Raw genomic sequence first — 56,671 nt, 5'->3', positions numbered from 1 at the left:
AGCGGCGGCAATTGCCGTGCCGAGACTCTGACCATGCAGGACGACTTCTGTGCCTTCGCCTTGCAGCTTGTCGAACAGCTGAACGCCGTCCGAGATCAGGGCTATCTCCGATGGCTCTCCTTCGCTGCCGGGGTACCCGCGATAACTGGCAGCCAATAGTCCGTAACCGGAATTCAGAATCTCGCGCATGCGATCTGCGCGGTCACCCAGATTGCCTGTCTGACCGTGAAAGAACAAAACTGTCGGGGCACCTTCAGCTGCCGGAGGCGCGGACCATGCGGTCAACGTGATACCGTCCGCCATCGGCAATGCGATCACGTCCAGATCGGCAAGACCGACCTGGGCCGGCTGTGGCAATTCACCTTCCGGTTTGAACAAGAGCGATCGCTGGTTGAAGTACATGTAGCCGACAGCGCCCGCATAGATTACGGCCACAACCAGCGCCATCAGGACCAATATCCCTTTCAGCCGGGTCGTTTTTGACCGGGATGTGTTCATGATCGGGGCTGTGTTCATTTCATGTGTCTGTGTCATCGGACCCTCCGACCGTCTGGCTTTGATAATAAGAGTGGGGACACCGCAATGGGATTCAATGCTTAACCAGCAAGCTTAATCGAATCTTAAACCTGCTACCGAAAGGCGAAAGCTACGGAACAATTCGAGCATGCGCAGCTAATCCCAACCCCGCCGAGCCGTCGCGGGGGTTGACGAGGACCGCGCAAGCAGGCTTGCTGCGCCAAAGTCTATCGCAGGAATCCCATGTCTTTTGATCTTTGGCTCGCCTTTGTGGCCGCTTCAACCGCCCTTTTACTGATCCCCGGCCCAACCGTTCTTTTGGTGCTAAGCTATGCGCTGTCCAAAGGGCGCAGCGTGGCTGTTGCCTCGGCCACTGGCGTTGCCGTGGGTGATCTGATCGCAATGACAGCTTCCCTTTTGGGACTTGGCGCGTTGGTTCTGGCCTCGGCAACACTCTTCACCGTGCTGAAGTGGGTTGGAGCGGTCTATCTAGTCTGGCTGGGCATCAAGCTGCTGCGCAGCGCGCCGTCAGAGGGCTTGCAAGCCGTTGAAACCGAAAAAAACGTCACCGGACGCAGCGTTTTTGGTCATGCGGCTGCGGTTACAGCGCTGAACCCAAAGTCGATTGCCTTTTTCATCGCTTTTGTTCCGCAATTTCTGCGCCCTGCCGACCCGCTGGGCCCGCAATTCATCATACTGATCGCGACATTTGTTGGATTGGCCTGGCTGAACGCCCTGGCTTACGCATTGTTGGCCGACCGCCTGCGCCAGATGGTTGGTCGTCCGGGTATAATCACCGGAATGACCCGTTTTGGCGGCCTGACGTTGATTGGCATGGGGGTGGCGACTGCGGTATTGCGACGCCCGACCTAAATCTGTCAGTTGTCGGCATTCTCTTTCATGAACCCGCGAATGAAACGCCGGATTTCGCGGGCTGCTGAGGTGTCCAATTCCTTGCACAACTCAACGAACGCATCCCGTTCGTCTTTGTCCAGACGCAACACCAACTGACTGTTTTTCTTGGTAGAACCCTTACCGTCTTTCTTCGCCACGCGCTCAGTCCCATTCAAGTCTTGATTCTTTTTGCGATGCAATGTATATACATAGCATAGAATTTGTCGTTATCGGGCACCTAACAATAAAAAAAGGAAATTAGCAATGAACCTTCATACTGCTCAGGCATTTCTTTTGCGAGATCAACGCAATTGGCGGAAACCGCACCTTTCTTGGCTGCCTGCCGCGCTTTATCGGTATCACAGCCTTCCAAACGCGATCAAAGCCCGCAGCAAGTAGGTCGGGCTGCAAACTTATCTTGCATGCCCGGACCCGATAGGCCACACAACCCCGCGTGTTGTGACGCAAAAGGGGTGGCCAATGTCCAGAAGCAAAACGGTCAAGGATTACATACGGACCATCGTCGACTTCCCGCATGAAGGGATCATGTTTCGCGATGTAACGACCCTGTTCGCCGACCCGCGCGGTTTTCGCATGGCTATTGACCAGATGCTTCACCCATATGCAGGTGAGCGCATAGACAAGGTCGTGGGCCTTGAGGCGCGCGGCTTCATTCTTGGTGGCGCCATTGCACATCAGTTGAGCGTCGGTTTTGTTCCAATTCGCAAGAAGGGCAAATTGCCCGGCACAACAATCAGCCAGGACTACAAACTGGAATATGGCGAAGCGATTGTCGAAATTCACGACGATGCGATCCAACCGGGTGAGAAGATACTGGTCGTCGATGACTTGTTGGCAACAGGCGGAACCGCTGCGGCCGGAATCCAATTGATCGAACGGCTGGGCGGCGAGATCATTTCCTGTGCCTTCATTATCGACTTGCCCGAACTTGGCGGTCGCACGGTTTTGGAGAACATGGGCATGGACGTCCATGTCTTGTGCGAATTTGAAGGTCTGTGACCTACGCCAATCACAAATTTTTGATTGGAAATACATAAAGCGCGCAGCTTAGCGCTTTGGCCTCTCCTTTCAACTGTGACGGGACCGTAATCGCGGTGATCTTATTGCGACAATGGCCCGTATCCGCAGTGATGCCACTTACGGCATTTCAAGCAATGGAGTTCATACCATGTTTCGCAATATCGCTGTTGCCAGTGTCGCAAGTGTTTTGTTCTCGACTTCTGCCATGGCGGACGGCCACGGCAAGGACATCGTTGACACCGCTGTTGGTGCAGGCAGTTTCGGAACGCTCGTCGCAGCCGTTCAGGCCGCTGAGTTGGTCGATACACTGAAGGGCGAAGGCCCGTTCACGGTTTTTGCACCGACGGATGAAGCGTTTGCCGCGCTGCCCGAGGGCACGGTGGAAACGCTGTTGAAGCCTGAAAACAAGGACCAATTGGTCGCTATCCTCACCTATCACGTTGTTCCGGGCAAAGTCATGTCGGGCGACCTGTCTGACGACATGACAGCGGCAACCGTTCAGGGCGGCGACATCACAATCGATTTGGACAATGGCGTGATGATCAATGACGCGAACGTTGTTCAAGCTGACATTGAGACGTCCAACGGCGTTATCCATGTGATCGACAAGGTGATCCTGCCGGCATCGTAAACCCATATGCATCGCGGCCCGGTCCTTTTGGGCCGCGATCAACTCCTTAAGACAGCGCCCGGATTCATGATCCCTTTTGGGTCCAATGACGCTTTGATCGCCTTCATCGCGTTCAGTTTCGCAGGGTCGCCAAAGCGCTTGAGATCATCGACTTTAAGTCGGCCCACACCGTGTTCCGCACTGACCGACCCGTCAAATGAATGCACCAACTCGTGAACGGCTGATTTGACCGCACTGCGCAAGTCATCAAAATCCGATCGATTGCGGCCTTCGGGCGGAAACACGTTGTAGTGAAGGTTGCCGTCTCCGACATGTCCAAAACAATTGATGCGTAGTGGACCCAGCGCCGAAATCACGTCCTGCCCGCGCCGGATAAATTCAGGTATCGCCGAGATCGGGACCGAGATGTCGTGGCTTGAAACCGACCCGATCAACCGGTTTGCCTCGGGAATGTTCTCGCGCACAGCCCACAGTTCATGCCGTTGAGCCTCAGTCTGGGCGATCACACCATCGCTCACCAGCCCGTCTGCCTCAGCCGCGACAAACAACGTTTCCAGCATTTCGGACGGGTTTTGCCCCGATATCAAACCCACCTCGATCAACACGCACCATTCAGGATGCGAATTGAACGGCTGCCGCACATCCGGCAACACCTCCGACAGGAATTGCAGCCCCTGCCGGTGGATCAGTTCAAACGAGCTGACGAGGTCTCCGAACTGATCCCGCGCCAAGGACAGCAGGTGAATTGCAGCATCAGGCGACGCGACCTGAAGCATCGAGGTTCCGACAGCCGCAGGCTTTGGAAATAACTTTAGAGTTGCCGCGGTAATGACACCAAGCGTCCCTTCCGCGCCTATCAGCAAATTGCGAAGATCATAACCGGTGTTGTCCTTGCGCAACCGGCGAAGACCATTCCAGATTTCTCCACTGGGCAGCACCGCCTCTAGACCAAGACACAAATCTCGCGCGTTGCCATACCGCAGAACATTCACCCCGCCGGCATTGGTCGCCAGATTGCCACCAATACGGCACGATCCCTGCGCGGCCAAGGACAGCGGAAATAGCCGGTCTGCGTCCTCCGCCGCAGATTGAAGGTCGGCCAAAACCACGCCAGCCTCTGCAATCAACAGGTTTTCTGTCGGATACACGGCGCGAATGGCCGTCAGTTTTTCCGTTGAAATCAACAGCGGAGCCGGGCCATCGGGCATGATTTGCCCACCAACCAACCCGGTACCACCACCGTAAGGGACCACGGCGACACGCGATTCTGCGGCCAGCCGCACCAGGGTCGATACCTCATCGACACTACGCGGCAACGCAAGCAGGCCAGCGTGCCCGGTAAATCGACCACGCGGCTCCTCCAGGTATCTTGGTGCCAAAGGTCGCAGAACATCCTCGCCCAAGTGGGCGCGTATTTTACTGCCAAACGTCGGATCAGCGGGATTTAGGCTCATACGTCTTCCATGCCCAACCCGCGCAGCCGCAGCAAGCCCTATTCCAGATCAATCAGGTATTGCGGCTCCAGCACAACCACGGTTGGCCTGTCGGGCAGGTCACGCAGGGATACGACAATCTCCGAGACGCCGTCTCGGACAACCGGGAACTCGCCACGGATATCCACCAGAAACCGATCCAATGAAAAACTCGAAAACCAGTGCATCGGAATGATGACCGAACTTTTCAGGCGCTTGAGAACCGAGATCATCTCGGGCAGCGGCATTGTCGTGCCGCCATCCACCGCGGCCATCACAACATCCAACCGCCCCAGGGCCGCGAATTGTTCATCCGACGGGACATGATGCAGGTGGCCCAGATGTCCGATGCACAGGCCCTCGACCTCAAATACAAAAATGGAGTTCCCGCGTTCCTCGACGCCGCCATATGCGGATCGGATATCCGTCGAGACATTGCGCACCAGCATCTCACCCAGATCAAGGTAGTGATCGATCCCCTGCCCGAACTCACCCCATCCTGGCAGAACATATGGAATCGCAGGGTCAGGATGCGCGGTCCAATGCGTGCTGTGCGCGTGGTTCATCGTCACCACATCCGGGATCAGATCGGCCCCGCCGATAAACCCGGTGAAATCCGTGACCGCATTCAACCCGCCTTGGGTCTGGATCAAAAACGATGCATGCGCGACATAGCTGATCCGCACCGAGAATTCGGGAACTGGGTCTTGCCAGGCCGCCTTGTGCAGATATTCGATACCGGGTGCGGCGTCCGCAATGGCGATGCAATGGCTCGGCCGCCGCTCCTGCGCCGCGGCCCCGCCCGAGATCATCATCAATACCGCAACCAACCAGCGCATGACCGAAGTGTAGCGCAAGCCGAGGCCAAGTCATCCCCCTTGTTCATCTGGCCAAAAATATCCCGGGGGAGACGCGGCTTGCCGCGGCGGGGGCAGCGCCCCCTAGCTTGCGTCGGTCCTGCCCCGACGATCGGACCGCAAACTGGCATACAGGACATGGGTCCGCCAGCGCCCGTTAATTTGCAGATACGACTGCGCCACGCCTTCGTACTTGAACCCCGTGCTTTCCAGCAGCCCGCGCGACGGTTTGTTTTCCGGCAAACAGGCCGCCTCGATCCGGCTCAGATCCAACCGGGTAAAGGCATGATGCACCACCGCGCCAATCGCTTCGCGCATGTATCCTTGGCGGGCAAACGATTGCCCGGTCCAATACCCAAGGGTCCCCGCCTGCGCAGGTCCGCGGCGTACATTGTCGAGTGTGATCGCCCCCAGCAACACATCATCCGCGCGGCGAAACAGAAACAGCGGAATTGCCGTGCCGCTCGCGACCGATCTCTGCGCCCAGTAGACGCGGTTGGTGAAAGACTTTCGGCTGAGGTGGTCCTTGGCCCACACCGGTTCCCACGGCACCAAGAATTCTTTTGATGCGCGCCGCAGCGCGGCCCAGGTGTTGAAATCGGAATGCACGGGCGGACGCAGGCTCAGGCGCTCGGTCTCAAGTTTCAGCTTGCGTCGGCCCAGTAGCATCACGCCGCACGCCTTTCCTGCAGGTCCATCAGCGTTGGTGCGCCCGAGATCGGGCCATAGAGCGCCAGCGCCGCCGGGGCCGCCACGGCCACGTCTTCGGCAAAGGCGCGGACATCCTTGGTGCTGACCGCATCAATTTTGGCGACCGTATCCTCAAGCGATGGCACACGGCCCCAGATCTGCACCAGCCGCGCCAGTCGTTCCGCACGGTTTGAGGGGCTTTCAAGCCCCATCAGCATCCCGGCTTTCATCTGCGCACGGGCGCGGGCGACCTCTTCGGGGGTCATATCTTCGGCGGCGCGCTTCATCTCGTCGATGGTGATGGTCGCCAGTTCGGCCACCTGATCGGCAGAGGTCCCTGCATAGATCGTGGTTGTCCCGGTATCCGCATAAGCCCCGGTCTGCGCAAAGATCGTGTAGCACAGCCCGCGCGTTTCCCGCACTTCCTGAAACAGGCGCGATGACATCCCGCCGCCCAAAGCGGTCGAGTATATCTGCGCCGTATAGATCGCATCATCGCGATAGCCCGGACTTTCCAGCGCCAGCGCAAAATGGGCCTGTTCCAGCTCTTTTTCCTGCCGCGCTTCGCCGCCGGTGAACCGGGCTGCCTCAGGAGTATGGCCCTTGCAGGGTTGCAGGTGGCCAAATATCTCTTCGGCCATTTTCATCAATGCGTCGTGATCCACGGCTCCGGCAGCCGACAGGATCATCTGCTCCGGGCCGTAATGTTCGGACACAAAGCCCGACAGGTCCTCGCGCGAGAACGCACTGACGCGCTCGGACGGCCCCAGAATGGTGCGGCCCAGCGGTTGGTTGTGATAGCTCTGCTCTTGCAGCCAGTCAAAGATCACATCATCCGGCGTGTCATAAGCCTGACCGATCTCCTGCAGGATCACGCCACGCTCGACCTCGATCTCGCGCGGGTCAAACACCGGGTTCAGAACGATGTCGCCGATCACATCCATCGCCAGCGCCACGTCATCCTTCAGAACGCGCGCATAGTAGGCCGTGACCTCGCGCGAGGTGTAGGCGTTGATATAGCCGCCCACATCCTCGATTGCTTCGGCAATTTGCAGCGCGGATCGGCGCTGGGTTCCCTTGAACGCCATATGCTCAAGGAAATGCGCGATACCGTTCTGTTCGATCCGTTCATGCCGCCCGCCGGCGGTTACCCAGATGCCGATGGCGGCGGATTGCAGCCCCGGCATATTTTCACTGACGATACGAAATCCGTTCTTCAGCTGGTCTTGTCTGACTGTCACTCAGCGATGTGCCTTCTGATATGATCCTCGATGGCACCCAGATCATTGGCGATGCGGGTCACCCGTTCCGGACGTTCATACAGATCAGACATGCGAGAGGGAAGAGGCGGATGAATATCGCTCGCCTTCTCAACCGCTGCCGGGAATTTCGCCGGATGCGCGGTGGCCAGCGTGATCATCGGAACGTCGGCGGTGCGGTGATCTTCGGCAACCTTTATGCCGACTGCCGTATGCGGACAGACCAGTTCGGCGCTGTGGGCCAGCGTGGCTTTGATGGTCTGAAGCGTTTCGTCCTCGGACACGCGGCCCGAGTCGAAATTCTCGCGCAGCGCCTGCATGGCCCCTTGGCTGACTTTGAAACCGCCGTTTTTCAGCTCATCCATTAGCTGCGCAACGGCACCGCCATCCTCGCCGTAGGCATAATACAGCGCCCGTTCAAAGTTCGAACTGACCTGAATATCCATCGACGGGCTGATCGAGGGGATGGTCTCGCCCTTGAAATACCCCTCACCCGACAGGCAACGATGCAGAATGTCATTCTGGTTCGTCGCTACCACCAGCCGGTCAATCGGCAGGCCCATGCGTTTTGCGATAAAGCCCGCGAAGATATCGCCAAAGTTGCCGGTCGGCACGGTAAAGCTGATCTTTCGATACGGCGCACCAAGGCTGACCGCAGCAGAGAAGTAATAAACCACCTGCGCCAGAACCCGTGCGAAGTTGATCGAGTTCACCCCGGCCAGTTTCACGCCATCGCGGAAGTCGAAATCGTTGAACATATCTTTCACGGCGGCCTGGCAATCGTCAAAATCACCGTCCACGGCCAAGGCATGCACATTGCTGTCCGCCGGGGTCGTCATCTGACGGCGCTGTACTTCGGACACGCGGCCATGGGGATATAGGATAAACACATCCACCGCATCGAGCCCCCGAAAGGCCTCGATCGCGGCTGATCCGGTGTCACCGCTGGTCGCGCCGACAATCGTCACCCGATCACCGCGCCGCTTCAGTGCCACCTGAAACAGCTGACCGATCAGCTGCATCGCGAAATCCTTGAACGCAAGCGTTGGCCCGTGGAACAGTTCCAGCAGGAAGTGGTTTTCGTTGAGTTGCTTCAGTGGGGCGCGGGCATCGTGACCAAAGCCCTCATAGGCGCGGGCAATGATCGCCCTGAACTCATCCGCGTCAAACGACCCGCTGACATACGGCCACATGACGCGGAAAGCGATCTCTTCATAGGACAAGCCAGCCAGTGCCGCGATCTGATCCTGCGTCATCACCGGGATCTCGGCAGGCAGGTACAATCCACCGTCACGGGCCAGACCCGTCAGCATCGCGTCTTCAAAACTCAGTTCCGGCGCTTGGCCACGGGTTGAGATGTATTTCATTGCTCGTCACTCTCAGAAGAGGCGCGGCTGCGCCACAGGAAATACCCGGTCATCGCGGCCCAGACCAAAGCAAGGCCAAACCAGGTGATTGCATATTGCAGGTGATCGTTTGGAATGCCCGCCGTATCGACAGGCAATGGCGTCACGCCGGGATCGGTCGGTGATCTGGCGATTAGTAGCACGGGTTCAGACTCCAGCGCCGCTGCCAGATTGGGCACGTCACGCGCGAACCAGATGTTGGCGTCAAGATCCGGCTCGGGCGTGTATCTGTCGATCTCATCCGGCCAGTGGAGGTTGCCGTAAATCTCCATCTGGCCGGTCTGACGCGGTGTGTCCTTTGCGGTCACCGGAACAAATCCGCGATCCACCAGAATGGTCCGATCATCGGTGCGGAAGGGCTGGATGATGCGATACCCCGCCCCAACCTGCTTGACCGAGACCAGAACGTGGATTTCCCCCGGCTGCATGTCGCCTGAAACAGTGACCGGCAGGTATTTGTCCGCATCCTCAGCGACCTGCATAGGCAGCGCGACGGGCGCGGCCGAGATTCGGCTTTCAATTTCGGCCAGGACCCCCTGCTTCCAAGCCAGTCGCTGCACCTGCCAAACGCCCAGCGACACCAGAACGCCCAGACCGGCAAGTCCGAATATCAGCAGAAACAGAGTGCGGCGCATGACAGGATTATCGCTCGTTGCAGGAACCGGCGTCTTGTTAAGGGTGGCCCATACCGAAATGCAACCACGCAATTGTATGGGGCGCAATCCTGCGCCCCCGGGAAAGAGAAAAAGCCGCCCTTGGGCGGCTTTTGCAATTGGATCATGCGATCCGCTCTACATCAGCGGGGCCTGACCCCAGATGTAGACGGCAAAGAACAGGAACAGCCAGACAACGTCCACGAAGTGCCAGTACCAGGCCGCGGCCTCAAAGCCGACGTGTTTCTCGGGCGTGAAGTCGCCCTTCAACGCACGGATCAAACAGACCGACAGAAAGATCGTCCCGATGATCACGTGGAAACCGTGGAAGCCGGTCGCCATGAAAAAGTTCGAATAGAACTGATCGCCACCAAACTGCCAGTCTTCGTGAGCCAGAAGTTCATAGTATTCGAAGGCCTGCAGCGCAGTGAAGGCAACGCCAAGCACGATACCGATGGCCAGGCCATTGATCAGGGCATTGCGATCATTGTCATGCACAAGCGCGTGGTGCGCCCATGTGATCGCGCAGCCAGACAGCAGCAGGACCAGAGTGTTGATCAGCGGCAGGTGGAACGGGTCGACCGCATGGATATCGGGCTGGATGTATTCGGTGCCGGCATAGTCGTACATCGGATACATGCGATGTTTGAAGAACGACCAGAACCAGGCAAAGAAGAACATCACCTCGGACATCACAAACAGGATGAAGCCGTAGCGCAGACCAATGCGAACAACCGGCGTGTGGTCGCCTTGCCGGCTTTCGACCACAACCTCGGTCCACCAGGCGAACATGGTGTAAAGGACGGCGACCAGACCGGCCCAGAACATCCACGGGGTGATCCCGTGCATCCAAAGAACCGCTCCGAACAGCATCACAAAGCCACCGACCGCGCCGATCAATGGCCAGATCGACGGTGCCAGAATGTGATAATCGTGGTTTTTAGCGTGTGCCATCAGCGTCCCTCACCTACAGGCGTTAGTTCGTATTTGTATCTGCCTGCGCGTCAAGAGCGGCATAGCCCTCGGGCAGGTCAATTTCGTAGAATGTATACGACAGCGTTATCGTATGCACATATTTGGCTTCCAGGTCGTCAACCATTTCAGGGTCGACGAAGAAAGTCACAGGCATCTCAACCCGTTCGCCGGGTTGCAGGACCTGTTCTTCAAAGCAGAAACAGGCGATTTTCTGGAAGTATCCACCTGCCGAATAAGGCGCGACATTATAGGATGCCTGCCCGGCGATGGGGCGGTCGGTCGGGTTATAGGCCTCGTAGAAGGCAAGCCCGGTTTCACCTATGCGCACTTCCATCTCGCGCTCGACCGGTTTGAACTCCCAGGCCATTCCCTTGGCCTTGGACGCATCAAAGCGAACCGTCACGGTGCGATCCAGAATATCTTTGGGTGCCTCTTCGCTGACACCGGTGGTGCCGCCAAAGCCGGTTACGCGGCAGAACCAGTCATAAAACGGAACCGCAGCCCATGCCAGGCTGCCCATCAGCAGAACGACACCAACTGTTTGCGCAACCGTCTTCTGAGGACCCGACAACGCCATCAGTTCTGAACCTCCTGGTTGGCCATTCCAAAATCCGTTCCCGATACCTTTACGACCGTGAGGCCAAAAATAATAACGATGAAGGCCGCAAGCGTAAGGCCAACGCCGAGGTTCCGGCTAAACCGACGCTGATGCAGTTCGTGGCTTTTGCGCAAACTCATGACCATCCTCCCAAACCATAAGGTTTCAGCAGAGCTTCGGCCAGAATCGCGCCGAAGTGAAGGAACAGGTAGAGCAACGAAAGCTTGAAGAAAGATCGTTCGACCTTGAAGTTGTCCGCCTCCGCATCAACCTCGGTCCGGCGCGAGATTTGCCACGCGCCACGCAGGAACAGGACATTCATAACAACAGCAACCGTCAGGTAAATCGGACCGCCGATACCTGAAAACGCGGTGCCGATCGCCAGCAAAGCCAGCAGCACGGTATAAACCAGGATGTGCTTGCGGGTTGCGCGACGCCCGTGAGTCACCGTCAGCATCGGTACACCGGCATCGTCGTAGTCCGAGCGCATGAAAAGCGCCAGCGCCCAGAAATGCGGCGGTGTCCACATGAAAGTCAAAGCGAACATCAACCATGGCTCCAACGTCATGGAGCCCGTTGCCGCGACCCAGCCGATTACAGGTGGGAACGCTCCAGCCGCGCCGCCGATCACGATGTTTTGCGGCGTCGATCGCTTGAGCCACATCGTGTAGATCACGACGTAGAAAAAGATGGTAAAGGCCAGAAAGGCACCCGCGAACCAGTTTGTCGCCAGCCCCAGCATGATCACCGAAAGACCGGACAGCGTCAGGCCGATCGCCAGCGCCTCGCCTTCGTCAACCTTGCCGGATGGGATCGAACGGCCCTTGGTTCGTTTCATCACCCTGTCGATATCCGCGTCCCACCACATGTTCAAAGCGCCCGATGCGCCGCCACCGATGGCGATAAACAGAATCGCGCAAAAGCCGACAAACGGATGAACCGGAACCGGAGCGGCCAGCAAACCAACCAGAGCAGTGAAAACGACAAGCGACATCACCCGCGGCTTCAGCAGGGCGAAGTAATCGCCAAAGCTGGCCTCGTCCGCGCGGAGGTGCGCGGAGACGTTGCTGGCATTGATGCTTGCGTCGCTCATTTCCGGTCCTTCTTGGGCGAAAGCTGCGCGGTCACCACGCAGCCAACAGTCTCAAAACGCGTCGTCCGCCTTAGTTCGCGGCGACCTGATAAGCTGCAAGCTGGCCTGCATACTCTTCCAGCGCGCCTTGCAACCACTGCTCATACGCCTCTTCGCTGACCACTTTCACCGTGATCGGCATATAGGCGTGATCCTTGCCACACAGTTCCGAGCACTGGCCGAAATAGACGCCTTCCTTGTCTGCCTGGAACCAAAGCTCGGCCAGACGACCCGGAACGCCATCCTGCTTCACGCCGAAGGACGGGATGGTCCACGAATGGATCACGTCGGATGCGGTGACCTGCATGACGATGATCTTGCCCACCGGCACGACCACGGCGGTATCCGTTGCCAGCAGCCATTCGTCCGAGCTGTAACCGGCATCGGCCAGCTTTGCCCGCATCGCATCGTCCAGAACGAAAGGTGTGACGTCGGCGTCGGCCGGGCGTGCGCCTTCGTCCAGGGTTGCGGGGTGGCCCAGAAGATAGCTGTCAAATGCGAAATCGTGATCGACATATTCGTAGGTCCAATACCACTGGTTGCCGACCACTTTGATGACAACATCGCCTTCAGGAATTTCTTGCTGTTTGAACAAAACCGGCAGCGAGAACGCTCCGATGAACACCAGAATGACGATCGGGATTATGGTCCACGCAATCTCGACCGGGGTATAGTGCGAGAACCGCGCCGGAGTTGGATTGGCACGTTGGTTGTAGCGAACGATGCAGTAGACCAGCAGGCCGGCCACAAACAGACAGATCACGGTGATGATCACCAGAATCATGTTATCCAGCCGCTGAATGCCGTCCGCAAGTTCGGTTACGGCTGGTTGAAAGCCCACACCTCCGGGAACCGGCTTGCCAATAATCTCAAGCTCCTGAGCCACGGCGGGAAGGCTGGAGAGGGCCGTTACAAGCCCGGAAAGCATCAAAGCATTCTTCATGTTCTGTCCTGATCGTTTGATCTTTGCTTCTCTCGCGAAGAAGGTGTGAATCGGTCGCACCTCTCCCGTTGTCTTTGGCCGCGTTAAAAACCATATTCCGTCGGGTAGATAAAGCAAAATGCTTGCGTCAAACAGACGCTATTTTTGATCTGGATCAAACCCGAAAGGTTCCAAGTGATGTCCAACGACCCGTTTCGCCCGTTTGAAAGCGCCCTTCCACAGGACGAGGCGCTTGCGGTTCTGCAATCCGCAACCGCCGGTGCCGAAGACGGAGAGCTGTTCGTAGAACGGCGCAAGTCCGAGTCGCTGGTGTTTGATGACGGCCGTCTGCGCACGGCCTCATACGACGCGTCCGAAGGGTTTGGTCTGCGCGCGGTTCAGGGCGAAGTGGCCGGTTATGCCCACTCGACCGATGTGTCTATTCCTGCCCTGAAACGGGCGGCTGAGACAGCGCGTCTTGCCGTGGGTCAAGGCGGCGGTACGTTGGCAGAGCCGCCGCGGGCCACCAATACGCGTCTCTATACGGACGAAGACCCTATCGAAACCGCTGGTTTTCCTGTGAAGATCGAAACCTTGCGCGAAATCGACGCCTTCTCACGAGAGTTGGATCCCCGCGTGGTACAGGTCAGCGCAACCATCGCTGCTGCAGTGCAGGAGGTTGAAATCCTGCGTCCCGACGGCGTTCTGGTTCGCGACGTGCGGCCAATGACACGTTTGAATGTCTCGGTCATTGTTGAACAGAACGGGCGGCGTGAAAGCGGATCGGCCGGCGGGGGTGGTCGCGTTGGCTTGAACGGTTTGATCGATCCGGCAGACTGGCAGGCAAAGGCGCGCGAGGCTTTGCGGATTGCTTTGGTCAACCTGGACGCCGTACCCGCCCCTGCCGGTGTCATGGAAGTTGCCCTTGGTCCTGGCTGGCCTGGAATTCTGCTGCACGAAGCTATCGGCCACGGGCTTGAGGGTGATTTCAACCGCAAGGGCAGTTCTGCATTCGCCGGGCTGATGGGGCAGCAGATTGCCTCAAAGGGTGTGACCGTTGTGGATGACGGCACTATCGCTGACCGGCGCGGCTCGATCACCGTCGATGACGAAGGCACGCCAAGTTCGCGCACCGTATTGATCGAGGATGGGGTTTTGACGGGTTACATGCAGGACCGCCAGAACGCCCGCCTGATGGGGGTTTCACCCACCGGGAACGGGCGCCGGCAGAGCTATGCCCACAAACCGATGCCCAGAATGACCAACACCATTATGTTGGGAGGCGAAGCAGATCCGGCAGCGCTGGTTGCCGACATCAAAGACGGCATCTGGGCCGTCGGTTTCGGCGGCGGGCAGGTCGACATTACAAACGGTAAGTTCGTCTTTTCCTGCACCGAGGCCTATCGGGTAGAAAACGGCAAGATCGGCGCGCCGGTCAAAGGTGCAACACTGATCGGTGACGGCCCGTCTGCTTTGAAACGTATCCGCGGTTTGGGCAACGACATGGCGCTGGACCCCGGAATGGGAACCTGCGGCAAAGACGGGCAATGGGTGCCGGTCGGCGTGGGTCAACCGACAGTCTTGATGGATGGTCTTACGGTCGGCGGGTCCGCCGCCTGAGTCGGATTCATATTCGCACATAGGGGCGCAGGGTTAACGCAGCGCCCCTTGTCGCGTTTCAAGAAGGGATGTTTGGAAAATCGCACAACAATGGCTTGATTGCAGTTTATGTAACAATTTCAAAGTCTTAAATTGCCCATTCGGGCGACACCCAAACCAATTTCCATCAAATTATGTAAGATTCACAAGCTGTTAACCCGCTCGCCTGTAAACCAGTTCTGCAATCAGGCGGAGCATCGGATGACTGAAGAGCAGCTTTCTTCCATTCACCCCCCACTCCCACCCACCACGGAAGAGGACCGGTTTTCCTGGCTCCGTCTGTTGCGCTCGCGCAAGGTTGGTCCGGCGACGTTTCGCAGACTGATGCGCGAACATGGCTCGGCGCAGAACGCGCTGGCCGCGCTGCCTGAAATGGCACGCGCAGCCGGGATTGAAGGCTATGAAATCTGCCCACCCGGTGTGATTGAGGCGGAACTCAGGGCCGCAAAAGCCGCAAAAGCGCGGCTTTTGTGCCTTGGGGCCGCCGATTTCCCGGAATCGCTGGTTGATCTGCAGGACGCCCCTCCGTTGTTGTGGGCCATCGGGGATGTTTCTTTGTTGAAACGACCTGCCGTCGCTTTGGTCGGCGCCCGAAACTGCTCATCCCTGGGTTCCCGCATGGCGCGCGGTCTGGCGGCCGAGTTGGGGCAGAGCGGGCATGTCATCGTCTCGGGCATGGCGCGCGGCATCGACACCTCGGCACACCTGGCTGCGCTTGAGACCGGCACCATAGCCGTCATGGCCGGCGGCGTGGACGTGATCTATCCCGCAGAAAACACGGACTTGGCCCACGAGATTGCCGCAAAAGGGGTGCGTTTGTCCGAACAGCCAATGGGCGTGACGCCACAGGCACGGCATTTTCCCCGAAGAAATCGCATAATTTCAGGCCTCGCGCGGGCCGTGGTCGTTGTCGAAGCCGCGGCGAAGTCCGGCAGTCTTATTACAGCGCGAGATGCGCTGGATCAGGGGCGCGAGGTTTTGGCCGTTCCCGGCCACCCCTTTGACGCCCGCGCCGCAGGTTGCAATTGGTTGATTCGGGACGGCGCGACGCTGGTCCGCTCGGCAACGGATGTTATTGAAGCGTTGCCGTCGCAAGAGCGATCTTTGCCCCAACCTGTGCATCAGGAAACCGCGCCCAACCGACCTCGGGTTCTTGACCTGCATGCACAAATACTGGACCGGCTTGGGCCGTCACCGATCGCAGAAGATCAGTTGCTGCGCGATATTTCGGCGACGGCAGGGGAACTGGGACCGGCCTTGGTCGACCTGGAACTGGACGGACGAATCCAGCGCCAGCCCGGCGGACTTTTGTCGTTGGCGAGTTGACGGGATCGCCACCACCGTCAAGTGGTGTCGCGCTCGACAGCCCTCATAAGACACTAGATTTATTGTATTTTTCGCAATGCAAAAGGAACGCATTGACAATCCGGCATCGGCCCACACATTTTGCATCACCATTGAAGGCGCTATTCCCGTCGAGCGAGGTTTCCCCCTAAATGCCTGTAGTTGTTGTAGAATCTCCGGCCAAAGCAAAAACAATCAATAAATACCTCGGCCCCGACTACACGGTTTTGGCGTCGTATGGGCATGTTCGCGACTTGCCGCCCAAGGACGGATCGGTCGATCCCGACCACGAATTCGCGATGACGTGGGAGGTCGGCAATGACAGCCGGAAACATGTCAAAGCCATCGCCGACGCGCTCAAGGAAGACAACGCCCTGATCCTGGCCACTGACCCTGATCGCGAGGGCGAAGCGATCAGCTGGCACCTGCAAGAGGCATTGACCAAGCGCCGCTCGATCAAAAAGGACACGCCGGTCAGCCGCGTGACCTTTAATGCGATCACCAAGGATGCTGTAACCGAAGCAATGCAAAGCCCGCGCGAAGTCGACATGCCGCTGGTCGAGGCCTACCTGGCCCGCCGCGCGCTGGACTATCTTGTGGGTTTCAACCTTTCGCCGGTGCTGTGGCGCAAGCTGCCGGGGGCAAAATCCGCCGGACGCGTGCAATCCGTCTGCCTGCGCCTGATCGTCGAACGCGAGATGGAGATCGAGGCGTTCAAGCCAGTTGAATACTGGTCGGTACGGGCCCTTTTCGAAACCCCGCGCGGCCAGACCTACGAGGCCCGTTTGGTAACACTTGCGGGCAAGAAGCTGGACAAGCACGATCTGGCCAACGCCACACAGGCGGAATTGGCGGTTCAGGCAATCACCAGCCGCGCCCTCAGCGTGACCTCGGTCGAAGCCAAGCCCGCCGCCCGCAACCCCAGTGCGCCGTTCATGACCTCGACCTTGCAGCAAGAGGCCAGCCGCAAGTTCGGCATGGGCGCGCGCCATGCGATGCAGGTGGCGCAACGTCTGTATGAAGCCGGGTACATTACATATATGCGGACCGATGGCATCGACATGGCTCCGGAAGCTGTCGCTGCAACGCGCGACGCGATTGCCGACCGTTATGGGGCCGACTACGTGCCGGACAGCCCGCGCATGTACAAAAACAAGGCCAAGAACGCTCAGGAGGCGCACGAATGTATCCGCCCCACGGATATGTCACGCGATGCCAAGGCGTTGAAAGTCACTGATGAGGATCAGCGCAAGCTTTATGACCTGATCTGGAAACGGACAATCGCCTGTCAGATGGCAGCCGCAAGGCTGGAGCGTACAACGGTCGACATTGGCAGTTCGGATGGTCAGGTCGGCCTTCGCGCAACCGGGCAAGTGGTGCTGTTTGACGGTTTCATGCGTGTCTATGAAGAAGGGCGCGACGACGTGGCGGACGACGACGAGAAGCGTCTGCCACAGATCATGCAGGGCGACCCAGCCCCGTTCGCCAAAACCTCACTTCGCGATCAATACGCAAAGGCGACAGGCGACGATAAAGCCGCCATTCTCTCCGACAACGAGGCTGTTCTGGCCCTGCAGCATCATACCCAACCGCCGCCGCGTTATACCGAGGCCACGCTGGTCAAGCGGATGGAAGAGTTGGGAATCGGGCGCCCGTCGACATATGCCTCGATCGTGACGACGATTCAGGATCGGGAATATGTGCGAAAGGACAAGAACAGGTTGATTCCGGAAGAGAAGGGTCGAATCGTTACGATCTTTCTGCTGAATTTTTTCCGCCAATATGTCGGTTACGAATTCACGGCAAATCTGGAAGAACAGCTTGACGACGTCAGTGCGGGCGACCGCGATTATAAGGATCTGTTGGGCAAGTTCTGGCGCGATTTCTCGGCGGCGATTGGCGAAACGTCCGACCTGCGCATCTCTGAGGTATTGGACAAACTCGATGAGGCGCTTGCCCCGCAGCTTTACCCGCCACGAGAGGATGGATCCGATCCGCGCATATGCCCCAAATGCGGCGTCGGCAGGTTGCATCTGAAAACGTCGCGGACGGGCGGCTTCGTCGGATGCGGCAACTATCCCGAATGCACCTATACGCGGCCCATCGCCGGTGAAGGTGCCGAAGGTGAAGAACGCCTGCTGGGAGAAGATGCAGGTGACGAGATCTGGCTCAAGGCAGGTCGCTTTGGCCCTTACGTCCAACGCGGTGAGCCGACACCGGAAAACAAAAAACCACCTCGGGCATCCCTGCCACGAGGCTGGAACAAAGACGATATGGATCTGGATAAGGCGCTGACTTTGCTGTCATTGCCGAGGCAGATCGGCGAGCACCCAGACGGCGGCATGATCAGTTCGAATTTTGGACGGTTTGGCCCCTACATCATGCATCAACTGCCGGACGATGCGAAACCGATCTATGCAAACCTCAAAGATCCCAACGATGTTTTCGAGATCGGTATGAACCGGGCCGTCGAGCTGTTGGCCGAAAAGCGTGCGAACCCGGGTCGCGGACAAAGAGCGGCCGCAAAACCGCTCAAAGAACTTGGCGAACACCCGGACGGTGGTGCAATTCAGGTGCTGGATGGCCGCTACGGACCCTATGTGAAATGGGAAAAGGTCAATGCGACCCTGCCCAAGGATATCAAACCCGAGGACGTGACTTTGGAAATGGCGGTGGAACTTGCCAATGAAAAGGCCGCCAAGAAGGGTGGTCGGAAAAAGGCGGCTCCCAAAAAGAAGGCGGCGGCGAAAAAAGCCCCGAAGAAAGCAGCAGGATAGGTAGAAATACCAACACCCCCTTGGTTTCATTGACTTCCCAAAGACGTGGCGGCAATAACCTGCGCAATCACGCATATCATTGGGGAGGTTTCCATGAAGAAAATCTATGCCAATGCCACCGAAGCGCTTGATGGGGTGCTGACGGATGGCATGATGATCGCGGCAGGTGGTTTCGGCCTGTGCGGTATCCCGGAACTGCTGCTTGAAGCGATCAAGGACTCGGGCGCGCAGGACCTGACGTTTGCCTCGAACAACGCCGGTGTCGATGATTTTGGCATCGGCATTCTTTTGCAGACGAAGCAGGTCAAGAAAATGATCAGCTCTTACGTCGGCGAGAACGCAGAATTCATGCGTCAGTATCTGGCCGGTGAGCTTGAGCTGGAGTTCAATCCGCAAGGCACTTTGGCCGAGCGTATGCGCGCAGGCGGCGCAGGTATCCCAGGTTTCTATACCAAAACCGGCGTGGGCACGGTCATCGCGGAAGGAAAAGAGCACAAGGATTTCGACGGCGAAACCTACATCATGGAAGAGGGCATCTTTGCCGATCTGGCCATCGTGAAAGCCTGGAAGGCTGACGACACCGGAAACCTGATCTTCCGAAAAACCGCCCGGAACTTCAACGTTCCCGCGGCGACATGCGGTAAAATCTGTATCGCCGAAGTCGAGGAAATTGTGCCGCGCGGATCGCTTGATCCGGACGCAATCCACCTGCCCGGCATTTATGTGCACCGCATCATTCAGGGCGAGCACGAAAAACGAATTGAACAACGCACCACCCGTCAGAAGGAGGAAGAATAATGCCCTGGGACCGCAATCAGATGGCTGCGCGCGCGGCGCAAGAGCTGGAAGACGGCATGTATGTGAACCTTGGCATCGGGATTCCGACGCTGGTGGCAAACTACGTGGGTGACAAGGACATTACCCTGCAGTCAGAGAATGGCATGCTGGGCATGGGCCCCTTCCCTTTTGAAGGCGAAGAAGATCCCGATCTGATCAATGCCGGCAAGCAAACGATCACGGAACTTTCGCGAACTGCCTATTTCGACAGCGCCACATCCTTCGCCATGATTCGCGGCGGCAAAATCGCCGCTGCTGTCCTTGGCGCAATGGAAGTTGACGAAGAGGGTGATCTGGCCAACTGGATGATTCCCGGCGTGCTGGTCAAGGGCATGGGTGGCGCGATGGACCTTGTTGCCGGTGTGGGCCGCGTGATCGTGGTAATGGATCACACCAACAAACACGGCAAATCCAAGCTGCTGAAGAAATGCACGCTGCCGCTGACCGGAAAAAAGGTGGTGAATCGCATCATCACGAACCTTGGGGTTTTGGATGTGGTCGACGGTGGCCTGAAGATCATCGAAATCGCAGAAGGCGTGACCGAGGACCAAATTCGCGAAGCGACAGAGGCGAATATCGTTAACTAAAAATAGACAGGCCCGCTGAAACGCGGGCCTGTTCTAATTCATCCCTTGAAAGACGCATCCGTCCGATAGGAACTCGGGCGGTGATGTGCACAACGCGCTGGCCACCTGAAACGCGGCCAGCACCTTCGGAACATAGTCGCGCGTTTCTGCGTATGGGGGCACGCCGCTGTGTTTGCGGACCGCCCCTTCACCGGCATTGTACCCGGCGAGGACCAGTATCGGGTCGTTCCCGAACTCCTCCATCAACCAGTCCAGATATTTCACGCCACCGGAAATGTTCTGATCCGGTTTCAAGCTGTCCTGCACGCCAAAGCGGGCAGCCGTCGCCGGCATCAACTGCATCAGACCTTGCGCACCGGCAGAACTGACTGCATCCGCCCGCCCGGCAGACTCGACAGATATAACCGCCAGAACAAGCGCCGGAGAAACATCCGTACCAACTGTCGAGCGCAGGATGTCCACGCCACGTTGCCGGGCGATATTCTGCAGCGTCTGCAATCTGGGCGCCGCTACGCCAACTTGGGATGCGGCTTGAACAGCCTGTCGCAATCGTCCCGAACTTGCCTGCGCCATCTCGGGCGAGACCCGATTCCAGAATGCCTTGTAGGACCCAACGGGTTTGGTCGCCCCTTCGACACGCGGAACAACTGACTCCGGCGGCGCGGCGCGGGCTATGATTTCGGGTACATCTATATCCGCGCCCGTACTAGGTGCCGAGGGCGCGTTCGCGTGCTGCTCGGGCGTAATTTGAATGGTGACACGCGAGCGTGCCCCAGGTTCGGGTGCCTTGATGCGCTTATATACACCGCGCGGCAATTGCTCGGTCGCCAGTACTGGGACCGCACAAGTTAACAAAAACGCCGAAACACCGGCGCAGGTTACTGCTTTCCGGACATTCATTTTGCCTGCCTCAGTTCTTCTTTTGGTTCATTCTGAACACCGAATTCACCCGCAACACCAGAAAAACAAAGCGAAATGGGGCAATTTCGCCTCATTTGCCGTAAATTTGCATCGCTTACGGTGGGGCAACGGAAAAAGATCATGCAAATTTTCCTTTTTAAACAATGCGTTGGAAAAAATACGAAGAAAAAGTTAAGCTTTAAGCAAAAAAAACTGCGTTTGGCCCAATTCCTGCCATGCACCACAGGCAAACATATCCCCATGCCGAGACGATCGGGAGCGGACTGAGAGAGAAAGCTCTGAAAGACGCCGAGGTTAGAGTACTTATTGATCCTTTAGGAGGGACGTAACATGATCAAGTTCTTCAAGAACTTCCGCAAAGACGAAGACGGCGCCGTAACTGTAGACTGGGTCGTTCTGACCGCAGCCGTGGTTGCGCTGGCCGCAATTGCTTACAATCAGGTTCGCCAAGGCGCCAGCGATCTGGCCGGTGACGTGAACACCGCGCTGCAAGGCGCAACCGTCGGTACGATCGACTTGGGCAACACGCCCGCATCCGATTAAGTTTCGGGCTTAAGCCAGCTTTAATGGGGGCCATGTCTTTAGCTGTAAAGGCATGGCCCTTGTTTTTTCCAAATATCAGATCCGGTGACGTACCATGTTAATCAGGTTACAAGAGATTTGGCGCGATGAAGGTGGCGCGGTCACTGTTGACTGGGTCGTCCTGACGGCAGGTGTCGTTGGGTTGGGTGCATTGATGTACTTCTACCTTGAGGAGCCAATCCAGAACATTGACGAATCCACAGGCCAAGCCTTGGCAGGCGTCGAAGTGCAAGAGATCAGTTTCGACTGATCTGCAAAAATCCGGGCGAACGCAAATCAGTCCGACCGGACAATAGCTATTTCATGAGAATCCGTTGAAAGCATCAGAATAAGTTCTGACATTGTCCCATTTTTCGACACAATTCATATTTATCCTGGAAACTGAAGCAGGCCTGTGTGCCGTGCGCCTATCGGAAGAAAGTGTAACGAGGGAATAATGCGAGCTGTTTTTGGACTTGTGCTGATCATCGGGGTGGCTCTGGCCGGCGGCGCCGTCTACATGGCGCGCGAGTATATCACGGACAACAATGCGAAACTGAGCAAAGAACGCCAATTGCGCGAGGAAGCCTTGGCGAAAGCACGGGCGGAGTTTGTTCCCACAGTCGGTGTTCTCGTGTCGAACCGCGCCCTGAGATATGGCGAAGAGTTGAAACCCGAGGACGTGCAAATCGTCCAATGGCCTGAAAACGCCATTCCAGAGGGTACGTTCAAGGAAATGGAAGTTCTTTTCCCGGAAACCGGTGACAATGAACGGTACGTCTTGCGGGCAATGGAAAAGGACGAAGCTTTGATGGCCGTCAAACTCACCAATCCTGGCGAGCCGGCCGGTCTTACGTCTCAACTTGAAAAGGGAATGCGTGCTTTTGCCATCAGCGTTGACGTGGCATCCGGAGTTTCCGGCTTCCTGCGTCCCGGCGACATTGTTGATGTCTATTGGACCGGTTCGCTGCGTGGCACCGGGGACGGACGAGGCGAGATTACCAGGCTGATCGAGACCACGATCGAGCTCATTGCCGTGGACCAGACCTCCGGGTCGGACGTGACCGGCACAAATATCGCGCGCACCGTGACTGTGATGGCAACTCCGGAACAGGTTGCGGTTTTGGCTCAGGGTCAAAACACCGGGCGGTTGTCACTGGCGCTTGTCGGCGCAAAGGACGAAGCGGTTGCAAGCGTTGTCGAAGTGGATCAACGCAAGCTGTTGAATATTCAGGAAACTGCACCAGCTCCGGTCGTCGAGGAAGAGGAAGTCTGCACGATTCGAACCCGTCGCGGCGGCGAAACGGTCCAGACAGTTATTCCCTGCACAAACTGACTTTAATTCAGGCTGTTACCAGCTTCGGGCCGCGCGGATTGCGCGGCCCGTTTTGCTTTGATGTTGCGCATTGTCCACATAAGGAAAATTCCAGAAACCATTGATTATTGCAATAAATCCGGATTTGGCGCAGGGTTCTGAAGCATAGGGCATAAGACCCAAAAAAATCGAGTGGTGATCGGAGAGGCAGGTCACATGACAATACGTTCCTGGATCAGCGCAACCCTGCTGGGGTTGACGCTTTTTGTGGGTCCAATCGGCGACGCCGCTTGGGCTGAAAATCTTCGCGTGGTCAAAAAGGGGACAGCGGAAACGCTGGATGTCCCCATAAATCGCGCAATCGTTGTGGAAAGCGAACAACCGTTCGCGGACATCAGCATCGCCAACGCGGGCATTGCGGACATCTCGACACTGTCGGACCGCACGATCTATATCCTTGGCCGTGCGCCGGGTTTGACGACCCTGACGATGTTCGACGGTGCAGGCAATCTGATAACCAACGTTCGGGTCCGGGTCGCACCGGATGTTTCCGAGTTTAAAGAGCGTTTGCGTCAGATTTTGCCGAACGAACAGATCGAAGTTCGCACTGCAAACGACGGCATTGTTCTGTCGGGCACAGTATCCAGCAGCGCGCGTCTTGCCCGTGCTCTGGAATTGGCAGAACGCTATGCGCCCGAGCGGGTCTCGAACCTGATGAGCGTGGGCGGTGTGCAGCAGGTCATGTTGAAAGTGCGCTTCGCTGAGATGAACCGCACCGTGGCCAAGAACCTTTCAGCCTCTCTTGGCTTTGGCGGCGGCGACGTGACCGCTGGCTTCGGTTCTCTGAACACGCAAGGCGCATTGAACAACGCGCTGGCGGACAACATCCCGTTCGCGCAGACGAACACAGGTGCAATCCTCTTTGGATTTGGCGCTGGCTCCACTCAGGTACGGCTGCTGATTGAAGCCTTGGAATCCAAGGGCTTAGCACGCAGTCTGGCTGAACCGAACCTGTCAGCCCTGTCCGGACAAGAAGCGGAATTCCTGGCCGGTGGCCAGGTGCCCATTCCGGTGCCTCAGGATGAAGGCGTAATCGCAATCGAATACCGCAGCTTCGGTGTGCAGCTTCTGTTCACACCGCGGGTTGTCGATGGCGATCTCATCAACCTGGAAATGGCGGCTTCGGTCTCAAGCATCGACCAATCGCAGAGCTTCACCATTCAAGGTGACGCAGTGCCCAGCTTCGTTGTTCGTGACACGAAGACATCGGTCGAACTCCGCGACGGAGAGAGCTTTGCGATTGCAGGCTTGATTCAAGATGACTTTGCAGACCTGAACAATCAGGTTCCATGGCTCGGCGACGTGCCGGTCCTGGGGGCTCTGTTCAGAAGCGCGCAATACCAGCGTCAGCAAAGCGAATTGGTCATCATCGTGACCGTGCATCTTGTGTCGCCGACACGTGGCGAGGCCCTGGCCCTGCCCACGGACCGGGTCAAACCCCCAAGCGAGTTTGACTTGTTCGTCAACGGCAAGGTGGCTCGCACTGAACGGGTCGGCAGCGGCGCAGCTTCGGAAGTGGCCAGACAAGACTTTGGCAACTCCTACGGCTATGTCCTGGATTGATGGAGAGGATGGAACCAATGTATAAGTTGTTTATAACACTGGGTCTTTCAGTCGCTGTCGCGGGTTGCACGCGCGAGGCCGGTTACGAAATCGACCAGGGCGCATTCGGGAATGCGACGCTGAACAACATCCAGGTCCTGAACGGCGAATTGAGCTACGGCCAGATCCTGGCCCAGCGATTCGCAGCCGAGGTCCCGAGCCAAATCAACTTTGCCTTTGACAGTGCACAGTTGGATGAGTCGGCGCAAAGGATCCTGTTGCAGCAGGCCGCCTGGATCAAACAGTTCCCCGAAGCCCGTTTCCGCGTCTACGGACATACGGATGCTGTTGGTTCGCAAGCCTACAACAATGCTCTGGGCCTGCGTCGCGCAAATGCAGCAGTGGCCTTCCTGACACGCCAGGGCATCTCTCGCTCAAGGCTGGAAGCGGTTGTTTCTTTTGGGAAAACACGGCCGTTGATCGCCACCCAGCAGCGTGATCGCCGCAATCGCCGTACCGTGACCGAAGTATCCGGCTTTGTTGACAATCACCGCAACATTCTGGACGGCAAGTATGCCGAGGTTGTCTATCGCGAGTATGTCGAAAGCGCTACTCGAGCGAGCTATATCCAGCGCGAAGACGCCAGCGCGTCTGACGAATAACTCGGAACAATAAGCAGAATTCGGGCGGCATCGTCGCCCGTTTCCCTACAATTGGTTCTTTTGCGCCCAATTCTTGCCCAACTTCCAAGCGACGTTGCGAACAATTGGGTGACCTGCGGCCAGAATTGACCGCACAGGGCGACAGCAAATCAGAACAGCTCCTTTCACGTTCGTACGGTTTGTTCAGCCCTCTCGACGAGGATTGAGTAAATGACGAGCGCAACGCCGCAAGACGAAAACACCGCCATCCTGGCCTGCACCATCAGCCGGGATGTCCAGAACTTCGACCTGTTGATCGAAGATATGGAAGCTGCCCTGGGCGAGCGTTGGGGAGATCTTGGATTTGCCGAGGCGCTTGCTTTCTTCAGCCAGCCCGAGGCAGATTCTCTGCAATTCGTGGCACTTGCGCTGGATGGAGAGGACGAAGACAACCTGACCTTGATGGGCGAGATCATCACGCAGGCCAAGGAAAAGGGCATCAAGGTCGTTCTGATCGCAGAAGATGTAACGCCTGCTTCGCTGCATCAACTGCTGCGCAAAGGTGCCGACGAGTTTGTCCCCTACCCGCTGCCGGAAAACGAATTGCAGGAAGCCATCGATCGCATGAATAAGCCTGAGCCTGTTGCGGTTCCGCAGGCAGCGGTTTCGATGTCTCAGGGCGAATCAAAGGAAGGTGCCTTGTTCGTTGTCCACGGTCTGGCGGGTGGCGTAGGCGCAACAACCTTGGCTGTTAACCTTGCCTGGGAACTTGCGACGGTCTCGGACAAAGACGCGCCCAAAGTCTGCATCATTGATCTGGACATGCAGTATGGCACTGTCTCGACCTATCTTGACCTGCCGCGCCACGAAGCGGTTTTCGAGATGCTGTCAGACACCGCTTCGATGGATGAGGAATCTTTCGGCCAGGCACTGCAAACCTTCGACGAAAAGCTGCAGGTTCTGACCGCGCCTTCCGATATGGTCCCACTGGACATCATCACACCCGAAGACATCCAAAAGGTAATCGATACAGCCCGAAGCCAATTTGACTATGTCGTCGTCGACATGCCGAAAACGCTGGTGCATTGGTCGGAAACCGTACTTCAAGCCGCTCATGTCTATTTTGCGATGTTGGAATTGGACATGCGCTCGGCCCAGAACGCACTTCGTATGAAGCGGGCGTTGCAGGCCGAGGAACTGCCTTTCAACAAGTTGCGCTTCGCAATGAACCGCGCGCCGAAGTTCACCGATCTCAATGGCAAAAGCCGGGTCAAACGTATGGGCGAAAGCCTGGGCATCTCAATTGACCTGCACCTGCCCGATGGTGGCAAGCAAGTCATGCAAAGCGGCGATCACGGTCTGCCGCTGGCCAATTCCGCGGCCAAGAATCCGCTGCGTCGCGAAATCGCAAAGCTGGCGCAATCGCTGCATAGCCTGGGCAGCAACAGCGCCGAGGCTGCGTAACACGAGGGAGAGCTGCCGTGTTTTCACGATACAAAAAAGAACCTGCTCAGCCAGTAAAGTCCGAGGCTCCGAAGGCCGCGCCAACCTCGGCACCTGAGCCGGCTGCCTCGACCACTGCGGTGGCACGCAAGCCGTTGAACAAAAAAGCTGCCGAAGTCGTAGGCAACGACCGGGATCGCAAACGCAAGGAGCGTTTGGGCGAGATCAAGCAGGAATTGCATCGCGAACTGCTGGAAAACCTGAACCTTGCAGCCTTGGAAAACGCCGCCGAGACTGAATTGCGGACTGAAATCAGCGCGATCTCGGGCGAAATTCTGGAATCGCGGAACATAGTTCTGAACCGGGAAGACCGCACGCAGTTGAACAAGGAGCTGTATGACGAAGTCACCGGGTTGGGTCCGCTGGAGACCCTGCTTCAAGACGATTCCGTGAACGATATTCTGGTAAACGGTCCCCAGCAGATTTTTGTTGAACGCGCCGGTAAACTGGAGCTCAGCGATATTACGTTCAAAGACGAAAAACACCTTATGCGGATCATCGACAAGATCGTGTCCGCCGTGGGTCGTCGCGTCGATGAATCAAACCCTTATGTTGACGCCCGTCTGGCTGACGGCTCGCGTTTCAACGCAATGGTTCCGCCGATCGCGGTGGATGGTTCGCTTGTTTCCATTCGTAAGTTCAAAAAAGACAAGCTGGGTATTGATGATCTGGTCAATTTCGGCGCGTTTACCGAAGAAATGGCCGCCTATCTTCAAGCCGCCGTGTCGACCCGGCTGAATATCATCGTTTCGGGCGGTACCGGTTCTGGTAAAACAACTACGCTGAACGCCTTGTCCAGCTTCATCGACGACGCCGAGCGCATCCTGACGATCGAGGATACGGCGGAACTTCAGCTGCAACAGACCCATGTGGGACGGATGGAAAGCCGCCCGCCCAACGTGGAAGGCAAAGGTGAAGTCAGCCCGCGCGACTGTCTGAAAAACGCCCTGCGTATGCGCCCCGACCGCATCATCGTGGGCGAGACGCGTGGCGCCGAAGTGATCGACATGCTGCAGGCCATGAACACCGGCCACGATGGCTCGATGACCACAATCCACGCCAACTCGGCCCGTGACGGGATTTCGCGTCTGGAAAACATGATCGCGATGGCCGGGATCGAGATGCCGATCAAGGCGGTTCGCAGCCAGATCTCGAGCGCTGTGAACCTGATTGTGCAGGCAAGCCGTCTGCAAGATGGTTCACGCCGCATGACCTCGATCACCGAGATTACCGGGATGGAAGGCGATGTCATCTCAATGCAAGAAATCTTTAAGTTTCAGCGTGTTGGCCTGACACCGGACAACAAGATCATCGGTCATTTCACCGCGACGGGCGTGCGCAGCCACTTCTCGGAACGGTTCCGTCTGTGGGGCTTTGATTTGCCAGCTTCGATCTACGATCCAACGACGATGTAGGAGACTATTGTTATGACATTGCCGGTCGAGGCACTTATCTACGTCGTTATCTTTGTTGCGGTTCTACTGCTTGTAGAGGGCATCTATCTGGTCGCTTTCGGTAAATCGATCAGTCTGAACAGTCGCGTTAACCGCCGTTTGGATATGATCGACAAGGGCGTCGGTCGGGAAGAGGTTCTGGAACAGCTGCGCAAGGAAATGCAGCAGCATATGAAAACCCAGAGCATACCGCTCTACTCGCTGCTTGCAGACAAGGCACAGAAAGCGGCGATAGCCTTCAGTCCTAAGCAATTGATCATGATCATGATCCTTGTGTCTGGCCTTGCCTTCATGGCGCTCAGCGTTGCGACAGCCACCGACACGGTGTTGCGGGCGGCGCTGTCCGGGGCGATTGGCATCGGCGCCGTGTACGCATGGGTCAACAACAAGGCCAAGAAACGAATGGGCTTGATCGAAGAGCAGTTGCCGGACGCCGTTGAACTGATGGTTCGGTCCCTGCGCGTGGGTAACCCGTTCGTATCTTCGGTCCAAATCGTGGCCTCCGAAGTCGAAGATCCGTTGGCAACTGAATTTGGCGTGATCTCGGACGAGGTCGCTTATGGCCGCGATGTGGGCGAAGCCCTAAAGGACATGGCCGAGCGTTTGGACATGCAGGACTTGCGCTTCCTCGCGGTCGCCGTGTCGATCCAGCAGCAATCAGGCGGTAACCTCGCCGAGATTTTGGCCGGGTTGGCCAAGGTTATCCGCGCGCGGTTCCGCCTGTTCCGCCGTGTCAAAGCCATTACGGCTGAGGCCCAGTGGTCCGGTAAGTTCTTGTCGGGCTTCCCATTGGCCTGCTTGGTTTTCATTCTGGTCAAAGACCCGAATTACTACGAAGACGTCATGAATGAACCGTATTTCATTCCGGCCTGTTTCTTTGTTGGGATCATGCTGACTCTGAACATTATCGTCATGAAAATCCTGACAAATATCAAAGTCTGAGGGTGCTGCCATGGAATTTCTGTCTTCAATCAACACCTTCCTGACCGAGAATCTCGGCGAATTCGGCCCATTGATCGTGGTTGGTGTGCTTGGGTTGTTCATGATCCTCGTTACGGTTCCGCTGATGCTGAATCAGCCCGAGGACCCGCTGAAGAAACTGCAACGGTCAACAACCGCGCCGAAGAAAGGCAAGAAAGAAAAGAAAGAACGCCTGCGCCAGGCCGGTCAAAACGAGCAACTGGAAAAGTTTGCAACGTTCCTGGAGCCGAAAGACAAGGAAGAATACTCCGCGGTTCAGCTCAAGCTTCGACAAGCGGGGTATCAATCCAAGGACGCAGTTCGCTTCTTTCACTTTTCGCAATTTGCTTTGGGCATCATCGGTCTTTTGATTGGCGTATTGCTTGTCACGGTGTTTGCCGGCGAACAGGAGTTTGACGGGACGCAAATCGGAATTCGCCTGTTGGTACCGGGGGCCATCGGGTACTTTATCCCGAAATACTGGATCACGCGCCGCGTCGCCGAACGTCAAGAAGCAATCACGGCAGGGTTCCCGGACACGCTCGACCTGATGCTGGTTTGCGTCGAAGCGGGTCAGTCCCTTGACCAAGCTATCGTTCGGGTGGCGTCCGAGATGAAAGCATCCTATCCCGACATCGCAACCGAGTTCGAGGTTGTGGCTTATGAGATGAAAGCGGGTAAGGAAAAGGATTCGGTCCTGCGCGACTTTGCAACACGGTGCGGCGTGCAGGATGTCAGCGCCTTTGTGACGGTGATGATTCAGTCGGCAACTTTCGGCACATCCATTGCCGAAGCATTGCGGGTTTACGCCGGTGAGATGCGGGACAAGCGTGTCATGCGGGCGGAAGAGGCCGCGAATAAGTTGCCAACCAAAATGACACTTGCGACAATGATGCTGACGGTTCCCCCGCTTCTGCTGATCCTAGTCGGTCCTTCGGCCAAAGGCATCATGGACTTCGGTAGCGGTGCCGGCCCGGGAGTTGGCGGATAAACACATGAAGTCAGCAGGTCGCGCCCTGCGCAAAATTCTCAAAGCCACCACGGTTCTTGCCCTGGTGGCTTCTTGCACGGAACCGAGCTTGCCGGAGAACCCGTTCGCTCCGGGCGTCGATCTGGACAATCCAAATGTCGACCAAGTGACGGTCGGCAACAGGCTTATGACCGCCGGAGAATACGAACTTGCGCTCGAGGCGTTTACCCGGGCCGCGTTGGAACAGGGTATGACCCCGCAAATCCTGACGTCGCTTGGAACCGCAAACCTGGGTTTGCGACGCATCGGGCAGGCCGAACCCCTTCTGCGCCGCGCCGTTGAAGACGATCCAGAATGGCCTGTGGCGTGGAACAACCTTGGTGTCTTTCTGGTGGAAACCGGCCAGTATTCCGAAGCTGCGCAGGTGTTTCGGCGGGCTTACGCATTGGACAATGGCGAAAGTGACGCAATCCGCGACAATCTGCGGTTAGCACTCGCAAAAATGGAAAATCCTGTTAATAATACGCCACAAGAACAAGAATTTGAGCTGGAACGGCGTGGTGACGGCGAATACGTGCTGCGCAAAAACCAGTAACAGAGGTTAAGAGCAGTAAAGGACGCAAAAATGCGCCACCCCTTCTTGATTCCGACTGTCGTTGCGTGTGGGGTTATCCTGTCCGCTTGCGCAAAAGAAACCGAGGAAGAAAAGGTTGAACGCACCTTTCAGGAAGTCAACGTCATCGACGAAACGAACCTGAACGAAGTGCTTTTGACCGCCGCAGACCCGAATGAGGCGGTGACTTATTTCCACGGCGCAGTCCAGAAAAACCCCGATCGCATCGACTTGCAACGGGGTCTTGCCATCAGCCTGACCCGCGCAAAGCGCAATACCGAGGCCTCGGCCGCTTGGAAACGCGTCACGGAAATGAGTGGCACCAACAACGCCGATAAGGTCGAATACGCCGACGCACTGGTGCGCAGTGGCGATTGGACCAAAGCCAAGGCGACGCTGGACAAAATCCCGCCAACTTACGAAACATTCAAGCGCTACAGGCTGGAAGCCCTGGTCGCCGACTCCAGACAGGATTGGAAGCGAGCGGACCATTTCTATGAAACTGCTGTCGGCCTGACAACGCGGCCCGCTGGTGTCATGAATAACTGGGGTTATTCCAAGATGACACGTGGCCAATACGCCGAGGCCGAGCGCCTGTTCACCGAGGCGATCCGTCAGGACAAGACCCTGTTCACCGCAAAGAACAATCTGGTTCTGGTCCGCAGCGCGCAGGGCAATTACGGTATGCCGGTTATCCCAATGAACCAGGTCGAGCGCGCCCAACTGTTGAACACGATGGGAATTTCCGCCGTCAAGCAGGGCGATCTCAACACGGCAAAGAACCTGTTCCGCGAGGCCATCGCGACGCATCCACGGCATTACGACGAAGCTGTTCGGTCATTGCGCGCGCTTGAGGAAGCCTGATTCATGACAATCCCCGCAGCGGCGGCCGCGTGGTTTTTGCCATTCGTGCTGCCGATCTGCCTGTACGTCGCGTTCACAGATATGCGCGAGATGCGGATCAAAAACCATGCGGTCAAGGCATTGCTGCTGGTTTTTGTCGTGGTCGGCCTGTTTGTGCTGCCGCCCTGGAGCGGCCCGTGGGCACCGGGCAGTTTTGGACCGGTGTCATTCGCTTTGCCGACTTACGCATGGCATCTGCTGCATGTGCCCGTGGTTTTGCTTGTGGGGATCATTTTGAACGCTGCCGGGGCCATGGGGGCTGGCGATGCCAAGTTCTGCGCTGCCGCTTCACCGTTCATTTGGACCGGAGATTTCCTGGCCGTCATGATGATATTGATGGCCTCAACACTGGGCTCGGTCGCTGCTCATCGTCTGGCCAAGCATACGGCCTTGCGCCAGATTGCCCCGCATTGGAAAAGCTGGGACCGCGGCAAAAAGTTCCCGATGGGGTTAACTCTTGCCGGGTGCCTTAGCATGTATCTGATTTTGGGCATTATTTACGGCTCGTAAACAATCATCTGTGCGCCACGCCTGTGCCTTGGTGCTGCCACAAAGGCGGGCCAAATTTTGGGCAAGAAGCCCGACTTTGGGCATTTGGCGTGATATGTGGATAGACGAGCAACGCTCATGAATATGCAAAACAGTTCCGTTATTGCCCCCCCTGCCCCCAAGGGTCTGGCTGAAATGCGGCTTCCGCTGGTGATGATGCGGGACATTCTTTTAAAAACGATCTTCCGCAAGAACGTTGATATCGTGTCAGAAATCGCCGAGGCGGTTTGCCTGCCCGGCTCAGTGACGCAGGAACTGGTCGACATGGCGCGCGAGCAAAAACTGCTTGAGGCGACAGGTACGCTGAACGCCAACAGCGGCAATGAAATGGGATACCAGCTGACCGACGCCGGGAAAGCCCGTGCGTTGGATGCGCTCAGCCAGTCCGAGTATTTCGGGGCCATGCCCGTCCCGCTTGAAGTCTATCGAGAACAGGTCAAACGTCAGTCAATCCGCAATATTCAGGTCACGCGTGATCAATTGGTCGGCGCGATGGGGCATCTGGTTCTTCCAGACAGCCTTCTGGATCATCTGGGTCCCGCGGTCAGCGCGGGTCGTTCAATCCTGATGTATGGCCCTCCGGGGAATGGTAAGTCTTCGATCTCGAACGGAATTCGTGATGCGCTGGGTGACAACGTCTATGTGCCGCGCGCGATTGAATATGCCGGTCAGGTGATCACCGTCTACGACCCGATCGTTCACACCGCGATCGAGCAGGAAGCCGACGACCCAAACAGCCTGCGGCGGCGCAAGCGGTTCGACACGCGGTATGTGCAGTGCGAGCGCCCAACCGTGGTAACCGGTGGTGAATTGTCGTTGAGCATGTTGGACTTGGTCTACAATCCTACCGCACGGACGTATCAGGCGCCGCTGCAGCTGAAATCAACCGGCGGCATCTTTATCGTGGACGACCTTGGTCGTCAGCAAGAGCCGCCGCAGGCACTCATCAACCGCTGGATTGTTCCGCTGGAAGAAAGCAAGGACATTCTCGGTCTGCAGTCCGGCGAGAAGTTCGAAGTTCCTTTCGATACACTGGTCATCTTCTCGACCAACTTCCATCCGAACGAAATCTTTGACCAAGCGGCCCTGCGCCGGATCTTCTTCAAGATCAAGATCGACGGCCCGAACCAAGAGAACTTCTTGAAAATCTTCGCCATGGTGGCCCGCAAACGCGGCATGCCGCTGGACGAGTCCGCGTTGGTGCACCTGTTGAAGGTCAAATATCCGACCATCAACAATATTTACGCGAACTATCAGCCGATCTTCCTGATCGACCAGATGATTTCAATTTGCGAGTTTGAGGGTATCCCCTATCAGATGAGCCCCGATTTGATTGATCGCGCCTGGGCCAACATGTTCGTCAAAGACGAAAAAATCGTAAAATAACGCCATGCCATTCCGGCCTTGAGACGGGTAATCTGCGTTCATGACGCAGATTCCCGACCGGATCGTCGATTGGTTTAGCACCAAAGACTGGTCCATCCATCCGCATCAGCAGGAAATGTTCGACCGGGCAATTGACCCGGCGACGGTGCTGATCGCGCCGACCGGTGGTGGCAAGACCATGGCGGGTTTTCTCCCGTCTTTGGCCGAACTGGCAGGTGGCACACATTCTGGCCTTCACACAATTTATGTCTCACCGCTCAAGGCCCTGGCGGCTGACATCCGGCGCAATCTGCGCATCCCGGTGGACGAAATCGGCCTGCCAATTCGGATTGAGGACAGAACAGGCGACACCTCGGCCACACAAAAGAAACGCCAGCGTGCGGACCCCCCGCATATTCTGCTGACCACGCCCGAAAGCCTTGCTTTGTTGACCTCATACGAGGACGCGCAGCACATGTTTCAGGGTGTCGAGCGCGTCATCGTTGATGAAATTCATGCGCTTGCAGAAAGCAAACGCGGAGATCAATTGATGCTTGCGTTGGCACGGCTGCAAAGTCTGCGTCCGACATTGCGCCGGGTTGGCCTGTCTGCAACTGTCGAGGACCCCGAAGCCATCGCCCGGTTGCTGGCCCGGCACCCGGACCCTTGTCGCGTCATTCAGGCAGATCCCGGTCCTGACCCTGATATCCGGATGCTCGAAACAGAGGAAATGCCGCCGTGGTCCGGTGGCGGCGCAGCCTATGCGATCCCCGCAGTTCTGGAACAGATCAGACGGCACAAAACCACGCTGATATTTCACAACACCCGTGCCCAGGCCGAGATTTTCTTTCACAATCTCTGGCTTGCCAATGAAGACGCTCTGCCTATCGGGATCCACCACGGCAGTTTGGACAGGCAACAGAGAGAGCGGGTTGAGGCCGCAATGGTGCGCGGTGACCTGCGGGCCATCGTCTGCACCGGCAGTCTTGATCTGGGCATCGACTGGGGCGATGTCGATCTGGTGATCCAGATCGGGGCCCCAAAGAACGTAAAGCGGTTGGTTCAGCGGATTGGCCGCGCGAACCATAAGTACAATGCACCGTCAAAGGCCCTGCTGGTACCTGCCAATCGGTTCGAAGTGGTCGAATGCGTGGCGGCCCTTGAAGCTGCAAAAGCGCATGAGTTGGACGGTGATCCCCGCGGCCCCGGTCCGCGCGACGTGCTATGCCAGCATATCCTGATCGCGGCTGCTGCCGGCCCGTTTAACGCGGATACACTGTTTGCAGAACTTGCCTCAGCCGGACCCTACGCAGGGCTCAGACGCTCTGAATTTGATGCTTGTTTGGAGTTTTGTGCAACCGGTGGGTACGCTTTGCGTGCCTATGACCGGTGGCAGCGCCTACAAAAACGCCCGGATGGGAACTGGCAACTGCGCGACCCGCGCGCGGCGCAACGCATTCGCATGAATTTGGGCACGATACAGGACACCGATACACTAAAGGTCCGACTGAAACGCAATCGCGGGGGAAAGCCGCTGGGTGAGGTTGAAGAGGCGTTTGCCGCCTCATTGACACCCGGCGATACCTTTTTGATTGGCGGCCAGATCGTCCGATACGAGGGGCTGCGCGAAATGGTGGTCGAGGTCAGCCGCCGCGCCGACCGCAAGCCCAAGATCGCAACATTTTCGGGCACGAAATTTGCCACTTCAACGCAACTTAGCGACCGTATCCTGCGTATGTTTGCCCAACCGGATTGGTCCCAACTTCCGCGTCACACAGCCGAGTGGTTGGCGTTGCAACGCAGCATTTCCCGCCTGCCGCGCCGCGATCGCCTGCTGGTCGAAAGCTTTCCCAGCGACGGGCGCGAGCATCTTTGCGTGTATGGCTTTGCCGGTCGCAATGCACAGCAAACGCTTGGTTTGTTGTTGACGAAACGCATGGAAGAAACCGGGCTGGCCCCTTTGGGGTTTGTCGCCACCGATTATGCCACACTGATTTGGGGCTTGGATGCCGTTACAGACCCCCGCCCGCTGTTTGAACCCAAGGCGCTGCGGGAGGGTTTGGAAACATGGTTAGCTGGCAATGCGGTAATGAAACGCACATTTCGCGCCTCGGCCACAATCGCCGGGTTGATCGAACGGAACACTGGCGGGCAGCGCAAAAGCGGACGGCAAGCGACATTCTCGTCCGATATTTTGTACGATACGCTTTTGAAGTACGACCCGGACCATTTATTGATGCAGATAACGCGCGAAGAAGCGATGCGCGGGCTGGTCGACTTCGGACGGATTGAGGAAATGCTTGCGCGGATCGAGGGGCGGATTGATCTACTTCGCCTGGATCGACTTTCTCCCCTTTCGGCACCGTTGTTTCTTGAAGTCGGGAAAGTACCCGTCAAAGGAGCCGCCGAGGAACGTCTGTTGGCCGAAGAAAGTGCGCGCCTTCTGCAAGAGGCTGGATTGGTTCCTGATTGAGCCCTTGCAAAGCGGTCGGGAACGCGCGAAGAACAGACCATGAACGCTTGCGATTTTGAATTCAGTGGGCAAAGGTTGTCGGCCTTTGGCACCGGCGCGCTTTGGTGGCCGGACCAGCGCTTGTTATGTGTTTCAGATTTGCATCTGGGCAAGTCCGAGCGGATTGCGCGGCGCAGTGGTCAGGTTCTGCCCCCATATGACAGCCGCGAGACGCTGACGCGGTTGGCAACTGATCTGGACGTCAGCGCAGCAACGACCGTTGTGTGCCTTGGGGATAGTTTTGACGATCTCGATGCATCACAAGCGCTGACACCAGATGACCGGATGCAAATCACGGTGCTGCAAGCGGGGCGTCGCTGGATCTGGATCGAGGGCAACCATGACCCCGGCCCGGTTGATCTGGGCGGCGCGCATTTGGCAGAGTGGACCTGTGGCCCGCTGACCTTTCGCCATATCGCACAGCCGGACGGCTGCGGGGAAATCTCGGGCCACTATCACCCCAAAGCCAAGGTGCAAACGCGGGGGCGTTCGATCACCCGTTCCGCATTTCTGGTGGATCGCAAGCGCCTTATACTGCCCGCCTATGGCACCTATACCGGAGGTCTTTTCAGCTCGGAAGACGCGCTTGCCACGCTGATGGAGCCTAACGCCAGAGCCATTCTTACGGGTGCGCAGCCACGCGTTCTGCCAATGCCGCGATGAGTTGTTGCTAAACGACGCCCGCCTCTTCCAGCCCGGGATGGTACTTTCGGCTGACGGGGACTTCATCACCGTTGCATAGCAGCAGAAAGGTCTTGCCCTTTTGCCGTTTAACCTCGGCAATGGCCGCCCGTGTCACCCAATGTGATCGGTGTGCGCAGTGACCGGGTTCAGGTTCCATCTCGGCAATTGCGTCAGTGAACCTTGATCGGATTGTAAACGTGCCTTGGGAAGTCACAACGTCAACATGGTGATTTCTGACTGTCAGGCGGTAGACTTGACCGCTGAACCCCTCGGGCAAACGTTGGTAAAGCCTCGGGTGCGGCTGAGGGGGCTCAACAGCTTCAAACTCCCGATGTCGGATCAACAACAGACCGGTTGCAAAGAGCGCTCCGTAAGGAAGAACTGTCGAGAGGCTTGGCGCATCCTGCCCGCCGAAAGAAAACACCAACCAAGCAAACACCCACAAGGCAGGCGCAAACAGAGTTAGAATCACAATGGCGAATACGGCATCCCGAATGATCACCCCACGTTGATGCAAACGCATATGAACCAACCGTCCCGCTGCCCAGGTTACTGCAAGCGCGAGGGCCATGACACCGGTCCAGAAAACAAGCCGTTGCGGAAAAGACAGCGCCATGTCCCGAAAAGGGGCAAATGAAAACGCCAAAAGTGGAATGAAAACGAGACCCGCAACCACGCGTTGTGGGCTGCACAGGGCAAGAACACGCTCCGCCACGGACTTAAAACTTGTTACCACACGCCTTCCCGAATTCAGCCTGATCAGTTTCGGCCTGCCTCTTTCGACCTAACCATTTGGGAATTAATGCTTATCACTCGTTTGTGGTCAGTCAAAGCCTCAATTGCGCGAACTCATAGAAGTGTGAACACAACAAAAAGGGGCTGAAAAGCGCGCTCGCCTTTCAGCCCCTTTCAAATTTTCCGATACTAAGAACGCACCGTCGAACTAGGCAGTGAGGCCTTCCGGCTCGGGCAGGCCATTGGCGCGGCAACACGCGGTCAGAGTATTGGCCAGCAGGCAGGCAATCGTCATCGGACCGACACCGCCAGGCACCGGGGTGATGGCACCTGCACGCTCAGCCGCGCTGGCATAATCAACGTCGCCGACCAGCTTGTTCTTACCGTCGCGCTCAATCCGGTTGATGCCTACATCGATCACGGTGGCGCCTTCCTTGATCCAGTCACCCGGCACCATCTCGGGGCGACCAACAGCCGCCACAACAATATCCGCGCGCCGTACCACGTCGGGCAGGTCCTTTGTGCGCGAATGCGCGATTGTCACGGTGCAGCTGTCACCCAGCAGAAGTTGCGCCATCGGCTTGCCGACAATGTTCGAGCGGCCAATGACCACCGCGTCCATTCCCGACAATGACCCATGATGGTCGCGCAGCATCATCAGGCAGCCCAGCGGTGTGCACGGAACCATCGACTTTTGCCCTGTACCCAGCAGGCCGACATTGGAAATATGAAAGCCGTCAACATCCTTTGCCGGATCGATCGAGTTGATCACCAGATCTTCGTTCAGGTGTTTGGGCAGAGGCAGCTGGACCAGAATGCCGTGAACGGCTGGATCGTTGTTCAGCTTGTCGATCAACGCCAGCAGGTCTTCTTCCGAGGTTTCGGCGTCCAGCTTGTGCTCATAAGAGTTCATGCCGACCTCGACGGTCTGCTTGCCTTTCGAGCGTACGTAAACCTGGCTTGCCGGGTCTTCACCCACCAAAACCACGGCAAGGCCGGGAGTTATCCCGCTCTCTTCTTTCAGTTTGGCGACCTGATCGGCCACCTGCGCGCGCACTTTTGCGGCAAAAGCCTTACCGTCAATAACCTGGGCTACCATTCTTCGATCCCTTCTTTCAAAAACGGATCGGGCGTACAGGCCGCCCGGTCAGTCAGTCACTCGGTGCCGAGCACACGTTCTTCGCGCGCGATCGACCAATCTATCAAGATGCGCCAGAGGCTTTCGGCAAGATCGGGGTCCATCCCAAGCTCGTCAGACCGCTTTCGCACGCGCTGCACCACCTCTTCGACGCGATCCGGGATACGGGCGGGAAGCCCCTCGCCGGGTTTCAGCTCGGACGCGCGGTCAATGTAGCCTGCGCGCGTCACCAACAACTCGATCAATTGGCGGTCCAGCTGGTCGATCTGAGGCCGCAATTCCTGCATCGAATGACAGTCTTGCGGCGGTATCAGAGTGGGCATTTCAATCTCCTCACGGCCCGGGGGATGCCCCCGGACCACGAGATGTATCATTCGGGCGCTTAGAACAAGCCCTCGATCTGGCCTTCGTCGTTGAGGCGAATCGTCTCAGCCGCCGGTTTGCGGGGCAGACCCGGCATGGTCATGATCTCACCGCAGACAACCACGATGAAACCGGCACCGGCGGACAGGCGAACCTCACGCACAGGAACCGAGTGGCCGGTGGGTGCGCCGCGCAGGGTCGGATCGGTCGAGAACGAGTACTGGGTCTTCGCCATGCAGACCGGCAGGTTGCCGTAACCGGCATCTTCCCACTCGCGCAGTTGGTTGCGGATCTTGTTGTCGGCCAGAACCTCGTCGGCGCGATAAATGCGCTTGGCGATGGTTTCGATCTTTTCGAACAGCGGCATTTCATCGGGGTAGATCGGCGAGAAGTTCGCAGTGCCGCCCTCGACGATTTCAACCACTTTCTCGGCCAACGGGGCAGAGCCGTCCGAACCCAGTTCCCAATGCCGCGACAGGATCGCTTCGACGCCATGATCGGCGCAGTAGTTCTTGACCGCCTCAACTTCGTCGTCAGTGTCGGTGACGAAGTGGTTGATGGCAACCACAACGGGAACGCCAAAGGATTTCACGTTTTCGATGTGACGCCCGAGGTTTGCGCAGCCCGACTGAACCGCATCGACGTTTTCCGCACCCAGATCGGCCTTGGCCACACCACCGTTCATCTTCATCGCGCGGACCGTGGCGACCAGAACAACCGCCGACGGGGCAATGCCCGCCTTACGGCATTTGATGTTCATGAACTTTTCAGCGCCCAAGTCGGCGCCGAAACCGGCTTCGGTAACAACATAGTCGGCCACCTTCAGCGCGGTTTTGGTTGCGATGACCGAGTTACAGCCATGTGCGATGTTCGCGAACGGACCGCCGTGAACGAAGGCCGGGTTGTTTTCCAGCGTCTGCACAAGGTTCGGCTGCATGGCGTCTTTCAGCAGAACGGTCATGGCGCCTTCGGCCTTGATGTCGCGGCAATAAACCGGGGTCTTGTCGCGACGGTAAGCCACGATGATGTCGCCCAGGCGCTTTTCAAGGTCTTTCAGGTCGTTGGCCAGACACAGGATCGCCATCACCTCGGACGCGACGGTGATGTCAAAGCCTGCTTCACGCGGGAAACCGTTCGATACGCCACCCAGAGACGCCGTGATCTGACGCAGCGCACGGTCGTTCATGTCAACAACGCGACGCCATGCAACGCGGCGGGTGTCGATCTCGGCCTCGTTGCCCCAGTAGATATGGTTGTCGATCATCGCGGACAGCAGCGAGTGCGCGCTGGTGATGGCGTGGAAGTCACCGGTGAAGTGCAGGTTCATTTCCTCCATCGGAACAACCTGCGCGTAACCGCCACCCGCAGCGCCGCCCTTCATCCCGAAGTTCGGGCCAAGCGAGGCTTCGCGAATGCAGATCATCGCGTTCTTGCCGATGGCGTTCAGACCGTCACCCAGACCAACGGTGGTGGTGGTCTTGCCTTCGCCCGCCGGGGTGGGGTTGATCGCGGTCACAAGGATCAGCTTGCCATCTTCACGGTCCTGCACCGAGTTGATGAAATTCTGGCTGACCTTCGCCTTGTCGTGGCCATAGGGCAGTAGATCGTCGCTCGAGATGCCAATCTTTGCGCCGATTTCCTGAATCGGCTTCTTATTCGCCTCGCGCGCGATTTCGATGTCGGATTTGTAGCTCATTGGCCGGGTCCCTGATTGAATGCCGTGCAAAACCGACGCATGGGCGTCGGCGCTGGACAACCCATACAATTGTACACACTCGCAATAGATATGAATTCCGACATAATCAGGCCGCGAAACGGCGTTGCCGGTTTTCGCCTGCCTACAATCGGAAACTCAGGCCCTTAACGGCGTCCAGCCGCGCTGATCTGGCACGTATAGGGCCATTCGGTCACCCAGTGACACCGAACCGGGCCGTTCGACCCAAGCCGTCACGCCGCGTCGCCCTGTTGCTGCCGGTTTGAATGCCGCACCGTGGCCGGGGATGTCGGCCTCGATCTCGCGCCCGGGCAGGACGCAGGGGCGGTTTTCCATGTCGATGGTCAGTGTCAGACCGTCGGCAATTTGCAGCCGGGAGGATGGCGGGACATGGGTGAAATCGGGAATTCCCTTAAGGACAATGCTGGCCCCTAGAAAGGCGGGATCCAAGCTCTCCGAGCCAAGTTCGGACGCGATGATGCTCATCTCCTCGGCGGACAAAATCGACAACTGGCGCACGTTGCGGATTTCCGTGCCAACCGGATAAAGGTTTTTGACCCTGACGCAGGATGCCCGATTCACACCTTCATGACGCGCCCCACTGTCGCCAGAAAAATCCAGGGCAAGCGAGTCGACGCTCTGGGCCCGCAATGACTGGCCAAAGGGTACATGACCCAACCAGACGACTTCGGCCACAAATTCCGTCTCACGCAGGACTGGCATTAGCTTACCTTTCGATCACACAACACTTGCCCGAAGCTAAGGCTTACGCGCACCAAATGAAAAGACCCGGGACAGCGCCCGGGTCTTGAAAATTATGTTGTGGGTTCGGGCTCCATCCCGCCCTCGGGTGGCGACTTTTTCGCCTTGGTTTTGGGAATGGCCGTGACACTTGGTGCGTTGCCCTCATCCGGGCTGTCGCCTTCGTCATCGTCCGCCGTGGGCGGCTCACCATTCATGACGCGCTTGATTTCGTCCCCCGTCAGGGTTTCGTATTCCAGCAAGCCCTGCGCCAGACGCTCCCATTCTTCGTTCTTCTCGGTCAGAATGCCATGCGCGCGCTCATATCCCTGCTGGATCAGGCGCTTGACCTCTTCCTCGATCAGCTCCTTGGTATGAGCGGACACCGAAAAGCCGGCTGTATTGCCCTGATAGCCCTCATGCGCTTCGGCGTAGTCGATGTTGCCAACCTTGTCCGACATGCCCCAGCGCATCACCATCGCGCGCGCCAGTTGGCTGGCTTGCATGATGTCGCCTGCCGGGCCGTTCGAGACATGATCTTCACCGTACCGAATGACTTCTGCCGCTTTGCCCGCCATTGTCATGGCCAGCTTCTGCTCACATTCATCGCGGTGATAATTCAACTGATCCATTTCCGGCAGGCTGACAACCATGCCCAGCGCGCCACCGCGCGGAATAATCGTTGCCTTGTAGACCGGATCGCAAAGCGGAAGCGTCATACCGACAACCGCGTGGCCAGCTTCGTGGTACGCAGTTTTTTCCTTTTGATCCTGAGTCAGCACCATCGAGCGGCGCTCGGCCCCCATCATCACCTTGTCCTTGGCGTTCTCGAAATCTTCCATGGTGACAAAGCGACGGCCTACACGAGCCGCCATCAGTGCGGCTTCATTCACGAGGTTGGCCAGATCGGCACCCGAGAAGCCGGGCGTGCCACGCGCGATGATACGCAGATCGACATCGGGGCCCAGTGGCGTTTTGCGCGCATGTACGCCCAAGATCTTCTCACGACCTTTGATGTCGGGGTTGCCGACCGTCACATTGCGGTCGAACCGGCCCGGACGCAGCAGCGCGGGGTCCAGAACATCCTTGCGGTTGGTGGCCGCCAGAATGATCACGCCTTCATTGGCCTCGAACCCGTCCATCTCGACCAGCAACTGGTTGAGCGTCTGTTCGCGTTCATCGTTCCCTCCGCCGTAACCAGCGCCACGATGGCGGCCCACGGCGTCGATCTCGTCGATGAACACGATACAGGGGGCGTTCTTTTTGGCCTGTTCGAACATGTCACGTACGCGGGAGGCACCGACACCTACGAACATCTCGACAAAATCCGAGCCCGAAATGGTGAAGAACGGCACGCCCGCCTCGCCCGCAATCGCGCGGGCCAGCAGCGTCTTACCGGTCCCCGGAGGGCCAACCAGCAGCGCGCCTTTCGGGATCTTGCCACCTAGGCGGCTGAATTTCTGCGGGTTGCGCAGGAATTCCACGATCTCTTCCAGTTCTTCCTTGGCCTCATCAATGCCGGCCACGTCGTCAAAGGTCACGCGACCATGCTTTTCGGTCAACATTTTGGCCTTGGATTTGCCAAAGCCCATCGCACCACCTTTGCCGCCACCTTGCATTCGGTTCATGAAATAGACCCAGACGCCAATCAACAGCAGGAAGGGCAGCAGCGTGATCAGGAACGACTGGAACCCGGATTGCTGTTGTTTTTCGGCCCGAACGGGGATGTTCTTGTCAATCAACAGCTTTGTCACCTCGGCATCGCCGGGCTTGATGGTGACATAGTCGCGGTTGTCATTCGTGCGATAGCGAATCTGTTCGCCATCCAGCGTCACATTGGTGACATCTCCGGCGTCTACAGCGCTGACGAATTCGGAATAGGTTCTTTCATTATTCTGAAGCGTTCCGCCCGATCCACTGAACAGATTGAACAGTGCAAGGATCAACAGGAACAAAACGACCCAGAAGGCGATGTTACGAGCGTTGCCCAAGGAAATTCTCCCAAACGGTTTCGGCAGGTGGGGGTCTGCCGGGGTTGCTCTTTAAAATAGAGATGATTGAAGCATGTTCAATGCGATAAAATTGACGCGAAGAACTCTGGCCGTTTGTCGGACAGTTTTACGTGCCATTCACCCGGCAGTCCGGCCAAAGGAGCCGCCAACAGCGTCTCCCCGGACCAGACGGCTGGTGAGGACAATAGGACCTTGCGAGGCTTTCCCAAATCTCGCCAGTCCGAAAGTTGCGAAATCCCGCTTTCGCCCAACGCGCGGACTTCGACGTTCGGGCGTACTGGACCGGTGACGATCCAGCGGTCATCCCAAGCCTCTGCCACACCCGTCACCAACTCGCCAACCGGCTTTAGCTCTCTGCAAATCCACGTCTTTTCCCTGTCCGGGACCAGCAAACAGCCGCCAATGGGCAAGGTTTGCCCTGCGCTCAAGGCCTGTTGTGCGCGATCAATGGTGCTTTGCCGTGGCGGGTAGTCGCGCCCCGCAATCCAAGTCACTGCGGCAATGATGATCCGGCGCCGGATTTCCTCTGGCAATCCAACAAAGCCTTTACGATCAACTGTCAGATCGCCGCCATCCACGCGAATTATTTGACGGGCGGAGTCTTGCGCGTACTGCGCCAGCGCCTCTCGGGCCCGTTCCAGATTTTCTGCGACATCGGTCAGTGTTTGTGCCGTAATCCCAAGGGGATCAAGCTGCTCAAGCGCCTTTCGCGCCTTGATCCTGTCAAACCTGATGTCCCGATTCGATGGATCTTCAATCCACTTGACGCCGATGTCGGTCAGATTATTCCGCAACTCGGCGCGGGTGACCGACAACATCGGGCGCAACAAGCTGACATTGCCCTGCGAACGGACGTGAACCATGCCCGACAGGCCTGAAACCCCAGAAGACCGGGCCAGCCGCATCAGAACCGTTTCCGCCTGATCGTCTGCGGTGTGCCCCAAAACGATGGATCCAAGCCCAAGTGCTTCGGCCCATTGTGTCAAAAGACGATACCGCGCGCGGCGTGCCTGATCCTGCAGATTTCCTAGGCCGTCCCAACCTTGCCAACGCAAAGTCTCGTGCGGGAGAGCCAATTCCTGCGCCTGCGTGGCAACGGCTTTGGCTTCGTCCGCCGCCTCGTCACGCAGCCCATGATCGACGGTGGCGACGAAAAGTGCGATCCCTTCCCGACGCGCGATGTCCGCCATCAGATGCATCAGGGCCGTCGAATCGCTGCCACCCGACACGGCCACACCCAAGCGCGGTGGCAGAGTTTCGGGCAGATGTGCCCGAACCGTGTCGCGCAACATTTCGAAGCCGGTGGTCAAGAACAGCCCAGTGTCGCCATTTCCTGTGTAGCAGATGCGGCAGGACCCGAGGCTGGAAATCGCACTCCGACTTCACCCAGCGTGATGCAGGCCTGGTCGGTTTGGCCCAGTCGACCCAGTGCTGATCCCAACTCGAACAAGGCCTCCGGCGCCATCGGACCTTCCGAGTCGCCGGTAAAACTGGCCAGAAAGGCGCGCGCCGCTTCTCGGGTGTCACCCAGGCCCTCCAAGGCCTGGCCACGTCGCAGGTTTGCTTGGGGCGCAAGTGGGCTGCCGGGATAAGACTGATCGAACTGAGTGAAAAGGTCGGCCGCGGATTGGAAGTTTCCATCCGCAAGTGCCTGTGCGGCGGTGTCGAAATCCGCCTGCTCACCTACCGCAAGTTCGATTTGACCGGTGTTTTCCGGAGTGGCCGGTGTGATCACCGCACCGCCGCCAGCTACCGCGGTTTCACCGCCCAACGTGCTTGTCGGTTCACCCGAGATTTCGCAGCCTGTCTCCAGCTCGCACAGCCGGAATTCCATGTCACCAATACGGTTCGTTCCGTCGGTGACAACGTTCTGCACCCGCTGGTTCAACTGCTCGGTCTGGCGGGTCAGACGCTGCAATTCGGCCTCGATCGCGTCCACACGCTCAAGTACGGAACTGCCGGACAGATTCGTTGTTGGCGTGCCGGTCGTCGAGAATTCGCGTTTCAAACGCTGAATTTCGACGTGAAGCACCGTCAACTCCTGACGAATGTCAGCCAGAGTCTGTTGATCCTGCGCTTTCGCCATACCTGCCGCGGACAATGCCGCTGCCAGAACCCATCCTGCAAGTCTCATAGCCCTACCCCAAGGTTGAACCGGTAAGCACCGTCACCGCACGGCGGTTTTTGGAATAACATTCCTCGGTGCTGCATATCTCGATTGGACGTTCTTTCCCGTAGCTGACCGTTTGCAGACGGTTGCCCGCGACGCCGCGCGAAATCAAGTATTCACGGGCCGCGTTTGCCCGGCGTGCGCCAAGGGCGAGGTTGTATTCGCGCGTGCCCTGTTCATCTGCATGACCTTCAATTGTGGCCATGAAATCTGTGTTGGCCAGCAGCCATTCTGCCTGACCTTGCAAAACAGTCTGTGCCGCAGGTGTCAACGTGGATTGGTCCACCTCGAACAACACCCGGTCCCCGACTGTCTGCTGAAAATAGGCAGGCGAGCGTGGATCACTTGGTGAGCCCGGAACAAGCGCTCCGGTGCCGCCCGGACCACCTCCGCCCAAAGCGGAAGGATCGTTGTTGGTACAGGCGGCCATAAGGGCCAATGCGCCCAGCGCCGCCGCTTTGCTCAGAAGGTTCATGTCAGTGCCTCGTGTTCCGTTTGTTTATTGTCAACTGTCTAACACAGCGCAGGTTTGTTGTGAACGCCGCCCACATCGGGCTTTGATCAATTCTGCAAAGGTCCCCAGGACGGATCGCTGCCGCCGTCCGGCGTACGCACAGGGCGCAGGTTACGACCCGAAATGTCCACAGAATAGAGCGCCGACCGTCCGCTGGCACCCTGCGTTTCGCGGGTGAACATGATGACGCGCCCGTTGGGCGACCAGGTCGGGCCTTCGTCCAGGAACGAGGCCGTGAGAAGCCGTTCTTCACTGCCGTCGGTGCGCATGACCCCGATATGAAACCGGCCCTTGTTTTGCTTCGTGAATGCGATCAGGTCCCCGCGCGGGGACCAGACCGGCGTGCCATATCGCCCCTGACCAAAGCTGATCCGGGTCGGCTCGCCACCATTGGCGGGCATAATGTAAAGCTGCGGCGTTCCGGAACGGTCGCTTTCGAAGACGATCCGCGATCCGTCCGGCGCATAACTGGGTGCGGTTTCAATCGCGGGGGTGTTGGTCAGACGTACGCTCTGGCCCGAGGCCAGATCCATCTTCCACAGATCCGTATTGCCGCCCTGCGTCAGCGAATAAACGATTGACCGACCATCGGGCGAAAAGCGCGGCGAAAAGCTCATGGTGCCTTCCTGCGTCGGCAGCTCCTGCCGTTTCACGCGACCGACGTCCAGCACGTAAATGCGAGGCTGCCCGGTTTCGTAACTGGTATAAAGCAACTGATCGCCCGCCGGAGAGAACCGCGGGGCCAGCACAATGGCCGCACTATCCGTCAGATACTGCACATTTGCACCGTCATAATCCATGATCGCCAGTCTCTTGCGCCGCTGATCTTTGGGCCCGCTTTCGGAAACAAACGCCACACGGCTGTCAAAATAGCCGCCCTCACCCGTAATTCGGCTATAGACCTGATCCGCCACTTTATGCGCCATCCGCCGCCAGCCTTCGGTGGTTCCGGCGAATTGCAGACCGTTCCCCAGCTCCTGACCCGAGAACACATCCCAAACCCTGAAGCGTACCGTCAGCCGGTTCCCCGATACGTTGACCGCACCCGTCACCAGAGCCTCTGCATTGATCGCCTTCCAGTCCGCGAACTGAACCGGGGCGTCAAAACTGCTGACCCGACTGATGAAGGCATCCGAGGAGATTTCTCGGAACAGCCCGGTGCCCGTCAGATCGGCCGCAACGACCCGCGAGATATCCTGTGCGTATTGTGTTGCAGCAGGCCCATCCGGCACAAAACTTGGAACAGCAAAAGGTAAGGGTTCGATGATCCCTTGATCCAGTTCCAAACGCAGAGGTCCGCTTTGCGCATATACCGGCGCAGACATAAGCGTCAGGCCGACAAACAGGCTGGTCAGAAGTTTCATCATTTGATCCGCATCCTCTCGGGATTGAATGTAATCTCAATATCCTGCCATTGCGCGTATTTGTCAGCAGGCAGGTCGTATCCTTTCGCACCACAGCGCAAAATTGCGCGCCGTGCGGCTTCGTAGGCTTGTTTTGCAGCGCCGGACGAACCGCCCGAACTGTCCAGCATCCGCAGACTGCCGCCAACAACTTTGCCGTCCGGGGTCAACGAAAACCCGACCACGACCACGACGTTCAGCGCGTCAGTTGAAAGCGAACCCACGTTCCAGCATTGCGATACGGCCAGACGCATCGCGTCCTTCTCTCCGCTGGTGAGCGGTGGGCCAGTGGGTTCACTGCCGCTGCCCAAGGCTTCGGCCAGCGCGTCGTTGATTGCTGCCTGATCGCTCTGCTCAGGTTCGGCGGGTTCTGGTTCGGGGGTTTCGGCGACTTCGGGTTCGGACGGTGGCGTCGGGCGGTTCGGCCTGACACGCGGTCTCGGAGAGGTTTTGGGCGCGGGGTCATCCGCCTCCTCGGCCTCGGTCACAATTTCCGGCGCTGCTTCTTCCGGCGCAGTCTGATCCTGCTGCTCTTGTTGAATCTCAGCCCCTTCATCCAGCGAGACAGGCGGTGTCTCGATGTCATCCGGTTTGGCCTCGGGCGGAGGCGGGGCAATCGGTTCAGGTGCGACACGTTCGGCAGGGCTGGGTTGCGTGTCCGGACCCGGAGGAACAGGTAACGCGGCAAATTCAGTGTCGGGTTGATCCAGCGTCGGCGGCTCTTCAACCACTTCGGGGTCCGCAGGCAGTTCGACGATTTCAGGTTCGGGTTCGGGTTCCGGTTCGGTTGGCGGCGTTGGTTCCGGCTGCGGCGGCTCTTCTACCACCGGTTCCGGAATGTGGACCTCTTCCACCGGCGCATCGGGTTGTTGCAAATCGCCGGGTGTTTCGGGAATGTCGGGCGCATCACGCTGTGCGGTCATTGCGGCAAACTGCTCGGCCGTGATAACAGACACGTCTTGAACGGTCATCGGCAACGGCTCGGACCGGAACGTGCCGCCAAACAAGGCCCAGCTAATCAGGCTGACATGAGCAATCGCCGAAATCTTGGTGCCGGTATCCACCGCGCAACCCCACCTTTACCCATCGTCCAACGTTGGCCCGCCGGTATCTGTCACCAAGCCGACATTGGAAAATCCACCTGCGTTCAATGCGCCCATGACCTCCATCACCTGCGCGTATGGGATGGACCCATCAGCGCGCAGGAACACTCGGTCGCTGCTGCGTTCCGCCGCAATCGCCCGCAACTTGCCAATCAACTCTTCCCGGAGCACATCCGTGGTCTGGATCTGAACCTGTCCATCCGCCGTCAGGGTCACCGTCAACGGTTCTTCGTTGTCCCCGGGCAGAGCACTGGCGGCGGTCTTCGGCAGGTCCACCGGAACACCGACGGTCAAAAGCGGCGCTGCCACCATGAAGATAATCAGCAGCACCAGCATCACGTCGACAAACGGCGTCACGTTGATCTCGGACATCGGTTGGGCCCGCCCGCGCCGCCGCCCGCGTCTGCGACCATTGCCACCCGAGCTTTGCTGAACCGCCGCGCCCATTTTCAGCTGTCCAACTGACGCGACAGAATGGTGGCGAACTCGTCGGCAAAGGCTTCGTAGCCTCCAACGATCCGATCACTGTCTGCACTGAGTTTGTTGTAGAAGATCACCGCCGGGATCGCGGCCAGCAGGCCCAGACCTGTGGCAAGCAGCGCCTCGGCGATGCCCGGTGCCACCACCGCAAGGTTGGTGTTTTGCTGCTCGGCAATCTCGATAAAGGCATTCATGATGCCCCAAACCGTGCCGAACAAACCAATGAACGGCGCCGTGGAACCCACGGTCGCCAGAATTGGCAGGCCCTTTTGCAAGGTTTCGGCCTCTTTCGCGATGGCCACATCCATAGATCGGTCGATCCGGGCCGTAGCACCCGCGATCAAGCCCCCGTCATTTCGATGCGATCGCCGCCATTCAATCATTCCGGCGGCAAATATCTTCTCGGAACTGCCATCCGGCTGCGTGCCGATGCGCTCGAACAGCTCGTCCAGAGGGTTGCCGGACCAGAAGGACTCATCGAAAACCTGCGCCTCGCGTCGGGCGGCACGGTAATTTATCAGCTTCTGGATAATGATCCCCCAGGACCAGACGGATGCAACGATCAGCATCAGCATCACAAGTTTGACGATAAAAGTCGCACGGGCAAACAGCCCCCACATGGAGAAATCGATCTCCTGCGCCAGCGCCAGCGTTTCAGCTTCCATGAACCTGCTCTTTGTTTTGCCTGACGGCCGTTTGCTTGGCCTTGTTTTGCCAGACGCTAACGCAGTTGGGCATGAAAAGCCAACATAACCACCCGCGTCGGGCAATTTGTTACATCAATGCGCGAATCTCTGCCGGAAGACGGATCGGTTTGCCGTCTTTGTTGATGCAAACAGCGGTCACTGTGGCACGGAACAGGTCTGTGTCGCCACGCCGAACCACCTGCGCCATGGTCAGACGAACACCGGACAGGGACACCACGCTGGTTTCAATTTCCAACTCGTCATCGAACTTGGCCGGCGCAAGAAAATCTGCCTCAACGCGACGAACGACCCACACAATCCCCTCTTCTCGCATCGCATTCTGATCGTTGCCCAGGTTCCGAACATAATCCGAACGGGCCCGCTCGATGAATTTCAGGTAATTGGCATGATAAACGACGCCGCCCATGTCGGTGTCTTCATAATAGACGCGGACCCGAAAGGTATGGATCATTGCGGCAGCTCCAGCCGGGCAAACAAACGAAGGGCGTGGGAAGGATCTTGCGCAGTGCCCGGCAGAACCGGATCATATGCCGCGCGGATCAGGGCGGCAATCTCGGGACGCAAAATCGTGGTCTCACCTGCAACCGCCAGTGGGGATTGTGCGCGAAAGGCGCTGTCCGACCACAATATGATCGTCTGAACAACCTGACTCAGCGCCAGCGTTTCGGCGGGCACCTCCGACAGTTCCCGGTCCATCTTCAGAAAAACAAAGGCCGCGCGGATCGATCCATCCTCTTCAAACCGGAAGATCCGGTATTGATTGGCATCCGCCGCCACTAGCCGCTCGACCAGAGGTCCCAGATCGGGGATCAGACGGTCAAGGTCTGGCACTTCCAGCAACTCTTGCCAATCCAGGAAAAAGAAAACCATGCAGTTGGCACCCAGTTCGGGGTCCGTTTCCGCCATTTTGTGACCCGCCAAAGCCACCACAGCTTCGAAAGCGCCTTTTACGGTTCGCAGAGTCTCGTCCTCGACCCCGAAAACGATCGGTACAATCGGTCGGCCCCAACGGGCAAATAAAAACTCACCGCTTTCGCGCGTAAACAGCGCCTCGATCTTCTCGGGTGTCACGCCTGGCCCTTCATCTTTTCGAAAATACTCTCGCCGAAGGCATAAAATCTATGGCGCGTCGCATCAACCAAACAGATCGCTTTGACCTTTTGGCGCAGCCATACCCAGATGTGTCCACGCCTTCTGCGCCAGCATACGGCCCCGGGGCGTTCGCTGGATGAGCCCCTGTTGCAGCAGATACGGCTCAATCACTTCCTCAAGCGAGTCGCGACTTTCCGACAGTGCCGCCGACAATGTCTCAATTCCGACCGGTCCACCTGCATAGTTTTCCGCAATCAGCTTCAGATAACGGCGGTCTGCGCCATCAAGGCCCAAATTGTCCACACCCAACCGCGTCAGGGCCCCATCCGCCAAATCCCGCGTGATCCGACCGTCGCCCTCAACTATGGCAAAGTCCACAACGCGCCGCAGCAAGCGCCCCGCAATTCGCGGTGTCCCGCGAGACCGACGCGCGATCTCGCGCGCGCCATCATTGTCCGCGGGCGCTCCCAGTTTGCGGGCGTTCCGGGTAACGATCTCGTGCAACTCATCCACCGTGTAGAACTGCAAACGCGTCGGGATACCGAAACGATCCCGCAGGGGCGTGGTCAGCAGCCCCATGCGAGTCGTGGCCCCAACCAAAGTGAAGGGCTGCAATTCGATCCGCACCGTTCGCGCAGCAGGGCCTTCACCGATTACCAGATCGAGCTCGAAATCTTCCATCGCCGGGTAAAGCACCTCTTCAACCGCAGGGTTCAGGCGATGGATTTCGTCGATGAACAACACGTCGCGCGATTCCAGATTTGTCAGGATTGCCGCCAGATCACCGGCTTTGGCCAGAACCGGACCCGAGGTCATGCGAAAATTAACTCCCAGTTCACGCGCCATGATCTGAGCCAACGTGGTTTTCCCAAGCCCCGGCGGGCCGTGGAACAGCGTATGATCCATCGCTTCGCCGCGCTGTCGCGCGGACTGAATGAAAATGCGCAGGTTGGCCCGCGCCTCGGCCTGACCGATAAACTCGTCCAGCCCCTGCGGGCGCAAAGCGCGGTCATTGTCCTCGGGCAGAGGCTCGGGGCGCAGGGCGGGGTCGGCATCAACCATTCATTCGACCTTTCACTCAGCTCTTGGGGGCCAATAATTTCAGCGCCGCCCTGATCAGTTCCGCCTCATCAGCCTCGGGTAGTCCCGCGGACGCTTCGGCCACCGCCGAAGCTGCCTCTGACGGACCATAGCCCAGGTTCGACAAAGCCGACAGCGCACCCGCAGACGCGGCGGCTGACCCGGGAACAGGTCGCGGCGCGGGCGCAGGCGTCGAAGTTGGTTCACTCAGTTCGACCACGTCCAGCGCAGGCCCCTCCATTGCTTCGGTCACTTTGCCGCCCATCGCCATCACGCCGGGGGCTTTGTCTTTGAGGTCCAGAACAATTCGTTGCGCCGTTTTTGGCCCGACGCCTTTGGCGGCTTTTACCGCCCCCCAGTCACCCAACGCGATTGCCCGGCTGACACCGTCCGGCCCCAATGCGCTCAGGATCGCAAGCGAGACCTTGGCACCGACCCCCTGTACCGAGCACAACAACCGGTGCCACTCTTTTTCGATAAGCGACAGGAACCCGTAGAGCTGCATGAGATCTTCGCGCACGACCATATCGGTATAGATCGAAACAGCCTCACCTACTCCGGGCAACGCGGCCATGGTCCGATCCGAGCAATACACGATATATCCGACCCCGCGCACATCGATCAAAACGTGATCCGCGGCACGATAGTCCAGCCGCCCGGTCAGTTTTCCGATCATGCCCGCACCTCTTTCACGGCAACCTGAGTGGCCTTCCCGTAATACGAATGACAAATTGCGATCGCCAGCGCATCAGCGGCGTCCGCGCCTTTGGGTTGGCAACCCGGCAGTTGCAGTTTCACCATGTGAAGAACCTGCTCTTTCTCGGCATGCCCGACGCCGACAACGGTTTTCTTGACCCGGTTCGGCGCGTATTCCCCAACCGGCAATCCGGCCTGCGCCAAAGTCAGCAGCGCCACACCCCGGGCCTGGCCCAGTTTCAACGTCCCGGCCCCGTCCTTGTTTACGAATGTCTGCTCAATTGCAGCCTGATCCGGTCGGTGTTCGGCTATGACTTCGACGATTTGATTGTGCAGCGACAACAGGCGTTCGCCTAAATCGTCTCCGTCGGACTTGCACAAACCGTTGGCCACATGGCTCATACGGCTGCCTCGTGATTCGATGACGCCCCATCCCAGGGTCCTAAGACCAGGATCAATGCCCAGAATTCGCATGTTTTGCCTCGGCCTGCTCGGGTTTTTGTGACCTTTTTACCCGATTAGCACGAAGCGTGAACATTTTCCAAGGAAATTGAGTTTGCGCTCAAAACCGACGCGACTATCCCACCCGCGACACCAAAGGCAATTTGCGACAGCAAATGGCCTGAAATCGACCCGAAAATTAAGGCGAATTCACCATAAATTTAAGGGATTTAAACGCCGATTGAGCATTGCAAAAATTGCATAGGACACATGCAATTTCTGCGCTTGAACACCAACGTACACATCACTAACTGCCGATCAGATCGCTTGATCGACTGTTAACACAAACCAGAAGGAAACAGGATATGGCTGCACTGGATAACACCCGCATCGCCACTGGCTCATTCGGCCTCGTCGGCCGTATCGGCGCATATTTCACCTCGGTCGCACACATGGTTGTCGACTGGAATAACGCCCGCGTAACACGCAACGCGCTGAACGGTTTGACCGATCGCGAACTGAGCGACATCGGCATGTGCCGCGGCGACATCGACATGGTCGCAGAGGGCCGCCGCTAAGGCTCAACACTCAGACACGAGTTTTCCTAGTGGGAAACAAACGACACCGCTTGCTTGACGCAAGCGGTGTTTTTTTGTCGTCCGGTCAGGCGATCGGAAAGATCAGTACCAAACCTTGGCGATCTGAGCAGACAGGAACTGGGATACCGGGTCCGACTGCATGATCCAGGCGCCCGCGACTTCCACCTCGGTGCCTTCGCGCAAGGCCTCGACGCGCGCGTCGTAGGCAGTTTCACCCAGGTTGAACAGCAACAGCGCCTTGAAACCAAAGAACGCGACCAGACAGACCAAGAGAACCTTGGCTGGGATCGCCGATCTGACACGCTGCGGCTTCATGACCACCAACCCATCCGGGCGCATGGTCGCGCGATAGCCGCGACTTAGTTTTTCATGTTTTTTGTTCAGGCGCGAAACGCGCTGACCAAACTCCAGTTGTTTTTCCATCATGGCAGCCTCCGAAAACCGCCCCCCGATTCATCCATTACGGTAGAAACAGAATGCGACGAATCCGTGGCGTGAATCCACAAAACTCCTGTAAATGGTCTAAGTTTTGCCCTGTTTCGTTAAGATTAGCGTTGTCCATTCACCAATCGCATCCCGAAAATGCAGATTGAACTCGTTTCGGGAATAAACGGACAGCACATCGTCAGCCTGTTCGTTCAATATCCCCGAGAGAATCGCTTGGCCGCCGGGCCGCAAGCTGGCTGAAATCTCGGGCGCAAGCGCAATCAATGGTCCCTTCAGGATATTGGCGAAGATCAGATCATATGGTGAATGCGCCTGCAAATCCGGGTGATCGAAACCTGCCGCCTCGACACATTGCACTGCCCCTGACATGCCGTTTGCCTTAAGGTTGGCTTCGGCCACATCGACCGCGACCTGATCGATATCACTGGCGATGATGTCGCCATCCCAGACCCGCGCCGCAGCCATCGCCAAAACCGCCGTACCACATCCGATATCCGCGACTTTCGCGGCTTCGAACCCTTCGTCAATCAATCGGTCCAGAGCCTTCAAACAGCCAAGCGTGGTACCGTGATGTCCGGTGCCAAAAGCCATCGCTGCCTCGATCAGCAAGGGAATGCGACCTTCAGGCAATTTGTCCGCATCGTGGCTGCCATAAACAAAGAAGCGTCCCGCCTCGACGGGAGCCAGTTCGCGGCGCACATGGGCGACCCAATCGGTTTCCGGAAGCTCGGAGACGACAAAAGGTTTTGCTTCGAACGCCGCAGCCAGAACCGCCAAAGCCGTCTCGTCCGGCGTGTCGGTGAAATAGCCGCCGACCTCCCAAAGGCCCGATCCGTCTTCAACCTCGAACACCCCGACGCCGGTCGGTTCAGGGTTCAGACGCTCCATCGCTTCGCCCAAGCCTTCGGCGGCCTTCTTTCCGTTCAGCGTTGTAAGCGCGGTAAATGTGGGCATTGCGGCCTCCTGTCTCGATTGGCACTGCGCCTAGGGCCGGACGATGGCGAGGTCAAGCGCCGCCTACTCGGCCGGGGCCGGCGCATACTTGGACAGGATGGTTTCGTTGCCGGGTTCCGGGTGGCGCGGGATCAACAAAGAAAGGCCAAGCGAGACAAGGGCCATTGCCGCCGCCAATCCGAACACCGCGCCAGGAGAGATGACCCAGAGCAATCCCAGCAACGCGGGCAGGAACACCGCCGCGATATGGTTGATGGTAAAGGCGACTGCGGCTGTCGGCGCGATATCAGCCGGATCAGCGATTTTCTGGAAATAGGTTTTCAAGGCCAGCGCCAACGCAAACAACACATGGTCGATCACATAGAGGATCGCCGCCAGCAAAACGCCCCATCCGAACCAGTAAATTCCGCCATACGCCGCAAATACGATGGCCAGGCCGGTGTATTCGAAAATCAGCGTCCGGCGCTCGCCAAACACGGACACCGCTTTACCAAGCATCGGCGCGGCAGCCATGTTGATCACAAGGTTGATCAGGTAAAGGCTGGTCAGTTCGTGTACCGCAAAGCCGAATTTCTCGACCATCATGAACCCGGCAAAGACAACAAAGATCTGCCGGCGTGCACCTGCCATGAATTGCAGCGCATAGTACAACCAGTACCGGCGGCGCAGGATCAGTTTCTTGGTCTGCGGTGTCGGAGAGTCGAATTGCGGATAAGCGACCAAACAGAACAGTGCAAGCAGGGCCGTGACGCCGCCCACAGCCATGAAAACTGTATTGTAAGACAGGTCGAACCGGTCCCAAGTCAGCACGATAAGCCCGTAAACCACGGCCGTCGCCGCCGAGCCCATCGCGACCAACCACCCCAGAACCTGCGGGGCCCGATCCTTGGGCAACCATTGCAATTGCAGGGATTGGTTCACTGTTTCGTAGTAGTGGAATCCGATCGAGCTGAACAATGTGACGAACAGCAACCCGCCGAGGCTGGGAAACCAAGCCGTTACAGCCGTTGCGACGCCCAGCATGATAAGCGAAATCATTGCCAGAACCTGCTCGCGGACAAAAATGATCACGGCGATCACGCCCACAGCCAAAAAGCCGGGTATCTCACGCACCGTGTGCAACAGACCGATATCCGCGCCGTCAAAATTCGCCACCTCGATCACGAAGTTGTTCAGCAACGCGCTCCATCCGTTGAACGCAATCGGCATCGTCAGGGCCATCACGAACAAAAGCGCGATGGGCCGACGCCAGAATGGCAGGCTTTTGGCCTCGGACAGCGGCATGGGTTTCAGCATGAGACCCCTCTACGCCGATTTTCTGAATTTGGCGATAGGCAAGATTGCCCCGCACAGTGGCTCTGCGTGGATGCAGAGGTCAGTAAAAGCTTTGGGGGTCGATGTCGACGGTCAGGCGTATATCCCCTTTCAGGCGCAAGGGGGCAATCCATCGGGCAATTGCATCCTGAATCGGCGCGCCTT

60 protein-coding genes (2 of these 60 cut by a window edge) are annotated in these 56,671 nt (G+C 57.8%); 24 read left to right on the top strand and 36 right to left on the bottom strand.

What is annotated here, in order from left to right; translation table 11 throughout:
• Positions 1-534, bottom strand: partial view of an alpha/beta hydrolase gene (locus RA28_RS19230; RefSeq protein ID WP_039532294.1) — the 5' portion only. 333 nt of this gene lie to the left of the window's left edge; 534 of the gene's 867 nt are visible here — the first part of the coding sequence; its start codon is at positions 532-534; its stop codon lies beyond the left edge, outside the window.
• 225 nt (positions 535-759) lie between these two features.
• On the opposite strand from RA28_RS19230, the gene RA28_RS19225 reads away from it, so the two are divergent.
• On the top strand, positions 760-1,389 hold the full coding sequence (locus RA28_RS19225) for a LysE family translocator (protein WP_039532292.1): 630 nt from the start codon (positions 760-762) through the stop codon (positions 1,387-1,389).
• Positions 1,390-1,394: 5 nt separating this feature from the next.
• Here RA28_RS19225 and RA28_RS22885 read toward each other — a convergent pair whose 3' ends face one another.
• Complete coding sequence (locus tag RA28_RS22885; RefSeq protein ID WP_193747430.1) at positions 1,395-1,568, bottom strand: hypothetical protein; 174 nt, start codon at positions 1,566-1,568, stop codon at positions 1,395-1,397.
• A gap of 322 nt (positions 1,569-1,890) precedes the next feature.
• Here RA28_RS22885 and RA28_RS19215 point away from each other — a divergent pair, with 322 nt between their 5' ends.
• Both RA28_RS19215 and RA28_RS19210 read left to right on the top strand, forming a co-directional pair.
• A complete protein-coding gene (locus RA28_RS19215; protein ID WP_039532288.1) occupies positions 1,891-2,430 on the top strand; it encodes an adenine phosphoribosyltransferase in 540 nt (179 codons plus the stop codon).
• A 169-nt stretch (positions 2,431-2,599) separates the two neighbouring features.
• On the top strand, positions 2,600-3,082 hold the full coding sequence (locus RA28_RS19210) for a fasciclin domain-containing protein (protein ID WP_039532287.1): 483 nt from the start codon (positions 2,600-2,602) through the stop codon (positions 3,080-3,082).
• Between the two features lie 38 nt (positions 3,083-3,120).
• On the opposite strand, the gene RA28_RS19205 is transcribed toward RA28_RS19210, so the two are convergent.
• The 11 genes from RA28_RS19205 to coxB form a co-directional block, all read right to left on the bottom strand.
• On the bottom strand, positions 3,121-4,536 hold the full coding sequence (locus RA28_RS19205) for an FAD-binding oxidoreductase (protein WP_039532285.1): 1,416 nt from the start codon (positions 4,534-4,536) through the stop codon (positions 3,121-3,123).
• Positions 4,537-4,574: 38 nt separating this feature from the next.
• On the bottom strand, positions 4,575-5,393 hold the full coding sequence (locus tag RA28_RS19200; protein WP_039532284.1) for an MBL fold metallo-hydrolase: 819 nt from the start codon (positions 5,391-5,393) through the stop codon (positions 4,575-4,577).
• Between the two features lie 102 nt (positions 5,394-5,495).
• Complete coding sequence (locus RA28_RS19195; RefSeq protein WP_039532282.1) at positions 5,496-6,080, bottom strand: GNAT family N-acetyltransferase; 585 nt, start codon at positions 6,078-6,080, stop codon at positions 5,496-5,498.
• Positions 6,080-7,342: a M16 family metallopeptidase gene (locus RA28_RS19190; protein ID WP_039532281.1), complete on the bottom strand. Its 1,263-nt coding sequence runs from the start codon at positions 7,340-7,342 to the stop codon at positions 6,080-6,082. The genes RA28_RS19195 and RA28_RS19190 overlap by 1 nt, the downstream gene beginning before the upstream one ends.
• Positions 7,339-8,727 (bottom strand): threonine synthase, encoded by a 1,389-nt coding sequence (gene thrC, locus RA28_RS19185; RefSeq protein WP_039532280.1) that lies wholly within the window; start codon positions 8,725-8,727, stop codon positions 7,339-7,341. Before thrC ends, RA28_RS19190 begins: the two co-directional genes overlap by 4 nt.
• Entirely contained in the window at positions 8,724-9,401 is a 678-nt protein-coding gene (locus tag RA28_RS19180) for an SURF1 family protein (RefSeq protein WP_039532279.1), read from the bottom strand. The genes thrC and RA28_RS19180 overlap by 4 nt, the downstream gene beginning before the upstream one ends.
• 156 nt (positions 9,402-9,557) lie before the next feature.
• Complete coding sequence (locus RA28_RS19175; RefSeq protein ID WP_039532278.1) at positions 9,558-10,373, bottom strand: cytochrome c oxidase subunit 3; 816 nt, start codon at positions 10,371-10,373, stop codon at positions 9,558-9,560.
• Positions 10,374-10,395: 22 nt separating this feature from the next.
• Complete coding sequence (locus tag RA28_RS19170) at positions 10,396-10,971, bottom strand: cytochrome c oxidase assembly protein (protein WP_039532277.1); 576 nt, start codon at positions 10,969-10,971, stop codon at positions 10,396-10,398.
• Positions 10,971-11,132 (bottom strand): hypothetical protein, encoded by a 162-nt coding sequence (locus tag RA28_RS22880; RefSeq protein ID WP_193747429.1) that lies wholly within the window; start codon positions 11,130-11,132, stop codon positions 10,971-10,973. Before RA28_RS22880 ends, RA28_RS19170 begins: the two co-directional genes overlap by 1 nt.
• On the bottom strand, positions 11,129-12,085 hold the full coding sequence (gene cyoE / locus RA28_RS19165; protein WP_039532275.1) for a heme o synthase: 957 nt from the start codon (positions 12,083-12,085) through the stop codon (positions 11,129-11,131). Before cyoE ends, RA28_RS22880 begins: the two co-directional genes overlap by 4 nt.
• 70 nt (positions 12,086-12,155) lie before the next feature.
• Positions 12,156-13,067 (bottom strand): cytochrome c oxidase subunit II, encoded by a 912-nt coding sequence (coxB, locus tag RA28_RS19160; RefSeq protein WP_039532607.1) that lies wholly within the window; start codon positions 13,065-13,067, stop codon positions 12,156-12,158.
• Between the two features lie 177 nt (positions 13,068-13,244).
• On the opposite strand from coxB, the gene tldD reads away from it, so the two are divergent.
• The 5 genes from tldD to RA28_RS19135 all read left to right on the top strand — a co-directional run bounded on the left by tldD (position 13,245) and on the right by RA28_RS19135 (position 20,250).
• The gene (tldD, locus tag RA28_RS19155; protein ID WP_039532274.1) at positions 13,245-14,666 is read left to right on the top strand and encodes a metalloprotease TldD; all 1,422 of its coding nucleotides are present in this window, start codon (positions 13,245-13,247) and stop codon (positions 14,664-14,666) included.
• A 240-nt stretch (positions 14,667-14,906) separates the two neighbouring features.
• Positions 14,907-16,031, top strand: coding sequence for a DNA-processing protein DprA (dprA, locus tag RA28_RS19150; protein ID WP_039532273.1), 1,125 nt, complete (start codon positions 14,907-14,909; stop codon positions 16,029-16,031).
• 170 nt (positions 16,032-16,201) lie between these two features.
• Positions 16,202-18,826: a type I DNA topoisomerase gene (gene topA, locus RA28_RS19145; RefSeq protein ID WP_039532272.1), complete on the top strand. Its 2,625-nt coding sequence runs from the start codon at positions 16,202-16,204 to the stop codon at positions 18,824-18,826.
• 93 nt (positions 18,827-18,919) lie between these two features.
• A complete protein-coding gene (locus RA28_RS19140; protein ID WP_039532604.1) occupies positions 18,920-19,624 on the top strand; it encodes a CoA transferase subunit A in 705 nt (234 codons plus the stop codon).
• Positions 19,624-20,250 carry a CoA transferase subunit B gene (locus RA28_RS19135; RefSeq protein ID WP_039532270.1) on the top strand — a complete coding sequence of 209 codons (627 nt, stop codon included), beginning with the start codon at positions 19,624-19,626 and terminating at the stop codon, positions 20,248-20,250. Before RA28_RS19140 ends, RA28_RS19135 begins: the two co-directional genes overlap by 1 nt.
• Before the next feature lie 33 nt (positions 20,251-20,283).
• On the opposite strand, the gene RA28_RS19130 is transcribed toward RA28_RS19135, so the two are convergent.
• Positions 20,284-21,150 carry a lytic transglycosylase domain-containing protein gene (locus tag RA28_RS19130; protein WP_039532269.1) on the bottom strand — a complete coding sequence of 289 codons (867 nt, stop codon included), beginning with the start codon at positions 21,148-21,150 and terminating at the stop codon, positions 20,284-20,286.
• A gap of 351 nt (positions 21,151-21,501) precedes the next feature.
• Here RA28_RS19130 and RA28_RS19125 point away from each other — a divergent pair, with 351 nt between their 5' ends.
• From RA28_RS19125 to pdeM, 15 genes are all read left to right on the top strand, one after another.
• Complete coding sequence (locus RA28_RS19125; RefSeq protein WP_039532268.1) at positions 21,502-21,714, top strand: hypothetical protein; 213 nt, start codon at positions 21,502-21,504, stop codon at positions 21,712-21,714.
• A 94-nt stretch (positions 21,715-21,808) separates the two neighbouring features.
• On the top strand, positions 21,809-22,003 hold the full coding sequence (locus tag RA28_RS19120; RefSeq protein ID WP_039532267.1) for a hypothetical protein: 195 nt from the start codon (positions 21,809-21,811) through the stop codon (positions 22,001-22,003).
• Between the two features lie 186 nt (positions 22,004-22,189).
• Positions 22,190-23,068, top strand: a complete 879-nt coding sequence (cpaB, locus tag RA28_RS19115) for a Flp pilus assembly protein CpaB (RefSeq protein WP_039532264.1) — start codon at positions 22,190-22,192, stop codon at positions 23,066-23,068.
• A gap of 195 nt (positions 23,069-23,263) precedes the next feature.
• On the top strand, positions 23,264-24,670 hold the full coding sequence (locus RA28_RS19110; RefSeq protein WP_039532602.1) for a type II and III secretion system protein family protein: 1,407 nt from the start codon (positions 23,264-23,266) through the stop codon (positions 24,668-24,670).
• A gap of 17 nt (positions 24,671-24,687) precedes the next feature.
• Entirely contained in the window at positions 24,688-25,311 is a 624-nt protein-coding gene (locus RA28_RS19105; RefSeq protein ID WP_039532262.1) for an OmpA family protein, read from the top strand.
• 210 nt (positions 25,312-25,521) lie between these two features.
• Positions 25,522-26,754: an AAA family ATPase gene (locus RA28_RS19100; protein ID WP_039532260.1), complete on the top strand. Its 1,233-nt coding sequence runs from the start codon at positions 25,522-25,524 to the stop codon at positions 26,752-26,754.
• A gap of 17 nt (positions 26,755-26,771) precedes the next feature.
• Positions 26,772-28,208, top strand: a complete 1,437-nt coding sequence (locus tag RA28_RS19095) for a CpaF family protein (protein WP_039532259.1) — start codon at positions 26,772-26,774, stop codon at positions 28,206-28,208.
• Between the two features lie 12 nt (positions 28,209-28,220).
• Complete coding sequence (locus RA28_RS19090; RefSeq protein ID WP_039532257.1) at positions 28,221-29,189, top strand: type II secretion system F family protein; 969 nt, start codon at positions 28,221-28,223, stop codon at positions 29,187-29,189.
• Positions 29,190-29,199: 10 nt separating this feature from the next.
• On the top strand, positions 29,200-30,198 hold the full coding sequence (locus RA28_RS19085) for a type II secretion system F family protein (protein ID WP_039532255.1): 999 nt from the start codon (positions 29,200-29,202) through the stop codon (positions 30,196-30,198).
• Between the two features lie 4 nt (positions 30,199-30,202).
• Positions 30,203-30,772 carry a tetratricopeptide repeat protein gene (locus RA28_RS19080; protein ID WP_039532244.1) on the top strand — a complete coding sequence of 190 codons (570 nt, stop codon included), beginning with the start codon at positions 30,203-30,205 and terminating at the stop codon, positions 30,770-30,772.
• Positions 30,773-30,802: 30 nt separating this feature from the next.
• Positions 30,803-31,654: a tetratricopeptide repeat protein gene (locus RA28_RS19075; RefSeq protein ID WP_039532242.1), complete on the top strand. Its 852-nt coding sequence runs from the start codon at positions 30,803-30,805 to the stop codon at positions 31,652-31,654.
• Positions 31,655-31,657: 3 nt separating this feature from the next.
• Complete coding sequence (locus RA28_RS19070) at positions 31,658-32,203, top strand: prepilin peptidase (protein ID WP_039532240.1); 546 nt, start codon at positions 31,658-31,660, stop codon at positions 32,201-32,203.
• A gap of 117 nt (positions 32,204-32,320) precedes the next feature.
• Positions 32,321-33,628 (top strand): ATP-binding protein, encoded by a 1,308-nt coding sequence (locus RA28_RS19065; protein ID WP_039532238.1) that lies wholly within the window; start codon positions 32,321-32,323, stop codon positions 33,626-33,628.
• A 40-nt stretch (positions 33,629-33,668) separates the two neighbouring features.
• Positions 33,669-36,080: a ligase-associated DNA damage response DEXH box helicase gene (locus RA28_RS19060; protein ID WP_039532236.1), complete on the top strand. Its 2,412-nt coding sequence runs from the start codon at positions 33,669-33,671 to the stop codon at positions 36,078-36,080.
• 39 nt (positions 36,081-36,119) lie between these two features.
• Positions 36,120-36,782 (top strand): ligase-associated DNA damage response endonuclease PdeM, encoded by a 663-nt coding sequence (gene pdeM, locus RA28_RS19055; protein WP_039532234.1) that lies wholly within the window; start codon positions 36,120-36,122, stop codon positions 36,780-36,782.
• A gap of 7 nt (positions 36,783-36,789) precedes the next feature.
• Here the strand turns inward: pdeM and RA28_RS19050 are convergent, their stop codons facing one another.
• The 18 genes from RA28_RS19050 to ruvC all read right to left on the bottom strand — a co-directional run bounded on the left by RA28_RS19050 (position 36,790) and on the right by ruvC (position 53,225).
• Positions 36,790-37,419 carry a LytTR family DNA-binding domain-containing protein gene (locus RA28_RS19050; protein ID WP_082029869.1) on the bottom strand — a complete coding sequence of 210 codons (630 nt, stop codon included), beginning with the start codon at positions 37,417-37,419 and terminating at the stop codon, positions 36,790-36,792.
• A gap of 327 nt (positions 37,420-37,746) precedes the next feature.
• Positions 37,747-38,637, bottom strand: coding sequence for a bifunctional methylenetetrahydrofolate dehydrogenase/methenyltetrahydrofolate cyclohydrolase FolD (gene folD, locus RA28_RS19045; protein WP_039532230.1), 891 nt, complete (start codon positions 38,635-38,637; stop codon positions 37,747-37,749).
• 56 nt (positions 38,638-38,693) lie between these two features.
• The gene (locus RA28_RS19040) at positions 38,694-38,999 is read right to left on the bottom strand and encodes a chorismate mutase (protein ID WP_039532228.1); all 306 of its coding nucleotides are present in this window, start codon (positions 38,997-38,999) and stop codon (positions 38,694-38,696) included.
• Between the two features lie 59 nt (positions 39,000-39,058).
• The gene (locus RA28_RS19035) at positions 39,059-40,735 is read right to left on the bottom strand and encodes a formate--tetrahydrofolate ligase (RefSeq protein WP_039532226.1); all 1,677 of its coding nucleotides are present in this window, start codon (positions 40,733-40,735) and stop codon (positions 39,059-39,061) included.
• Positions 40,736-40,891: 156 nt separating this feature from the next.
• Positions 40,892-41,476: an MOSC domain-containing protein gene (locus tag RA28_RS19030; protein ID WP_039532224.1), complete on the bottom strand. Its 585-nt coding sequence runs from the start codon at positions 41,474-41,476 to the stop codon at positions 40,892-40,894.
• 92 nt (positions 41,477-41,568) lie between these two features.
• Positions 41,569-43,485, bottom strand: a complete 1,917-nt coding sequence (gene ftsH, locus RA28_RS19025) for an ATP-dependent zinc metalloprotease FtsH (RefSeq protein WP_039532222.1) — start codon at positions 43,483-43,485, stop codon at positions 41,569-41,571.
• Positions 43,486-43,562: 77 nt separating this feature from the next.
• A complete protein-coding gene (gene tilS / locus RA28_RS19020; protein ID WP_241481168.1) occupies positions 43,563-44,816 on the bottom strand; it encodes a tRNA lysidine(34) synthetase TilS in 1,254 nt (417 codons plus the stop codon).
• The gene (gene ybgF / locus RA28_RS19015) at positions 44,813-45,640 is read right to left on the bottom strand and encodes a tol-pal system protein YbgF (protein WP_039532221.1); all 828 of its coding nucleotides are present in this window, start codon (positions 45,638-45,640) and stop codon (positions 44,813-44,815) included. The genes tilS and ybgF overlap by 4 nt, the downstream gene beginning before the upstream one ends.
• 4 nt (positions 45,641-45,644) lie before the next feature.
• Positions 45,645-46,151: a peptidoglycan-associated lipoprotein Pal gene (gene pal, locus RA28_RS19010; RefSeq protein ID WP_039532218.1), complete on the bottom strand. Its 507-nt coding sequence runs from the start codon at positions 46,149-46,151 to the stop codon at positions 45,645-45,647.
• Between the two features lie 86 nt (positions 46,152-46,237).
• Entirely contained in the window at positions 46,238-47,557 is a 1,320-nt protein-coding gene (gene tolB, locus RA28_RS19005; RefSeq protein WP_039532217.1) for a Tol-Pal system beta propeller repeat protein TolB, read from the bottom strand.
• The gene (locus RA28_RS19000) at positions 47,554-48,657 is read right to left on the bottom strand and encodes an energy transducer TonB family protein (protein ID WP_039532215.1); all 1,104 of its coding nucleotides are present in this window, start codon (positions 48,655-48,657) and stop codon (positions 47,554-47,556) included. The genes tolB and RA28_RS19000 overlap by 4 nt, the downstream gene beginning before the upstream one ends.
• Positions 48,658-48,672: 15 nt before the next feature.
• Positions 48,673-49,143, bottom strand: a complete 471-nt coding sequence (gene tolR, locus RA28_RS18995) for a protein TolR (RefSeq protein ID WP_039532214.1) — start codon at positions 49,141-49,143, stop codon at positions 48,673-48,675.
• Positions 49,144-49,145: 2 nt separating this feature from the next.
• Positions 49,146-49,841 (bottom strand): protein TolQ, encoded by a 696-nt coding sequence (gene tolQ, locus RA28_RS18990; protein ID WP_039532212.1) that lies wholly within the window; start codon positions 49,839-49,841, stop codon positions 49,146-49,148.
• A gap of 109 nt (positions 49,842-49,950) precedes the next feature.
• Positions 49,951-50,334: a tol-pal system-associated acyl-CoA thioesterase gene (gene ybgC, locus RA28_RS18985; protein ID WP_039532210.1), complete on the bottom strand. Its 384-nt coding sequence runs from the start codon at positions 50,332-50,334 to the stop codon at positions 49,951-49,953.
• Entirely contained in the window at positions 50,331-50,954 is a 624-nt protein-coding gene (locus tag RA28_RS18980) for a hypothetical protein (protein ID WP_039532208.1), read from the bottom strand. Before RA28_RS18980 ends, ybgC begins: the two co-directional genes overlap by 4 nt.
• Before the next feature lie 63 nt (positions 50,955-51,017).
• Positions 51,018-52,037 carry a Holliday junction branch migration DNA helicase RuvB gene (ruvB, locus tag RA28_RS18975; RefSeq protein WP_039532207.1) on the bottom strand — a complete coding sequence of 340 codons (1,020 nt, stop codon included), beginning with the start codon at positions 52,035-52,037 and terminating at the stop codon, positions 51,018-51,020.
• Positions 52,038-52,053: 16 nt separating this feature from the next.
• On the bottom strand, positions 52,054-52,731 hold the full coding sequence (gene ruvA, locus RA28_RS18970; RefSeq protein WP_039532205.1) for a Holliday junction branch migration protein RuvA: 678 nt from the start codon (positions 52,729-52,731) through the stop codon (positions 52,054-52,056).
• The gene (gene ruvC / locus RA28_RS18965; RefSeq protein ID WP_039532203.1) at positions 52,728-53,225 is read right to left on the bottom strand and encodes a crossover junction endodeoxyribonuclease RuvC; all 498 of its coding nucleotides are present in this window, start codon (positions 53,223-53,225) and stop codon (positions 52,728-52,730) included. Before ruvC ends, ruvA begins: the two co-directional genes overlap by 4 nt.
• 332 nt (positions 53,226-53,557) lie before the next feature.
• Here ruvC and RA28_RS18960 point away from each other — a divergent pair, with 332 nt between their 5' ends.
• Positions 53,558-53,770, top strand: coding sequence for a DUF1127 domain-containing protein (locus RA28_RS18960; RefSeq protein WP_039532201.1), 213 nt, complete (start codon positions 53,558-53,560; stop codon positions 53,768-53,770).
• A 102-nt stretch (positions 53,771-53,872) separates the two neighbouring features.
• Here the strand turns inward: RA28_RS18960 and RA28_RS18955 are convergent, their stop codons facing one another.
• The 4 genes from RA28_RS18955 to RA28_RS18940 form a co-directional block, all read right to left on the bottom strand.
• Positions 53,873-54,217 carry a hypothetical protein gene (locus tag RA28_RS18955; RefSeq protein WP_039532199.1) on the bottom strand — a complete coding sequence of 115 codons (345 nt, stop codon included), beginning with the start codon at positions 54,215-54,217 and terminating at the stop codon, positions 53,873-53,875.
• Positions 54,218-54,313: 96 nt separating this feature from the next.
• On the bottom strand, positions 54,314-55,192 hold the full coding sequence (locus RA28_RS18950; RefSeq protein WP_039532198.1) for a 50S ribosomal protein L11 methyltransferase: 879 nt from the start codon (positions 55,190-55,192) through the stop codon (positions 54,314-54,316).
• Between the two features lie 63 nt (positions 55,193-55,255).
• Positions 55,256-56,488 carry an MFS transporter gene (locus RA28_RS18945; RefSeq protein WP_039532196.1) on the bottom strand — a complete coding sequence of 411 codons (1,233 nt, stop codon included), beginning with the start codon at positions 56,486-56,488 and terminating at the stop codon, positions 55,256-55,258.
• Between the two features lie 79 nt (positions 56,489-56,567).
• A protein-coding gene (locus RA28_RS18940) for a primosomal protein N' (RefSeq protein ID WP_039532194.1) crosses the window boundary here: on the bottom strand, positions 56,568-56,671 show its 3' portion. The gene runs 2,092 nt beyond the window's last position; 104 of the gene's 2,196 nt are visible here — the last part of the coding sequence; its start codon lies off the right edge, out of view; it ends in the stop codon at positions 56,568-56,570.

Origin of the sequence: Ruegeria sp. ANG-S4, from assembly GCF_000814005.1 — a bacterium.
Lineage (GTDB): Bacteria > Pseudomonadota > Alphaproteobacteria > Rhodobacterales > Rhodobacteraceae > Ruegeria.
Note: the sequence above shows the minus strand (reverse complement) of the source record. Positions and strands in the feature narration are given on the sequence as shown.

Bases quoted from the DNA above. Each gene is read 5' to 3' on its own strand.
- cyoE (WP_039532275.1), bottom strand. From the start codon at position 12,085: ATGAGCGACGCAAGCATCAATGCCAGCAACGTCTCCGCGCACCTCCGC.
- RA28_RS18945 (WP_039532196.1), bottom strand. From the start codon at position 56,488: ATGCTGAAACCCATGCCGCTGTCCGAGGCCAAAAGCCTGCCATTCTGG.
- RA28_RS19200 (WP_039532284.1), bottom strand. From the start codon at position 5,393: ATGCGCTGGTTGGTTGCGGTATTGATGATGATCTCGGGCGGGGCCGCG.
- RA28_RS19050 (WP_082029869.1), bottom strand. From the start codon at position 37,419: ATGGCGCTGTCTTTTCCGCAACGGCTTGTTTTCTGGACCGGTGTCATG.
- pdeM (WP_039532234.1), top strand. From the start codon at position 36,120: ATGAACGCTTGCGATTTTGAATTCAGTGGGCAAAGGTTGTCGGCCTTT.
- RA28_RS19175 (WP_039532278.1), bottom strand. From the start codon at position 10,373: ATGGCACACGCTAAAAACCACGATTATCACATTCTGGCACCGTCGATC.
- coxB (WP_039532607.1), bottom strand. From the start codon at position 13,067: ATGAAGAATGCTTTGATGCTTTCCGGGCTTGTAACGGCCCTCTCCAGC.
- pal (WP_039532218.1), bottom strand. From the start codon at position 46,151: ATGAACCTTCTGAGCAAAGCGGCGGCGCTGGGCGCATTGGCCCTTATG.
- RA28_RS19090 (WP_039532257.1), top strand. From the start codon at position 28,221: ATGACATTGCCGGTCGAGGCACTTATCTACGTCGTTATCTTTGTTGCG.
- RA28_RS19110 (WP_039532602.1), top strand. From the start codon at position 23,264: ATGACAATACGTTCCTGGATCAGCGCAACCCTGCTGGGGTTGACGCTT.
- RA28_RS19105 (WP_039532262.1), top strand. From the start codon at position 24,688: ATGTATAAGTTGTTTATAACACTGGGTCTTTCAGTCGCTGTCGCGGGT.
- tolB (WP_039532217.1), bottom strand. From the start codon at position 47,557: ATGATGAAACTTCTGACCAGCCTGTTTGTCGGCCTGACGCTTATGTCT.
- ruvA (WP_039532205.1), bottom strand. From the start codon at position 52,731: ATGATCGGAAAACTGACCGGGCGGCTGGACTATCGTGCCGCGGATCAC.
- dprA (WP_039532273.1), top strand. From the start codon at position 14,907: ATGACTGAAGAGCAGCTTTCTTCCATTCACCCCCCACTCCCACCCACC.
- RA28_RS19140 (WP_039532604.1), top strand. From the start codon at position 18,920: ATGAAGAAAATCTATGCCAATGCCACCGAAGCGCTTGATGGGGTGCTG.
- cpaB (WP_039532264.1), top strand. From the start codon at position 22,190: ATGCGAGCTGTTTTTGGACTTGTGCTGATCATCGGGGTGGCTCTGGCC.
- RA28_RS19040 (WP_039532228.1), bottom strand. From the start codon at position 38,999: ATGCCCACTCTGATACCGCCGCAAGACTGTCATTCGATGCAGGAATTG.
- RA28_RS19035 (WP_039532226.1), bottom strand. From the start codon at position 40,735: ATGAGCTACAAATCCGACATCGAAATCGCGCGCGAGGCGAATAAGAAG.
- ybgC (WP_039532210.1), bottom strand. From the start codon at position 50,334: ATGATCCATACCTTTCGGGTCCGCGTCTATTATGAAGACACCGACATG.
- RA28_RS19030 (WP_039532224.1), bottom strand. From the start codon at position 41,476: ATGCCAGTCCTGCGTGAGACGGAATTTGTGGCCGAAGTCGTCTGGTTG.
- RA28_RS19100 (WP_039532260.1), top strand. From the start codon at position 25,522: ATGACGAGCGCAACGCCGCAAGACGAAAACACCGCCATCCTGGCCTGC.
- tolQ (WP_039532212.1), bottom strand. From the start codon at position 49,841: ATGGAAGCTGAAACGCTGGCGCTGGCGCAGGAGATCGATTTCTCCATG.
- RA28_RS19065 (WP_039532238.1), top strand. From the start codon at position 32,321: ATGAATATGCAAAACAGTTCCGTTATTGCCCCCCCTGCCCCCAAGGGT.
- RA28_RS19135 (WP_039532270.1), top strand. From the start codon at position 19,624: ATGCCCTGGGACCGCAATCAGATGGCTGCGCGCGCGGCGCAAGAGCTG.
- ybgF (WP_039532221.1), bottom strand. From the start codon at position 45,640: ATGAGACTTGCAGGATGGGTTCTGGCAGCGGCATTGTCCGCGGCAGGT.
- topA (WP_039532272.1), top strand. From the start codon at position 16,202: ATGCCTGTAGTTGTTGTAGAATCTCCGGCCAAAGCAAAAACAATCAAT.
- ruvC (WP_039532203.1), bottom strand. From the start codon at position 53,225: ATGCGAATTCTGGGCATTGATCCTGGTCTTAGGACCCTGGGATGGGGC.
- RA28_RS19070 (WP_039532240.1), top strand. From the start codon at position 31,658: ATGACAATCCCCGCAGCGGCGGCCGCGTGGTTTTTGCCATTCGTGCTG.
- RA28_RS19215 (WP_039532288.1), top strand. From the start codon at position 1,891: ATGTCCAGAAGCAAAACGGTCAAGGATTACATACGGACCATCGTCGAC.
- RA28_RS19170 (WP_039532277.1), bottom strand. From the start codon at position 10,971: ATGGCGTTGTCGGGTCCTCAGAAGACGGTTGCGCAAACAGTTGGTGTC.
- RA28_RS18960 (WP_039532201.1), top strand. From the start codon at position 53,558: ATGGCTGCACTGGATAACACCCGCATCGCCACTGGCTCATTCGGCCTC.
- tldD (WP_039532274.1), top strand. From the start codon at position 13,245: ATGTCCAACGACCCGTTTCGCCCGTTTGAAAGCGCCCTTCCACAGGAC.
- folD (WP_039532230.1), bottom strand. From the start codon at position 38,637: ATGGTAGCCCAGGTTATTGACGGTAAGGCTTTTGCCGCAAAAGTGCGC.
- RA28_RS19060 (WP_039532236.1), top strand. From the start codon at position 33,669: ATGACGCAGATTCCCGACCGGATCGTCGATTGGTTTAGCACCAAAGAC.
- ruvB (WP_039532207.1), bottom strand. From the start codon at position 52,037: ATGGTTGATGCCGACCCCGCCCTGCGCCCCGAGCCTCTGCCCGAGGAC.
- tolR (WP_039532214.1), bottom strand. From the start codon at position 49,143: ATGGGCGCGGCGGTTCAGCAAAGCTCGGGTGGCAATGGTCGCAGACGC.
- RA28_RS22880 (WP_193747429.1), bottom strand. From the start codon at position 11,132: ATGAGTTTGCGCAAAAGCCACGAACTGCATCAGCGTCGGTTTAGCCGG.
- RA28_RS19210 (WP_039532287.1), top strand. From the start codon at position 2,600: ATGTTTCGCAATATCGCTGTTGCCAGTGTCGCAAGTGTTTTGTTCTCG.
- RA28_RS19205 (WP_039532285.1), bottom strand. From the start codon at position 4,536: ATGAGCCTAAATCCCGCTGATCCGACGTTTGGCAGTAAAATACGCGCC.
- RA28_RS19125 (WP_039532268.1), top strand. From the start codon at position 21,502: ATGATCAAGTTCTTCAAGAACTTCCGCAAAGACGAAGACGGCGCCGTA.
- RA28_RS18950 (WP_039532198.1), bottom strand. From the start codon at position 55,192: ATGCCCACATTTACCGCGCTTACAACGCTGAACGGAAAGAAGGCCGCC.
- RA28_RS18955 (WP_039532199.1), bottom strand. From the start codon at position 54,217: ATGATGGAAAAACAACTGGAGTTTGGTCAGCGCGTTTCGCGCCTGAAC.
- RA28_RS19080 (WP_039532244.1), top strand. From the start codon at position 30,203: ATGAAGTCAGCAGGTCGCGCCCTGCGCAAAATTCTCAAAGCCACCACG.
- RA28_RS19195 (WP_039532282.1), bottom strand. From the start codon at position 6,080: ATGCTACTGGGCCGACGCAAGCTGAAACTTGAGACCGAGCGCCTGAGC.
- RA28_RS19130 (WP_039532269.1), bottom strand. From the start codon at position 21,150: ATGAATGTCCGGAAAGCAGTAACCTGCGCCGGTGTTTCGGCGTTTTTG.
- thrC (WP_039532280.1), bottom strand. From the start codon at position 8,727: ATGAAATACATCTCAACCCGTGGCCAAGCGCCGGAACTGAGTTTTGAA.
- RA28_RS19085 (WP_039532255.1), top strand. From the start codon at position 29,200: ATGGAATTTCTGTCTTCAATCAACACCTTCCTGACCGAGAATCTCGGC.
- RA28_RS19075 (WP_039532242.1), top strand. From the start codon at position 30,803: ATGCGCCACCCCTTCTTGATTCCGACTGTCGTTGCGTGTGGGGTTATC.
- RA28_RS19225 (WP_039532292.1), top strand. From the start codon at position 760: ATGTCTTTTGATCTTTGGCTCGCCTTTGTGGCCGCTTCAACCGCCCTT.
- RA28_RS19180 (WP_039532279.1), bottom strand. From the start codon at position 9,401: ATGCGCCGCACTCTGTTTCTGCTGATATTCGGACTTGCCGGTCTGGGC.
- RA28_RS19120 (WP_039532267.1), top strand. From the start codon at position 21,809: ATGTTAATCAGGTTACAAGAGATTTGGCGCGATGAAGGTGGCGCGGTC.